This window comes from Novosphingobium sp. HR1a (assembly GCF_015594425.1).
GTDB lineage: Bacteria > Pseudomonadota > Alphaproteobacteria > Sphingomonadales > Sphingomonadaceae > Novosphingobium > Novosphingobium resinovorum_A.
In genome coordinates, this window is sequence record NZ_JABXWS010000072.1 from 1 (window position 1) to 48139 (window position 48139).

The following is a 48139-nucleotide window of genomic DNA, read 5'->3' on the forward strand; positions in this document are numbered from 1 at the left end:
CCAATTGGAAAGTTGGTCTCAGCCACTGAAGACGCTGGTAACCGCATTGCTCGCCTGTCCGACGCCCATGTTTCTGGCGTGGGGCCACGACAGACTTTCTTTCTTCAATGACGCGTACCGACCGATTTTGGGGCAACGGGTAAAGGGCGCGATGGGCAGACCCTTCGAACAACTTTGGCATGACATTTGGAGCGATATCGAGCCACTTGTTCGCGAAACTTACTCTGGCGGCAATGTCGAAATGATCGACATGCGGCTCGACATCCATCGTGATGGAGTTCCTGAAGAAAGCTGGTGGACGTTCTCCTATTCCCCGGTCTGGGACGACAGCAACGTCGTGGCCGGGTTGCTGTGTATTACCCGCGAAACGACGGAGAGGGTGCGAGCGGAGCAGGATCGCAAGAAGGCTGCCGCCCGGCTTCAGGCAGCGTTGTCTATCGGCGATCCAATTGGGTCCTGGGAATGGGACGTTGTGAATGATCGGGTGACTGCCGACCAGCAGTTTGCGGTAATATACAACGTGGATCCCGCGAGGGCTGCTGCGGGGACGCCGGTATCGGAGTTCCTTCACTGCATCCATCCCGACGACCTGCCTCTTGTTCAGTCTCAGATTAACAATGCTGTGCGCTACGGGGATCATTACCAGTCGGAGTATCGCATTTTTGACCGACTGGGAGAAATCCACTGGATTTCGGCTCAGGGCAGGGCGGTCCTGGATGCCACTGGCAGCTGCATCCGTTTCCCGGGAGTATGCTTCGATATCACGATAAACAAGAAGATCGAGGCCGAGCGCCAGGGCACAGGCAGCAGGCGACGATGAGCTGGGAGACCGGGACGTTCGGCTCCAGCCCGGTCGTGCGCATCCGATGGTCGGATTGTCCATAGCGGGACCGTCATGTGTTTCAGTCGGCCTCGACCGAGTTTCGGCCAGGACTATGGAAAAGAGGCAGGCCTCATTTTTCCGGGAGTTGGCGCCGCCCCTCTGATCGCATACTTGGTTTCTATGAAGGCAATTGAAACACTGCTTGGCGCAACCGAAGAAGACGTCCGTGAGGCTCTCAAGGCCGCGTCATTTGGAAATTGGCCGCAGGACGACGGCGATCTCCTCGAGTTCTTCATCCTGATGATCGACTCGAAGCTCAGCGGCAGGGTGTTGCCTGCTTCAGAAATCGGCCTGGACGATCCAGACCTGAATTTCCGCTCGGCGGACCACTGAAAGCGGCGCAGTTTCCCTACTAATATTGAGGTAATGGGCTGGCCCGAAGTTTACGCGGCTCGGCCGCGGGCCCCGAAGTTGGTAGTCCGGTAGGCAACAAGCCAAGGATCGGGACAATAGGCGAGTGCCGGCCAGTTTGCCGCCAAGCCGTATTGGAGGTGGCGCCCCTCCTGAAAATCCCCCACAAAAATAAGCAGGAAGTTAACGGGACTTACGTGTATACCGAGTCGCAGAGGTCCAACTGAAGTAGCCAGAAAACTATAACATAACCTTCAGAATCAAATGGTTAATTTGGGGGCAATTTAAAATGGCTTTGGGAAGCACGAGTCCTTCGCTCACAAGCCGTGAGCGCGAGATAGTTAGCCTCGTCACCTATGGACTGTCGGCAAAGGAAGTCGCGATCCGGCTCTCGATTGCGCCGTGCACGGTGGAGCGGCATGTTGAAAACGTCCGCCTCAAAACCCGGACGCGAAATCGTGCGCACATGGTCGCGTTCCTGTTGTTCAATGGCCTTGTCGCAGAGCACAATCCTGCACCACCGACAATCCAGTAGCCAGGCCGGAGCTGCATCCCGGTCGCTGACTCTATGCCAACGTGCGATCTCCCATGGCAGCAACAGCCCGGGGAGATCAAGCGACCGGACCGGCCCCATCTCAGCCTTGATGCCGCAGCAGGGGATGCGGTATCATTGCCTCGCAATCCCGATTGACTGGGAGAGGAGGTGGTCATGGACTTGATCCTCGTATGTATAACCTCGGCAGCAGAAATAGCGGCGAGCCTGTTGATCGTTGCTATGGCATGCTCGCTCAGCGTTGCCGCCGGTCAAAAGACACATCACCCCTTCGCCGCTCCTGTCCTGATGACTGCCCTTCTGATGGGCGGCGCATTGTGGGACGGGGGCGGCGGGATCAGGGTCATGGTTCTGGCCTTCGGCACCGCCGCTACGGCGTTCATGATCCTTTGGATCTGGCTGGGTGACGGACCTGAAAGAGGCCGCGTGAAGAAGGCGCCGCGTGTGAAATGGTATTATCCTGCGCTTACCGCGCGGATGGGCGACTTGAGAAGCCCGTCGGCTTCGGAGTTGCGGCATCTGCTGCGCAGGCTCAGCCGCGAGCTTCTGACCGACGGTCTGTCAGCGCGCGCAAAGGCAAGGCTCATAAAGGGGGTCGCGCGGGCGGCGCTGAAGCAGTGACGCCGGTCATCGGCCGCACACGATGAGGCTAGAAATGGCGAGCCTCGTGCGCTTTCGATCGCGGAGTTCGAATGAACCGGCACGAAGACAAGCCGTTTCTCGAGCTGCTGGACAGCTACGTGCTGCGCGCCATCGGGGCGCTTGATCCCGACAAGGAAGCGATCCTGGACGCATCGGAGGTCTATTTCCAGGAAATCTGGAATCTTCCCGGGCGCTGGCACGACATCGTGGCGAGCCGCATGCGGTTTTCCGCTGACCAGGCTAGCCACATCAATATGGTGTGGCTCGCCGCTCGCGAGGATGGCGCCCGGCTTGGCGCCGCCCCAACCCCGCTCGAGTTCACGCGTCTGTTTGTCGATGTTAACTACGCAGGCTGAAAATATTACAGCTGATCATCGGCTCACAGGGCTACCGATCTTGCTGATGAGTAGGGGTACCGCGGCTGCGGGTCACCTCAGATCCGCGATGGACATGTCTGATCTTCAACAGGTCATGCCGGGTGAGAATGCCGACGACTTTGCCGGACGCCGGCTCGACGACGGGAATGCGGCCGACCCCCGTCTCGACCATCAGGTCAGCAACGCGGGCGACCGGATCGCGCGGATTGGCATGGGGCTGCGATACGTCACCCAGGACTTCGGCAAGCGAGATGTTGTCCTCGAACGCACCGAGTCGCCAGCCCAGCACATCGGACCGAGAGACTAGGCCCTGCAGCAATCCGATGCCGTCCACGACAGGATAGCTGCGGTGGCGCGCCTCGCTGCCGAAGAATGCGATGGCCGCTGCGATGGTCATCGTCTCTGGCAATGTCTCCGGTTCCGCGGACATCACCTGCGAGGCTTGCAGAAACTCGAACGGATCGACGGTATACTCCTGCAGGATGTGCCGGCCGCGCCTTGCGATCTTTTCGGTAAGGATGGAACGGGGCATGACGAGAACGCTGACGGCATAGGCCCCGACGGATGCCGCAAGCGTGAGGGGAAGCATCACGAAATCCCCAGTCAGTTCAACAGCGAACAGGGCAGCCATCAGCGGCGCACGCATGGCTCCGCTGAGAATGCCTGCCATGCCCGCCAATGCCCACAGAGCGCTACCGCCCGGCAGAACTTCGCCCAGGAGATATCCGAGCGCGCCGCCCAGTAGCAGCAACGGCGCCAGGACGCCTCCCGACGTGCCCGAACCCAGCGCAATCAACCACACCGCCGCCTTGACCGCCAGCAGTGCAATCGCCGCTCGCAGCGCCAGTGAACCGCTGAGGAGGCCCTGGATGCTGTCGTAGCCGGCGCCGAGCACATGCGCGTCGATAAGGCTGCCAAGGCCGACGGCCAGGCCGCCAACTGCCGGCCACCACATCCAATGAAGTGGCAGCCGAGCAAACTGATCCTCGACTTTATACAGGACGCTGGAGAGCAGGGCTGCCTGGGTACCGGTCAGGATACCGACAATAAGGGCGATGCCAAGAACCCTGGGATCCAGCGCCAGGGCATGGTGCGCCGGAAACAGCGGCCCGGTGTCGATGAGCAGAGGGCGCCAGAGCCAGGCAGTCAGCACGCCTACGACGACCGGCACAAAGCTGCGCGGTTTCCATTCGAAAAGCAGGACCTCGATGGCGAGGAGGATGGCGGCAATAGGCGTGCCGAAAATCGCCGTCATGCCCGCTGCCGCGCCGGCCACCAGGAGGCTCTTGCGCTCTGCCGCGCTCAAGTGGAACGCCTGCGCGAAAAGCGAGCCGATCGCGCCGCCAGTCATGATGATCGGGCCTTCGGCCCCGAACGGCCCGCCGCTGCCGATGGAGATGGCGGAGGAAAGCGGCTTGAGCAGCGCAACCTTGAACGACAGCCGGCTCTCCCCGTAGAGGATGGCTTCAATTGCTTCTGGAATGCCGTGGCCCCGGATCTTGTCTGAGCCAAACCGCGCCATGAGACCAACAATCAGACTTCCAACAATAGGTACGGCGACGAGCCAGAGCCCCAGCGCGTTATCGGTGATGGCCGCCGGCGATGCCGATAGGCGCCCGAACCAGAACAGGTTGGTGGCGACGGCAATGGACTTGAGCAGCACCCAGGCTCCCAGCGCCCCGCCGGTTCCAATGACCAGCGCAGCGGCAGCCAGCAGGAGCATGCGTGTGTCTGCGCTATGGTCGGCGAGGGGGCGGGCGCGCTGAAGGAACGCGGGAATCGTCATAAAGGCAGCTCACCAACCGGGGAAGATACAGCGCAATATATCGCAATCCGATATATATCAACATTGACTCTCCCATCTCGTCGCTGCGACTGGCACGATGCCTTCGAGTTTGACTGACGCCGACTATCTGGCCCTTGCGGAGTTCCGCTTCTCGCTGCGGCAGTTCCAGGCATTCAGCGAGCAAAAAGCCGAGGAATGCGGCCTGACCCCGCAACAGCATCAGGCTCTGCTGGTGATCCGTGCCGCTCCGGCCGGTACGGCGACGATCGGCTATGTGGCGGAGCGCCTCATTCTCAAGCCCCACAGCGCGACGGGCCTGGTCAACCGGCTCGTGGCTCTCGACCTTGTACAGCGCGGGCGCTCTCACGGGGACAAGCGGCAGGCAGTGCTAGCTTTGACCGAAGCCGGCCATCAGACACTGGCAGCCTTGAGCGCCACACATCGGGAAGAAATCCGCCGGCTCGGCCCGCTGTTGATTGGCTTGTTGGCGAAGGTACAGGATTAGAATCTGCGATAAGCGCCGACAAGTTTGGCGGGCTTTCGGCCCCCAGACCTCGGTGATGTTGCGGCCATACCCGCCTGCGGCTATCTCTCGCGGTTCCGTAGGAGCACCGTATTCTCGAGTGCTTGGTCCCGCCTGATCCCCTACCACGGTATTATCCTGTGGTCAGGCTAGAGTCCCGTCCTCGTGCGTGCATGCCCGAGGCAATGACAGAAAGCACAGACGGGGCGCTCCAGTTCAGTACGACATCGCTGACATGGGCGGCGGCCATCGGCCTGCCGAAGAGGAACCCCTGCGCGATATCGCACCCCTGCCGCGCGACGTGCGCCGCTTGGAACGGCGTTTCGATACCTTCAGCGACAGTGGTGATGCCAAGGTTCTTGGCCAGATGTATGACCGCGCTGACGATCGCAGCATCTTCGCGGTCGCGGGCGTCCAGGCGCGAAATGAACGAGCGATCGATCTTGAGCGTGTCGACTGGAAACTGCTTGAGATGGGTGAGCGAGGCATAGCCCGTTCCGAAATCATCCAGCGCGATCTTCACGCCGGCCTCTGAAAGGGTTGCGAGGGTTTGGCTGACCGTCTCGGCCAGTTGCCCCACGAACACAGACTCCGTCACCTCCAGTTCGAGGAGGGATGGTGCAAGCCCTGCATGCGCCAAGCGGTTCAATATGCGATCGGCGAAGTCGCCCCGCTGAAAATCACCCGGAGCACCATTGATGGCGATGCGTCCGACATCGACGCCGCTGTCTTGCCAGAATAGCAGGTCGGCGATGACGCGCTCGATCATGCGATCGGTCAATTTGGATGAAACGTCGGTGTCATTGAGGGCGGCTCCGATGGCACCGGGCGAGCGCAGGCCGCGGTGGTGGTGCCAGCGCAGAAGGGCTTCGAAGCCCAGACACGCCCCGGAGCGAAGACAGACCTTGGGTTGATAGAAGGGAACGATACGGTCATCGCGCAGCGCTTCGCGCGCGTCGTATAGCATCTGGGTCTGACGTTCCGCGGCGGTCTTGAGCTCGGGCCTGAACCAGCAGACTTGGCCGGAGCCATCGCCCTTGGCTGCGTATAGCGCGAGATCGGCGTTTTTATGGAGCTCTTCAGGATCCTGGCCATCGCAGAAAGCTGTCGCTGAACCGGCGCTCAGGCTCACATCGAGCTGGCGCCCGTTGAATGTCATGGGTTCGCTTACTGCCGCAAGAAGCCGTTGAACCGCAGAAACCTCAAGAATGACTTGCTGTGCAGCGGGGCAGATGATTGCGAACTCATCGCCGCCCAGACGCGCCACGGTTGCCCGATCCGGCACGGCTTCGAGAAGCCGGGCAGCTATCTCACACAGCAAGGCGTCTCCCGCATCGTGCCCGAGGGTGTCGTTAGTGGCCTTGAAGCGATCGACGTCCAGGACGATCAGCTGGACCTGGCCCCCATGGAGGCGTGCCTCCTGGAGCGCCGTTTCCAGGCGCTCGCTGAACAGTACCCGGTTCGGCAGGTTGGTCAGAGCATCGTAGTGGGCCGCCTGCCGCAGCTTCTCCTCGTAGCGCTTTTGGCTGGTTACGTCCTGGAGAGAGCCAATGAGTCGAGCGGGCTTGCCCTCCGCATCACGCACGACGTAACCACGGGCGACCAGATGCAGGTAGGCACCATCACCGGCCAGGAACCTGAATTCCTGTGCCCATTGCGTGAGGTCTGGCGCGTCCATATTCTGAAATTGCTCAAGAACTCGGGCGCGATCATCAGGGTGAAGGCGCTCCACCCACCAGCCTCGCGAGGTTCCCTGCAGTGCTTCGGGATACCCCAGCACCGTCGCTGCGGCGCCGCTCCACTCGATGTGATCATGGCCGAGCGACACGTCCCAGATTACGTCGTTGGTGGCCAAAGACGCCAGGCGGTAGCGCTCCTCGCTGGCCTGTACCGCCTGTTCAGCCGCAACCTGGTCGTGGATGTCTTCAAGGTTCCCATACCAAGAAAGGATCTCGCCGTCCGCATCGAGCCGGGGGAGGGCGCGGGCGCGGAACCAGCGGAAATCGCCGCCGGCAAGTTGAAGGCGATAGCGGACATCCGCATATCCGCCCGCATCCGCGCATTGCAATGCGGCGGTCCAGACTTCCTGGACGTGTGGCAGATCGTCGGGGTGAACCGCGGCCGTCCAACGCCACCCGAGAGCATCCTCACTTTTTATGCCGGTCAGCTTCGTCCATCGGGGACTAAGTTCGATAACAGCGCCGGTTCTGTCGGTGATCCAAGGGATCTGCGGGTTGAGCTCGACCGAGTGGCGGTAGTGTTCCTGACTGGACTGAAGAGCGTCGATGAGGGCGCCCATTTCCGAACGCGAGTGCAGCGTTTCTCTGAAGGCGGCGTGGCTTTTGGCAAGCGATCGCAGGATGACGCCGGAAGCCACGAAGAAGGTTAGGCCGATGCCCGTCAGATAAGTGTCGGATGAAAAGACCAGACGCCCCGTGACGGGGAGAGCACCGAAGAGGAGGACGCACCATCCCGCGATCGGCAGCGCATGCAGACAATAGCAGCAGCTGATGGATCCCACGAACACGTAAAGCGCTATTGAGGTGGTGCGGACCGGCTCGGCTTCGCTCATCAGCAGATAGCCCCAACCTCCGAAAGCAGAACTCAGGATTACCGATGCCGCGACCGTGCCCAGAAGGTAGCGACGAATTCTGGCGGGGTCGGGATTTCTTCCGCGTCGAAATAGCCAGACCGCGGTCCGAACGCCAATCAGCATGCAAAGCACACCCGGCACTCCGACGCTATGGGCGAACGGCACCTCGCCGTAAGTCGCGGCCGCCAGGAAGAGCATGTTGACGGCCATCAGCGCATACATCAGCGGAATTTGCGTCCGCAGAGCGGAGTACTGCGCCTGGAGCACCGCAGCGGAGCCATGCGCGATCTGGTTACGCGGACTGAATTTCATTGGCGGCATCACTATGTGGCGACTTTGCATGTCCTGATAGACGCGCCGCGTTAAGATTGAGTGTGGGTCGTAGTGATCACAGCGGTCCTGAGCCGATGGAATGAAGGCCTTGCTGAACCCGGAAAGGTGCGCCGCGCGGCGGTATCTTTCCTGGATTATGCGCGGACGCGACGGCTACACCGCTCCAACGATCGGAAATCTTTGCCATGCGCGGAACGGTTCGCCGCAGCGGTAGGTTTGTCTTAACCTCTCGAAGAGCGATGGTGATCCATGGAGAGAAGACAAGAAGCGCAGAGGCAAAATCGAGGGGGTATGATGCGGGGGCTTGGACGCGGCAGGATTCCGGTCTCCGACGCGGTCTACCGTGACCTGGTGTCGACCCTCTTCACCATGCGATTGCCCATCGCCGGGTTCGGCGCGCTCTACGGCATCGTCGGCGCGCTCATCTACCTGAAGTGGCCCGACAGCGTTATAGCCGGTTTGACCGTTGCGGCGGTCGCGGTCACGGCTGGCCGCATCGTGCTCATCAATCGCTATCATCAGGCTGGAGGCGCTTCCCAGGAGGTTGCCGCCCTGCGCCGCTGGGAACTCGCATATGAGCTGCTGACCTACCTTTTCGCCATTTTGCTGGCGGCTCTCAACGTCCGAGGGCTGACCGCCCACGCCCCTCTGATCCATCTTGCGACGATTAGCCTTGTCTTCACGTTTGGGGCAGGGGTCGTCTCGCGGACCTCCTCGAGATTGCGTCTTTGCATGGTGAGCGTGACACTCGCGGTATTGCCGACGGTGACCGCCATGCTGGTCCACGCTGCCAGCGATCATGCCGAGCGGCTCCATTCCGAATTCTTCCTGCTCGAAGCTTTCCTGCTGATCGCGGTCGGGCTCATGAGTCTGCAATCTGCCGCGCACCTCTATGCGTCGGCGGTGGAGCATCTCTCCACCAAGCAGGATATGGCCAAACTTGCAAAGTACGATCCCCTGACCAGTCTGCCCAACCGCCTTCTGGTACGAGAGGCTTTTCAAGAGCTCTTCAGCTTTTCCCGGCGGTCGCAAAGCCAGCTTGCAGTGCATTACCTCGATCTGGATGGCTTCAAGGCGATCAATGATCGTTATGGCCATCCTGCGGGGGATAAGCTGCTGGTCGAGGTCGCACAGCGCCTCGTGTCGACCGTCCGAGCTTCCGATCTCGCATGTCGGCTTGGCGGCGATGAGTTTCTCATCATCCAGTCCGATGTCCGGCACCGTGACCAGGCCGAGCTTTTGGGGCGCCGCATCATCAGGCAGATCAGCGAAGACTATGACATTGAGGGCGCGACCATGCGGGTCACGGCAAGCATCGGGGTTGCCATGGTGCCGGAGTGCGGGATCGAGTTGGACAGACTGATCGAATGCGCTGACGCGGCACTTTACCAGTCGAAATCGCGAGGCAAAGCTCAGGTCCTATTTTGCAGTCCCGACGATGAGCTTCTGACAGGGCGGGCCGTGGCGTAAGCTGCCAGCCTACCGAATTTGATTCCGGGAGTTGGAGAAGGCATAGGCGGCGTGTGAATACCAACCCTACCAGCACCATTCTCGCTGCCATTGAGCGCGCACCGCAGTGGGTCCGACACGAATTGGAATCGAAGGACCCGGTCATCCGCTGCCGGGCAGAAGAGACGCTGGCGGCTATCATCGCCAGTGCCCTCGATGCCACGGAACGCGAGCAGGGACCTGAACCCGGAACAGGGCGTTAAGTCCCAGAGATTGCTGGAACTCACTTGGCTTCTCGGGCAAGCGTTGCTGAAGGTCTACGTCCTTTTTGGCGGCGCAATCGTATGCAGGCGTACACAGACAATGGCGGCATTATGAGCACCAACGAGCGGAACGGGGACATCGATCCTGCAATACTTGATGCCGACGAGGGTTCGATCGCCCAGTTCCTGGCACGGGCTAAACGCCGCGGCATCGTGACCGTGAGCGAGCTGAATGCTGCGTTGCCGCAGGATCAGCTGACCACCGATCAGATCGAGGACGTGATGTCGGCGATGTCGGAAATGGGCATCAACGTCGTCGAGAACGATGAGGCAGAAGACGACGCCGATCCCGCTGTCGACCGGGAAGGCGAAGATGACAATGACCGCGAGGACGAAGCGAATGCGGAGGACGACGCTTCCCCGCGGCGGGTAACCGAAAGCAAGAGCGCCGAGTCCCTGGGCCGAACCGACGACCCGGTGCGGATGTACCTGCGCGAAATGGGCACGGTCGAATTACTGAGCCGCGAAGGCGAAGCTGCCATTGCCAAACGTATCGAAGCGGGCCGGGACATGATGATCCAGGGCCTGTGCGAGAGTCCGCTCACGTTCGATGCCATCATCCAGTGGTCCCAGGCTCTCGACGCCGGCGAGATGCAGCTGCGCGAGATTTTGGATCTTGATGCCATGGTGGCGAAGGAACCGGCGCCTGAAAACCTGAATGAGGACGGGCAGGGCGACGGCAGCGCCGAGATCAGTGAGAAGACGGCGGGGCCGTCGCTCAAGGAAGACAGCGATCAGAGCGACGTTGCTGAAGGCGTGGACGAGGACGGAAACCCCGTCGGCGGCGACGCTGAAGCGGAGGACGACGACGACAATTCCTTGAGCGTAGCGCAGCTGGAAGCTGCGCTCATGCCTGAAGCGCTTGAGATGTTCAGTGTCATCACCGACCTGTTCCAGCGGTTTCAGAAACTTCAGGCCGAGCGTCTGGAAGCGCTGGCATGGGACATTCACTTCCCGGCTGACAAGGAAGAGCGATATCACGAGCTGCGCGAGGAGCTGACCGCCAAGGTGGAATCAGTGAAGTTCCACGCAGGGAGAATCGAATACCTTGTCGACAATCTCTATGTCCTGAACCGGCGTCTCACCACGCTGGGTGGCCAGATGCTCCGCTTGGCTGAGCGTCACAAGGTCAAGCGTGACGACTTCCTCGAAACCTACGTCGGCCGCGAGCTCGATGATAGCTGGCTGTCCGAAATGGCAACGCGCGACAAAAAGTGGGCCGCATTCGCGGCAGCCGAAGGCGATGCGGCAGAACGCATTCGCTCCGACGTGGCGGACATAGCGGCCGCTGCCGGCGTGCCGCTTCAGGAGTTCCGCCGCATCGTCAACATGGTCCAGAAGGCGGAGCGCGAGGCGCGCATTGCCAAAAAGGAAATGGTCGAGGCCAACCTGCGCCTGGTGATCTCGATCGCCAAGAAGTACACGAACCGGGGCCTGCAGTTTCTGGATATCATCCAGGAGGGCAACATCGGGCTCATGAAGGCCGTCGATAAATTTCAGTACCGCCGCGGCTTCAAATTCTCCACCTACGCAACCTGGTGGATCAGACAGTCGATCACCCGCTCGATCGCCGACCAGGCCCGCACGATCCGTATCCCGGTCCACATGATCGAGACGATCAACAAGCTGGTTCGAACCAACCGCCAGTATCTCCACGAGCACGGCCGTGAGCCGACGCCGGAAGAGATGGCTGAGCGCCTGTCGATGCCGCTCGAAAAGGTCAAACGGGTCCTCAAAATCGCAAAGGAGCCGATCTCGCTCGAAAGCCCGGTCGGTGACGAGGACGACAGTCATCTGGGCGACTTCATCCAGGACGCGAATGCCGTCATTCCCGTGGACGCGGCGATCGAGTCCAACCTCAAGGAAATGATTACCCGCACGTTGGCTTCGCTTACTCCGCGTGAAGAGCGCGTGCTGCGCATGCGCTTCGGCATTGGCATGAATACTGATCACACCCTCGAGGAAGTAGGACAGCAGTTCTCGGTTACTCGTGAACGCATTCGTCAGATCGAGGCGAAGGCGCTCAGAAAACTCAAGCATCCGAGCCGTTCGCGGATCATGCGAACTTTCCTCGACTAGCAAAGCGCTGTCCATGCGTGGCGCTCGTCCATTCGACTATGAAGAACCGGCGCCTTACGCTATTCGTTGGCGACATCGAGCAGTCGGGATGTCTGGACTGCCATGTCGATGGTGATAAGTCTTCGCCACCAGCGCTGTAGAATAGGAATCCGAAAACAATGGCCGAAACCGAAAAGCAGTCCGACATCGCCTCGCTGACTGTCGAGCTGCTGAGCGCATACCTTTCCAACAACACGGTGCCGTCGGCAGAACTCGCCGGGCTGATCCAGTCAACCAGGGCCGCTTTGACGCAAGATGCCGCCCCTGTGGAGACTGAAGCGGACACGCCAACATTCACGCCGGCCGTAACGGCCCGCAAGAGCCTGGCGTCGCCCGATCACATCATCAGCCTGATCGACGGCAAGCCCTACAAGACACTCAAGCGTCACCTGACGCGGCACGGCCTGACCCCGGAAACCTACCGCGAGCGCTACGGTCTTCCGGCCAGCTATCCGATGGTTGCTCCGGCGTTCGCGGCCATGCGCCGTGCGATCGCGGAAAAAATCGGGCTGGGTACCAAAAGGGCGGCCGATGCGGTCGTGCCTGCAGATGCAGTAGCAGGCGCGGATGCTGCGGAAGCGACCGACGTTGCTGCCCCCGTCGCCGCCAAGCCGAAGAAGCAGGCTGCCAAGACCTCTGCGGCAAAGGCCGCCAAGGCGCCAGCTCGCAAAGCGAAAGCGACCCCGAAAAAACCCACCGCCACTTCGGCGGAAACGGTAACGGCGCCGGTTGCAGACGTAGCGGACAGCCCAGTTGAGCCGGAGGTCGCCCAGCAGGCCGTCGAAACGCCCAGCGCGGCGCCGACTGCGACGAAGACTACTGCGAAGGCTCCGGCTCGCGGCGCAGCGCCCAAGAAGCAACCCACGAAGCGCATGGCGCGGACGCCGAAGCCTGCGGCAAAGTCCGAAGCGGCTGCCCCGGTGTCGGAAGAAAGCTCGCCCCCAGAAACCGGGGCCGCGGAAACCACTGACGCCCCGGCCGCTGCAGAACAGCCGAAGCGCCGCGGCAAGTTGGGTCTGTTTGGGAAAGAGGCCGCCGTCACCAGCGCAGCAACCGAGACCCCGGCTCCTGGGGCTGCAAAGACGCGGTGGAAGCGTCCCTCCGCGAAGGCCAAGTAATCGGAGCATGGGCCACCCTGTCGCTTAGCGACGGGGTGGCCGCGCGACGACTACCCGGGCCGAAATGCATACGCTGCGGGCCCGGAATGACCGTTCCTGGGGACGTTCCGGACAGGCTCCTTTTTTTGGACGCCGTCCCCGCCCAACTTGCCATTCGTTCATCGAGGCTAGAACCAGCGGGACCGTCTGAGGTTGGGACGTTCCGGAAAGTTGTCTAATTGAGACTTTCATAGCGCCTCCGTTTTCTCATTTTCCCGGTAGCCAATGGTTGTCTTCGAGGTCATCGGACCGCGGTATGCCGCGATAGTATCCGAGCCTTCATGATCGCGGCCGGGCGTTTATGTCGGACGTCTCTGGGTCCCCAACGCAGTCGAAGCTGCGACAATCCGGTCGAGATCGCCCGAGGCATGGCTGACCGGGAACGTTGACGCCAGGCTCAAGCCCAGCGAAACTCGGTCTCGTTCAGCCAAAGGGAATGAAGTAACACGGCAAGCTTGCGCGCCACGGCGGTTCGCGCCCGCCTGGTACCTTTTGTTTCGGACATACGCCGACCCCACTCCTGGAGTGCGCTGGGACGTTTCACGCGGCAAAGAATGCTGTTGGCGGCTTCGTATAGGGCACTACGCAGCATACCATCTCCGGCTCTGGATATGTGCCCTTTGGTATCTCGCTCTCCTGACTGAGTGCGTCGAGGTACCAGACCTACGTACGCTCCAACGTCTTGGCTGCGTGCGAAGCGGCGCGGATCCTCGATGCTGGCGGTATAAGTAAGCGCGGTGATGGGACCAACGCCTGGAACGCTCATCAGGCGGGCGCACACCGTATCGGAACTGGCTCGCCGCTCGAGCAAACGACCCGACGCCCGCAGTTGCTGCTCCACGGTATCGACGCATGCGACGAGGGGAGCGAATACGTCCTCCAGGTCAGGACGCTGACGGTAGAACGCGGCGAGGCGTTCGGCTCGTTTCGCTGGTGTAGTCACCTGATTCAGACGCAACCCGAATAGCTTCAAAAGTCCGCGCAGCTGGTTGATCATTGCAACGCGAGTTGTGATGAGCTGCGCTCTGATCCGCAAGGCCGCCCGGTCGATGTGGGTGGCCGACGCCTTCATGTGGACGCGCTTAAACCAGCCCGTCCGCGCGAGCTGGGCCAAGCCCTCTGCATCGTGCACGTCGCTTTTATTGACCCGCGCCGACAACGCTCCCTTGGCGTGACGGGCGCAGATGCACTCGATCGGTACATCGCGCTCCTTCAGTCCATGATAAAGAAACGTAGAAAGGGTTCCGGTTTCCAGCACGACCCGCGTTATTCCACGACTGTGTTTGTGGAACCATTTCGCGAGAACTTCCGGATCGCTCGCCACGACGTCGCGCCGCAGCACGCCACCGTCGCCATCGACCACACAAATATGCGTGGTCTTGTCACTCACATCCAGTCCTGCATAAATCGACATCGGTCACTCTCCTGCGTTGAAGCGTGCATGCGACTTCGTACCACACAGGAGAGTGGCTACATCAATTACGCGGTGTCTCGTATCAGGCGCCGATATCGGCTGAGCCGCCGTTCATTCATGTCGGTCAGAACCAGCGGGACGGTCCGACGTTGGGACAAATTTGCCGTTCCCCACGGGCTTGCGGAAGGACTGATATCGCCGATAGCCGCCGTTCGACAGCCCATTCCTGGCTATGTGAACAGACGGCTAGTTTGCCTTCCGGAACGCCCATTATGAGGGGTGGAAGCGGACAATCGTCCGGCTGAGCGCAGCAATCATAATTGGGTGCTAGCTAATCCCGCCCGTTTTGCTCTATGATCGCGTTACCGCTGGCAGAGATTTAGGGTTCCAGTGGCTGAGAGATCCGCCGTGCTCCCCCCCCCCCCGCTGGAGCCGCGCAATGCCCCGATTCTATTTTCACCTCCGGGATCACACTGATTCCGTTATCGATCCCGAAGGCCAAGAGCTTCCCGACCTGCAGGCGGCCGAGCGTGTGGCGCTGGAAGCGGCTCGTGATACCCTTAGTCAGGAAATGAAGGGAGGCTTCCTCGATCTACGGTACCGTATCGAAGTGGAAGATGAAGCTGGAACTGTCATTTACTCGCTGCAATTGAAAGACTCGTTCGCAGTCCGAGAATGACCGCCAAGGGCCCTCGGTTCTAACGCGCTTGGGCCGTGTTGGCCGAAATAGTGCAAAAACAGGCTATGTTAATGTGTCAAAATGCGACATGTTTACGGCTGACATTTGCGACCGTGAGTTGAGTGTGCTCCCGCCGCAGGAGGAAGCATGTTTGATTCTGCTCTCGAACTGGTTGTGCGTAAACTTGAAACAAGGGTCGGCTTATCTCCGGATGATCGGCAGGCTATTTTCGCTCTTCCTCATGTTTTAAGAACATATAGCGCCACCGATTATGTCATTAGAGATGGCGAGCCGCCACGCCAACATTGCGACTTCATTCTGGATGGCATCGCTTTTCGACAAAAGATGACTGTGGATGGCTCCCGGCAGATCGTCTCCATTCATTTTAGCGGCGACTTCATCGACCTTCAACATTTGTTCCTGAACACTGCCGACCATAATGTTGAGGCACTGACAAGTTTGAAGGTGATTGGGATCGAACGGACTGCCCTACAACAATTGGTGTTGCAGTTCCCTGCGGTGGCAAGGGCCATGTGGATCGAGGCACTGGTCGACTCGTCGATATACCGCGAATGGGTGGTCAATGTCGCGCGCCGAGACGCCCGTGCTCGGATCGCACACCTCGTCTGTGAAATCTGGTCCCGCGTGAAAGCTGCTGGATTTCTAAATCCCCAAGGATTGAAACTGCCGCTCACCCAGGTGCAGCTTGCAGATGCCGTCGGTTTGACCACGGTCCATGTGAACCGTGTCCTCCAGTCGATGAGGTCAGAAAGGCTGATAAAAGACCAGCGTCACGTCGAGCCCCTTAACATGGCGGCTCTGGCTGAGGCCGGCGGCTTTGACCCGCGCTACCTTCATCTAGAGCAGACATCGTCTGCAAATGCGTCATGACGGAAGGTGCGAACCTGATGCCTCGAGCCAACAGCAGCTCTTTGCGGCGACGTGGTGTCGAATTATGGTGCCGGCTGCCCATCGCTACCTCGAAGGCCTCCGTGCCATGCTACTGAGAAATCGGTCCGATCCAAAGCTTGAAGGTGAGCCAAAGATCAACATCGCCGACGACAGTATCGAGAGGTCCAAGCTGGTGATTGACGCGTCGATGCAGTTGATCTGCAATGTTGGAGAAACCAGGCATAGCGCTAACGGTAGCGGCAGACCATCAGTCATCATCAAACGCGATGAGGGGCACAACTAGCACGGCGGCTCTGAGGGCATGACTGGTTTTCGCAGTGAACGCCGATATCGGACATGGCCGCTTCCAGACGGGACGCCCCTTTGTTAAACGGCGGATTTCATTGGCGGGAAGTGGCCCCCAGTCGAGACGATACCACCGTGCAGAAAGGCTAGATGAGTTTTTGAACCATGGCTTGCGCAATCATATGCGCTCTATTCCGCGACCGAGTCTTAAGTCGAACGTTATCGACGTGACGCTCCACGGTGCTGGCCGCGATGCCCAACATGCGAGCAGCCTCTTTAGCAGAATGTCCTGATGAGACGAGTTTCAGAACTTCGCGTTCTCGCGACGTCAGATAAATGGACCTGAAATTCGCTGCATGATCTGACATACTATCCCCTGCTTTCTGAGAAGAACAGTATGGGCGTTTCCTGGAGACGCGCCTTAAAGTATGTTATATATCCAAGCTTAATCCGAAAGCGGCCATTAGAATGCCATGCCGATGCTCGGCCTCTGCGATGATGGATCGGTGAGCTTGTTTCGGAGAACTTTGCATTGGATGCGGTATAGCATCGCCAGTTGGCGGTGGCTCTCCGCCGCTTCGGAAGAGGGCGCCGCCGATGCTAGTTGCTCCTCGTGGGCTATCATCTCTTCGCAATGATCAATATCGGATGTCATATGGCAACCCCTTTTCCCCCGGTCGCCACAGTGATTTTCGAAGTAGCGAGCCGCATTAAACTGGGTTTCAAACGCACACTGGGTCGGCAAGATGTGCTTTTTTTGGGTTGTATAACCGGAGGTATGGAAATTCATTCGGGTCGGGACCGTTAAGCCGGTGCCGGGGCATGCCCCGGCACCGGCTGCCCATCTTCAGCATTCCATGGAGTCACTACCCAACCATGGAGCAGACGAATGGACAAACGGGACGATACAGCGATTGAGGCAGTTCTGGAACAGTTGATCGAACACGCCCCTGAAGGGATTGCGGCCGTGTTCGCGCGCACCTTCGAGATGGCGATGCGCATCGAGCGTGAACGCTTTCTGGGCGCGCAGCGCTATGAGCGAACGCCCGACCGGCGTGGCTATGCGAACGGCTACAAGCCCAAGCGGATCGATACGCCAGCGCGCACGGTGCACGTGGCAGTCCCCAAGACCGCCGGTCATGACGGGCAGCCTTTCTACCCGCAATCGCTGGAGCGTGGGCGCCGCTCCGTGCGCGCGGTCATGCTGGCGGTGGCGGAGATGTACGTGAAGGGTGTTTCCACCCGTCAGACCGAGGCGGTGCTGCGCGAATTTGGCATCGAGGGAATGTCCTCTTCGCAGGTCAGCCGCGCTGCGGTCCTGCTTGACGAGGAGCTGGAGGCGTGGCGGACCCGCCCACTGGGCGAGATCCGTTACCTCATCCTCGACGCGCGGTACGAGAAAATGCGCCAGGGCGGCGTGGTGCGCGATGCTGCGGTATTCTCTGCGATCGGGATCGGATCTGACGAGCGCCGCCGGGTGCTCGGTGTCAGCGTCGCCCTGTCGGAGGCTGAGGTCCACTGGCGCGGCTTCCTCGATGATCTGGTCGCCCGCGGCATGCGAGGCGTCGAATTCATCGTGTCGGATGATCATGCAGGCCTGCGCGCCGCTCGCCGGGCGGTACTCGGGTCGGCCACCTGGCAGCGCTCCCAGTTCCGCCCCGCCGCCAATGCTATCCATCACGCCCCCAACGTCGCCATCCGCGCTCGCATCGGCTCAGAACTGCGCAGCGTCTGGAACGCCGGCTCGCTGGCTAAGGTACAGGCCGCGCTCGACGAGCTCGTCGCGGGCTACTGCAAAACCGCGCCCAAGCTCGCCGACTGGCTCGAAAACGCCATCCCCGAGGGCCTGGCTGTCTTCGCCCTGCCTGAGCACCACCGCCGGCGCCTGCGCACCTCAAACCCGATCGAGCGCGCCGTCCAGCAGGAACTGGCCTGGGCTGCTGACCTCCAGGCGAGACTGGTGGCTAATCATCGAGTACCTGGAAGGGTGCGTGTAACCGGCGCGCCACCGGCTCGCGATCGGGCGGACGAGAAATCGAAGGCCTCGTCGTTTCTTTCGCGGGCACTTCGATACGAAAGCTCTTCGACTCTGCCTGCGGATGCTTGAGGTGTCCGCCGATCGAAGCCAGCAGACGCTCGACGAGGCCAAGGCCCAGCCCGGTTGTATGCCAAGCCGCAGGTTCGGGCAAGGGAAGACCGTCATCATCGACGGTCACGACTATGCTTTCGCCATCGCTGTCCACCGAGATGGTGATCTTGCCCTGCTCTCGCTGTTGAAAGGCGTGTTTGATCGCATTGGTGGCCAATTCATTCACCGCCAGGGCGATCGCGGTGATCTGGTCTGCTGAGAGGCGGTCGGGGCAATGGCCGAAAGACGCAGCCAGGAGGATTGATCGCGGTTCGGCTTGGGCGCTGAGGGCTTCACACGTCTGGCGAAGGGCTGCCTCGAGGTTTCCATCTGCCGGGTGCAGCATGGCGGCCCGGGCTTGGGCCAGGGCAGCGACCCGGTCCATCGCATCGTGAAGGGCAGCACGCGCCTCATCGCTGGATACCCGGCGGCTTTGCAAAGCGAGCAGGCTGACCACCAACTGCAGATCGTTCGCGCAGCGATGGTTGGTTTCGCGCAGCAGCAATTGAGTGGTTTCCGATGGCGCCGCAAAATCCACATGGCTCATCGACCTGCTCCTCGATTGCCGCACGCTGCCGTGTGGCAACGTTTCTTTCGGCCTTCCCGCCACCATCGACGAAGGGCCCGAATGCCTGAAACGAATTAACGGCGGCTCAGCGGGCACTTTCCATCGATGCAGATGCCGGGCAGTAACAGACTGTCATCAAGAGCGGATAATGCTCCATCCTCAATCCCGCCCGACGAGAACGTGAAACCCAGACACAGCATTTCCGACACTGGCGCATTAACACATGTGATTGTGCAATGCGCAAAAGCGACGAGTCGAGCCAGACAAAGCATCCTGTGTTTCGAAACGGCTCGTCCGGCAACGGCGACGTACCTGCATTCTTACGCTGCAAGCTCGTTTTATTCGGAGCCGGCCCTATTTGTCAGACGTGCGCATTGCTGTTCGAGCAGTTCGCGCACCCGCTTGTCTTCGTTTGCCTGCGCCTGCGTCTGTTCAAACATCGAACGGTAGCGTTCTTCGCTTTCGCGCAAGGCATCTTCGGCGGTTCGCCGCTGGGTAATGTCGACGAAGCTCAGGACGATGCCTTCGATGCGGTCTTCAACAGTGCGATAAGGGCGAAGGCGCATCATGAGCCACCGTCCGTCGCGGGTCTGGACCTCGTCCTCCATCGAGGAGAGGCTGCGCAGGACATGGCGCGCGTCGGACTCGACGCCTTCGTACACCAGTTTGTGGGTGAAATCCGTGATCGGCCGGCCGACGTCAGAATCAGTGACGCTGAACAGCTGTTCCACCGCCGGAGTGAGCATCTTGATGCGCAAGTCCGCATCAAGGAAAAGCGTGCCGATCTCCGTCGAGTTGATCAGGTTCTGCAGGTCGCTGTGCGCGTTGGCGATGTTGTTGAGCTTGCTCCTCAGCTCGAAGTTGACGGTCTGCAGTTCCTCGTTGATCGACTGCAGTTCCTCCTTGCTGGTCTCCAGCTCCTCTGCGGTGGAGCGGTATTCCTCGTTGACGGACTGCAGTTCCTCGTTGGCGATGCGCAGTTCCTGGATCGCGCTTTCATGTTCGCGGCGGCTTGCGCTCAGGCGTTCCTGCGCACCGCGCAGTTCTTCGCGCAGACGGCGGATTTCCTGGGCGCCGACAACCTCGTCGATCGAATCGTCCGGTGTGATCTCGCTGTCGATCGCGCCCGCGTCGAGGAAGACGACCAGCGCCATGGGCGCGCTCTGCGGCTCCTCCGGCGACCGAGCGACGTATATCGCTACCCGGTGGAACGTGCCATTGAACGCCACGTTTAGCGGAAGGGTCACGCTTGCTTCATTCGCGGTGAAAGCGCGGTGCAGGGCGCTGCGCAGTTCTGCGCGCAGCTCCGGGCGGACGATGTCGGGCAGCTCGGTGCTGAGCGGACCTTCGGGGGGCATGATGAAGCGTCCCGCCGTCTGCGACAGGTTGATGATGCGGTGTTCCTCGTCGACCAGGACGCTGGGCGGCGATGTCTTCTCGAGCGCGCCGTGATGGGCGAGACCCGGCGATCGGTCGCGGCGGCTGGGCGGATCGCGCAGAGCGGGTATGTCGCGGCGATGGTCGCGCGGAAGCTGGTTGAGCAGCTCTATCGAATTCGTGTTGCGCGGCTTGGCCGCGTAGATGCGTGAATCGCGGTTGTGAGTCGCGAACAGTTCGGGGCGCACGTCCGCGGTTTCCGCCGAGCCCAGGAAAAGGTGGCCGCCGGGTCGCAGCGCGTAGTGGAACAGAGCGAGGAGCTGGCGCTGCAGGTCACGCTCCAGATAGATCAGCAGGTTGCGGCACATCACCAGGTCGAGCCGCATGAACGGCGGATCCTTGACCGCGCTGTGATGGGCGAACAGCACCAGATCGCGCACGTCCTTGCGGATGCGGTAATGCTCTACTTCGGCGACGAAGAAGCGGTTGAGCCGCTCCTCGCTCATGTCTGCCTCGATGGCGCGGGGGTAGCGCCCCTCGCGCGCGGTCGCGAGGGCGCCTTCGTCAAGGTCGCTGGCGAAGATCTGGATGTGCGGGCGCACTTCGCGGCGCTCGGCCTCCTCCAGCATCAGCATGGCAAGGCTGTAGGGCTCCTCGCCGGTGGCGCAGCCGACCGACCAGACGCGGATGGTCTCGTCCAGGCCATGGGCATCGAAGATCGCCGGGATCACTGTCTGGCTAAGGTTGAGGAACGCGGCGCGGTCGCGGAAGAACGAGGTAACCGAGATCAGCAGGTCGCCGAACAGTTCCTGCGCTTCTTCCGGAGTCTGGGTCATGTAGCGGGCATAGTCCGCCACGCTGGTCTGGCGTGTCACCTGCATACGCCGGCCGATCCGGCGACGCACGGTGGCGGACTTGTAGCTGGAGAAATCGTGCCCGGTGCGGACCCGCAGGAACGTGATGATCCGGGCGATGTGGTTTTCCGCGTCTTCGTTCTCGTTGTCGATGAGGGCCTGTTTGCTGCGGGTGGTTTCGGCGATGCGCACCACCAGTTCGCGGATCGGCTCGACGAAATCGGCGACGCCGGTGGCGATTGCACTGCGCGGCATCATCGGGAATTCCGCGTCGCGAGGGTCCTGAACGAGGATCAGGCCGCCCGCTTCCTTGACTTGCCGCACACCCACCGCGCCGTCCGCGCCGGCTCCGGTGAGCACCACCGCGAAGCCATCGCCGCGCGCATCGGCGATAGAGCGGAAGAACATGTCGATGGGCGCACGCCTGCCGCGCGGTTCCACGAAGTTGCGGGCCTTGATCTGGTTGCCCTCGATCACGAGTTCGCGATCGGGCGGGATGACGTAGACACAGTTGGGCTTCAGTTCGGGCGAATCCTCCACTTGGTTGACGGACATCGAGGTGGCAGCGCGCAGGATTTCGGCGAGCTGGCTGGGATAGTCGGGTGCCAGGTGCACGATGACGACGTAGGCAAGCCCGAGGTCGGGTTCGATGGTGCCGAAGAACGTCTGCAGCGCCTTGATGCCGCCTGCTGAGGCTCCGATCGCGCAGACCGGCGTCAGTGCGTCAGTTATGCCCGCCACGTCTTCAATCACGCTTGTCATCGTCAGTTCTCGCGTTCATTATTCCAGACGGCGCGGTCGGTGACCGCACAGGTTGCGCCGGATCGACGTGCGGTCAATCATGCCTTGCATCAGGCATAGGTAGCAACCGCCCGATAATCCAGAGACAAGCCGGAAAGGCGCAGAGGGTACTGCATGGCTCGGTTCTTCTTTCACTTTTTCGACGGAAACGTTCGTTTTGACGACGAGCAGGGGGTCGATCTTCCCTCGGCCGATCATGCCTATCTCGAAGCCTTCTCTGCGGCGACGGCTATGTGGGGGGATCTGCTGAACGGTCGGACCGACCCTTCTGGTTGCGCTTTCGAGATCGCCAACAGTGCGGGTCTGATCATCAATCGCGTGGAGTTCTCAGAACTGCTGGACAATTGCCGCCCTGCCAACGCGGTCAGGCAGCCGCCGCAAGTCCTGCTTGCCGCGCTGGCGGACACGCATCGGCGGGCCAACGCTGCGCGTGCGGAGCTGGCGACCTCGCTCGCGCAAGTGCGCACGTCGCTGGCGGAGGCGAACGTGCTGCTCTCCAGGCTCAGCGTAATCCAGAACAGCGGACGCCGGCGCCACCGTTGGTAGGCGCGGCTCCAGGATTGCCTTTCGCACGGGAACGCGAACCCGCGCCGTCACGTTCGTCAGGCAGGTGCCGAACGGCGAAGGAGGCGGCGATGACGAACGAACTCAGGAAGGGCGTCGAAGTCAGCCGGCATTCCAGCCAGGGTGCGACGCAAGGCGTTGTCGTGAAAAAGCAGACGTCGCCAACTCAGATCAAGAAACATAAAGTGGCAGCGTCTCCTGATAATCCCCGATACCTCGTCAAGAGCGAGAAATCCGGGAAGCAGGCGGCGCACAGGCCCGAGGAACTGCGCAAGAAGCCCTGCGCGCGGAGCGTCGACAAAGATTCGCCGAAACCCTAGGAACGAGTGGCACGGTAAGCGAGTTCGACGGCCAACAGCAGGAGCATGTCATGGCAACAGCCACGTTCGAAACGCCCGATGCGAGGAAATCGAGATCGACGGCGACGATGTCGTCCACCTCAAGCCCGGCAAGGAAGAAGAAACCACGGTGATCGAGCTCGAGGACGGCGAGGAGATCGTCGTCGTCGCGTCCGAACTAGAAATCGCGGCGGACCTGGGCCTCAACCCGCTCGACTATGTAGATCCCGAAGATGACGACGAGTCCCTCGAGGAGGTCGTCGACGAGGAAGAGGACTACGAATAACCGCTTAGGAGCGGCTCTCGTCGACGCAGCGCAAGTCGTCGCAGACATCGCAGTGGGCCGCGGCACTCTCGCCGCTGGCGGTCTCCGTTCGGGGATCGCGTCGCTACCGACTCGGCCCGATCAGCCGGTTGTACTCCGCTTCGGGCGTGCTGTAAGCCGTTTGGGCGAATGTCTCCATCCCTTGCCGGTCCCGAATGAGCACAAGGCCCCGCGTGGCCTTGAGCAGTCCTATGCCTTCGAGCGAGTGCAGCGCGATCGTCACGCTGGGGCGCCGCACGCCCAGGGCCAGCGCCATGAATTCGTGGGTCATGGCGATGCCGTCGCCGTCCTGTCGGTCGTGTGCCATCAACAGCCAACGGGCCAGGCGCTGCTCGACGGAGTGGATCGCGTTGGACAGCGCGGTATGCCCCTGCTGCACGCACAAGGCATGGACGTAGCGCAGCAGATGTCGCTGGATGGAAGCGCTGCCGGCAAGCGTGCGCGCCAGCACAGGCGCGTCGATCCGAAAGCCGGCGCCGTCCGCTTGCATCGAGGCACTGTGCGGCGAGCGGTCGCTGTCCAGGAGAAGCGAAATGCCGATCATCCCGTCCCGCCCGGTCATGCCGACTTCGACCCCGGAGGTGTTGGGACACGGCGCCACGATCGAACTCAGGCCGGAGGTCAGGAACCATGCGGATTCGATCGGTTCGTGAGGATGGACCAGGACCGTGCCACGCCGCAGGCGGACAGGCTCGAGATGCCCAGCGAGAAGGGCGAGGTCCGTCGACGTCAGGGTGCCCAGCAAGCGGTTCTCAGTGACGTCCGGTTCGCGCTTACGCATTGATATCGCCCAATTACCGAACGCGGAGGCCCATGCCATCACCCGGTCTTTCCGGCGCTGCGATAGAGCCTCTTTGTCCCGCTTGCGAGGCGTCCAAGCCGCCGTGTTCGATACCGAACAGTTCGAGGTTTTATTAGCGAATCAGCGTTGATACGACCCCGGCGACGGCCCGTGCGCCGCAAGATAACGGGGATCGAAATCGCACAGTAGCCGCAGGGCTTCCACGTCGGGAACCACGACACGGTGTGACCGGGATTCGAGCAGGCCTTCGCTGCGCAACTGCTGGAGGGTGCGGTTGACGTGAACTGTAGTCAAGCCCAGCAAATCCGCAAGCCATTCCTGCGTCAGCGGGACCTCCATCGGATCGCCCGGCCTGCCGTGGCCACCGTGACCAGTGCGATAGACCAATTCGCACAATAGATGCATCAGCCGTTCGCGCGCCGCCATCCTGCCCAGGCGTAAGGTATGTTGCGCCAGGATCGCCTTTTCCATCATTGCCAGAGAGGAGGCGAGCTGGGCGACTTCGTTGACATGGCCGTAAGCGTCACGCACGGCTGCAAGCGGGATCGAGTGGAGCTTACCCGGCGTCAGCATCTGCACGCCGCAGTCCATTTCGTCGGCCACGATCGCTTCGAGGTTCACGCAGTCCCCCGGTACGATGGCCGCCGCTGAATGTCGCTTACCATCGCGCGTCGTCACGAACCGACAGGCCCACCCGTCTTCAAGGAACAGCAGGGCGGTGCACACATGCCGCTCGGGAAGCAAAATGTCGCCTGCGTCGAATTCCTTCAGCCTCGGCGTGATGTGCGAAAACAGGCCCCGTAGCCGCCCCGACATGCCGGGCGCTGCATTTGCCGACCTGGCAGTTTTGCGGTCGATCGCCCGCAGCGATGCGGAAAATCGGTGTAAGGAGACGGAAGAACTGCTCACTTCAACGGACTCGCGGCCAGGATCAGGACCGTCGGACCATTCCCCCACATTTTCCACGACTTCGGCGCGAATAAAGCCATCGGTCTCCTGCCCTGCATCCTGTAATTACCAGTGAAGCATATAGCTGCAGGGTTTCAAGGGAAGATCACTAAGTCCTTTTGTCCGTTATCGAACAAAATGGCGGCCCCTCAATCCACCGATGGCCGCGCGTCGGTAGAACCTTGCGCAGCTTCTGGCCCTGATTTCGCGGCCCTTTCGACGGCTTCGCGCGATCCTTCGGCAGGCTCTCCGCCAGCCTTGGGAGGCTCGGCTTCATCCTTGCGCCAGCGATCCGTTTCGCTCGCGGGCTGACCGGTTACGTTGCGCACGTCCCGCGGTTCGTATTCGCCGCGGCCGGCGCGGGCATCCTCCTGTTCGCGCCAGGACTTGTCCTTGTCGCCGGCGGTGCCGGTGACCTTGCGGGAATCCTGGGGTTCGTATTCTCCTCCGCCGGGCATCACCTTTCTCCTTGGTTCGCGCGTTGCCTCACAGCGACGACGTCGCTTTCCAATAACCTAAGCGACAATGGCGCAGTTTCCGGTGTGCGCCGATCGCGCGCCGTAGCGTGCAGCCATCGCGGCGGGGCGAGAGGCCAATCTGTTCGCCCTGTGCGAACGAGGAAGCTTTGCACCGTTTTCAGGCATTAGCTTTACCAAGCTGCGGCGTCATGCTTGAGTGCGATCGGGCAAGGAGCGGCGCATGTCATCATCGGTAATGGATCAAAGCGCCAACCTGCTCGTGCAGATGATGGACGACGAGGACCGGGCGCGTCTGGCGCCCCATGTGATCCGCGTGGAGCAAGAACGCGGACAGAGCCTGGTCTGGGCCGGCCGGCCGATAGAGCATATGTTCTTTCCCGAAGGCGGCATCGTTTCGGTGGTGGCGACTAACGACAAGGGTGCCAAAACCGAGGTGGGCATCTTCGGGCGTGAGGGGATGTCGGGCGTGCCGGTCCTGATGGGCTCGGACAGCACGCCGATGGAGGTGTTCACCCAGGTTGCAGAAGGGACCGCGTTGCGCGTGCCCACGGAGCATGTGCGCGAGGCGTTCGCCGCCAGCGTCAGTCTTCGCAGCCTGCTGCTGCGGTTCTGCCACAGCTTCATGGTGCAAGTGAGCTTCAGTGCGATGGCGAACGCTCATCACACACTGGAAAGCCGGCTCGCCCGCTGGCTGCTGATGTGCCACGATCGCATGGGCACCCACGAAATCGGCCTCACTCACGAATTCATGGCAGTGATGATCGCGGCCCAGCGCTCCGGCGTCACCCTCACGCTGCACATGCTGGAAGGCGAAGGCCTGATCCGTTCCAAGCGCGGCAGCGTGACCATTCTCGATCGGCCGGGGCTGAAGCGACTGGCCGGCGAATCCTATGGCAAGGCGGAGGAGGAATATGATCGCCTCATCGCCCCGATGCCTCGAAGCCGGGACTGACGGCGTCAGTCCTCGTCACCGGACACGAACTTGGCGAAACGGCTGGGTTTGCCATCGGCGGTTTCGTCCTGATGCAGGAAGGCCAAGCCGTTGTCATTGAAGATCCGGAAGAATTCCTCCCACTCGATCTCTTCGAGCGTCTCGTCCTTTTCGCCGAAGTCGATCCGAAGCAACCCGCCATCGCGGCCGTTGTCATGCGTCGCTGCGACGACGGAGGGGCGGCCGCCACGATCCTCGATCCACTGGCGGATTTCGTTGTGTTCGGTGGTCTTGGTGGCGGAACTCATGCCTTGCTCCTGTGATGCGCGATCTCGATCCGGCAAATCGCGACGTGCTCACCGCGTTCCCGTTCGCCAGCTTATGTAAGCAACTCCCAGCAAATCGCGCCCATGCGAAAACCCGACGGCGCGCCCGCGCGTTGGCCGGAAATGAGCACCGAAACCGAAACCAGCAATGCCAAGAAGGAGCTGACCTACAGCGCCCGGCATTTGGAGAAAAGCGCGGGCCGGCAGCAGGACAGCGCCGATCGCCGCACCGAGCTTGCCGCTGATCGCACCGTGCTGGCAGCGGAGCGCACGTATGCCGCCTGGGTGCGGACGGGGCTCGCCGCGCTGGCATCCGGCGTCGGCGCCGGGGCGCTGCTCGAGCATGTCGTACCCGACTGGCTGGGGCTGGCGACCGGCAGCCTGCTCGTCGTGTTCGCCGGGTTCTGCTTCATCGCTGCAGTGTGGCGCGAGATGATGCGTGTCGCGCCGCCAAGGCCCGACACGCCCCGCCTGCCGTCGAACCTGCTCATCGGCGTGAACGGCTTTCTCCTGCTGGTGTGCATCGCAGCGCTGGTGGGCGTGTGGATACGCTGAGGCGGTGCTATTCGGCGGCTATGGAGGGGGCGGCCGCCGGCTCGGTGCAATCGCAGGCGCCGATTTCCTCGGCAAACCAGGCGCAGGTGCGCGCGAGTCCTTGCGCCAGCGGCATGCGCGGATGCCAGCCCAGCATAGTCTCGGCGCGGGAAATGTCGGGGCGCCGGCGCCGTGGATCGTCGACCGGCAGCGGCAGGTGCGTGATCTGCACCGGGCGATCGACGAGCGCCAGCACCGCCTCCAGCAGTTCGTTGACGGTGCGTTCCTCCGGGTTGCCGAGGTTGATCGGCTCCAGCCCGTCGATGTCGCTTTCCATCAGGCGGATCAGCCCCTCCACCATGTCGGAGACGTAGCAGAAGCTGCGCGTCTGCGTACCGTCGCCGTATACGGTGATGTCACGGCCCGATAGCGCCTGGCAGACCAAGTTCGAGACCACGCGCCCGTCGTGGGGGTGCATGTGCGGGCCGTAAGTGTTGAAGATCCGCGCCACGCGAACCTGTGCCCGGCCCAGGCGCGCGAAGTCGAACGCCATGGCTTCGGCGGCGCGCTTGCCTTCATCGTAGCAGGCGCGTGGCCCGGTGCAGTTCACCCAGCCGCGATAATCCTCGCGTTGGGGGTGGATCTCGGGATCGCCGTAGACCTCGCTGGTCGAAGTGAGCAGGAAGCGCGCACCCGCGCTTTCGGCCAGACGAAGCAGGTTGTCGGTGCCCAGCACGCAGGTCAGCATCGTGTGCTCGGGATCGGCTTGATACTGCGGTGGCGAGGCGGCGCAGGCGAGGTTATAGACGCGTGCGAACCGTGCGGCTCGGTCGAGGATCGTGGATGGCAGTACGTTGACGATGTCGCCCTCCACGAATTCGAAGTTGGGATGATCCTCCAGCAGCCGCAGGTTCGATGGCCGCGCCGTCTGCAGGTTGTCGAGGCAAACGACATGATCGCCGCGCGCGAGCAGTTCGGCGCAAAGGTGCGAGCCGATGAAGCCGGCACCGCCCGCGACCAAAGTAAGGGGTGGTCTATCGCCGGTCATGGTGCCGTTCCTCTCCTTGGGTTGCAATATGCGGTGTCGTGCTGCTTCGCCCAGATGGGCTTCCATTTCGGCGGCGCGGTGGTCCGCCGTATGGGCATCGAGTACGCGTTGGCGTGCAGCCGTGCCGATCTCGGGCGAGGGCCGTGCGATCGCTGCGAGCGCGTCCTCGCTCGTTTCAGCCAGGGTGATCTCGCGATTGGGTACGAACAGGGTGTCGATGCCCTCCCAGCGGTCGGACAGGATCGGGGTGCCGCAGGCCGCCGCCTCGAACAGGCGGACGGAAGGCGACCACCCGGCCGCGATCATGTCGGCGCGGGTGACGTTGAGCGTCAAGCGCGACGCGTTGTAGAAAAAGGGGTGTTCGGCCGGCGGTAGGTGTTCGATCCGCTCGACGTTGGCGGGCCATTCGATGTCCTGCGGATACTGCGGGCCGGCCACCGCGAAGCGCAAGTCCGGTCGGCGGCGCGCCGGCTCGATCAGCAGCCGGTCCAGGGTCGGCTGGCGGTCGGGGCTGTAAGTGCCAAGATACGTCAGGTCCCAGCGCTTGGCCACGTCGAGCGGGCGGTAGAGCGTCGGGTCCACCGAACAGTATAGCGCGCGCGCGGCGGGGGAGCCGTACTCGCTTTCGATGCGCCGCAGGGTCGGCCCGCCGGTGAACGACATGTAGACGTCGAAGCCGGGGATCATCGCGGGCGCAAGGTATTCGTGGTCGCCGCGTTCCAGGCGGGCCAGTGTGACCGGCGTGTCGATATCGTAGAATGCGGTGACGCCGCGCGCCAGCGCCTGGACCCGGCGCGAGACTTCAACCCCATCGGGCACATAGGATCCCACGATGACGGCGTCGGCAGCGGCAATAGCGACCCGCCACGCCTCCAGGCCATCGAGGTCGCGGTAGTATTCCAGCCGGCAGAAATCGGGATCGGCAAGGTCGCGATAGGCACCGGCGTACCAAGGTACCTCGCGTTCGAGGAACAGGACTTCGTGCCCCCGCGCGGCAAAGGCGGCGAGGAGGGCGCGATAGGTGGTGGCATGGCCGTTGCCCCAGGACGAACCGAGGCTGAGGCCGAGGGCGACGAGTTTCATGCTGCCTCCGCCGCGCGCTGCTGGTGTTCCTGGAAGATCGCATGGACCTGCTCTGCGCGCAGGGCGTAGGTATGTTCAGCCCGAACGCGCCGCAGCGCCGCCTCGCCGATCGCTCGGGCGCGTTCCGCGGTGAGGCTGTCGAGGATGGCGGCCACGTCCTGCCCATCGCGGGCGACGAGAACTTCGGTGTCGGGCTGGAGGAACTGCTCGATCCCCTCCCATGCGTCGGTGATGAGGCAGGCACCGGCTCCGGCAGCCTCGAACACGCGGGTGGCGGGCGAGAAGCCGGTGGTGGCCATCGAATCGCGTGCGACGTTGAGCACGGCGCGGGGGGTGCAGTTGAGGGCGTTGTGATCGCCGGTGCCGACATGACCGATGGCGCGCACGTTGGGGCTCATCTTCTTGTCGTGCCAGCCGCTTCCGCCCAGCAGGAAAGTGCGCTGCGGCAATAGCGCAGCGGCGCGCAGGAAGAACTCCTCGATGCGCGCCTCGCGGTCGGGCAGGCGGTTGGCGAGGAGGCCGAGGTCGGCTTCGAAGCGCAGGTTGCGCGGGGCGGGGTGGTGGGTGTCGGGATCGAGCGCGTTGTAGATTGGAATGCAGCGGCGCGCGCCGAATGCGGTATAAGCGTCCACGACCGGCGGACCGCCGCCGTAAGTGAGGACCATGTCCAGTTCAGGTAACGCCAGGTGCACGGGATGGGCGGTGTCGGTACGCATCTCGTCCAGCGTCGCGGCGGCGTCCACGTCCCAGAAAATGCGCAGCGCGCCGGGCGAGCTTTGCGCGAGCACGCCCTCCAGAAGTTCCCGGTCGAACACGCCTACGCCGTTGGCCTTTACCACTATATCCGCCGCACCGGCCTCCGCCAGCACTGAGCGCAGGCCCTCCTGCGTGGCGGAATAGACGACCGAGCGGGCCCAAGTTGGGGGGGCGATGTCGCGGTGCTGCTGGCGGTCGAAAGCGTCGGGTTCGTAGAACGTGATGTCATAGCCGTGACCGGCCAAAGCCTTGAGAATGCCGCGATAATATGTCGCCGCGCCGTTCCAATAGGATGAAAGCAGGCTCGATCCGTAGAAAGCTATCTTCATGGGGTGTCCTCGATGGCCTGGGGCTCATTGGCTCGGGGGGGCGCCAGACTGGCGGCGATGGCGAGCAGTTCGTCCACGCGGTGCGCACAGGTGTGGCGGGCAAGCACGGTCTCAAGCCCATTCGCGGCGATTTCCGCCCTCAGGTCGGGATCGTCGCGCAAGGCGCACAAGTGGCGTGTCATCTGCTCGCCATCGCGGGCGACGAGGTAGTCCTCGCCGGGCCGGAACAAATTCTCGGCATCAACCCAAGGCGCGGAAACCAGCGGAATCCCGCAGGCCAGCGCCTCGAACACGCGAATGGTCGGGATGCCGGGCAGGATCGTGGAGTAATAGCGCCGGGGCACATGCACGGTGGCCATGTGGCCGGCGAAGATCTCCGGCGCCCGCGCATTGGGCGCCCAGCCGTGGTACTTCATGCCATTACGGACCAGTGTCGCCCGCGCCTCATTCGGGTAGCGCACGCCGTAGATGTCCAGCGGCAGCGCGGCCTCGCGCGCGGGGCGAAACAGGAATTGCTCCAACTCCTCGGTCCGCTCGCCGTCGCCCCAGTTGCCGATCCAGACCAAGCCCTTGCGCTGGGTCTCCTCTGCCGGGGGATGGAAGCGACGTACGTCGGCGGCCTCGTGCCAGGTCCACACGCGGTCGGACCAGCCCCAGTCGCGATAGACCTCGCTCAGCGCCTCGCCGAAAGCGAGCACCCCATCATAGGCGGAAAGATCGAAGGCGCGCATTGCGTCGGGTTCGCTGACGGCGCGGTGATGGGTATCGTGGAACAGCAGGGTGAAAGCCGCGCCACCCGCCCGAAGGCGACCGATCCCGGCGAGCAGTTTCGGGTCGTTCCATTCATGCACGATGACGAGGTCGGCATCCGCCACCAGAGGCTCGAGCGGGCAGGCCAGCGCGTACGTTGCGGAGGACAGTTCCGGGTAGGCTGTGCGGTATGCGGCCAGTCCCGCATCGCCATGATCGGCCAGCAGGTTGAACAGGCTCCACGCGCCCGCCGGCTCCCACACCTTTACCTCATGGCCGCGCGCGACCAGTTCGCTCAGCACGCCGCGCAGGAAATGGGCATTGCCATGGTTCCAGCACGAAGTGAGCGAATGGGTGAAATAGACGATCCTCATGCAGCGACCCTCCCGGATTGCGCCCTTTCGCCCAGTACTTGCCTGTAGATATCGAGCATACCATTCGCCATGGCGCCCGGACTATAGCGCCCTGCGCGTCGGCGTGCCGTCTCTCCCAGGCGCAAGCGATGGTCGGGATCGCCCAGCAGAATTTCGATGGCGTGCGCGTAAGCCGCCTCGTCGTCGCGCGCGGCGAACAGGGCCACGCCGTCCCACAGTTCGCGAAACGTATCGATGTTCGAGAGGACGAGCGCACAACCTGCCTGCGCCGCTTCGAGCACGGCCAGCCCGAACGGTTCGAACGAAGCGGCGGAGACGAATATGGGCCGCGTTGCCAGCCGACTACCAAGACCCTCGCGGTCGAGTTGGCCCAGCAGTACCAGATTGCGCAAGTCGGCACGCTCGCCATGCGGTCCGGTGGTCGCGCCGGCGGCGCGGAACGGCGCTTCGATCCGCGCTGCCACCCGGTCCAGCAGGTCCGCGCGCTTCACGCGGTCCCACAGGCGTCCGACGGTCAGCACATCGTGGGGCAGGGGGACCTCGGCCTGCTGCGACAGCGCGCTGCGGCCGTTGTGAACCACGGTCGGACTCCGATCGAGTGCATAGTGCCGCGCCACTGTATGGGCGTGGCTGGCAGTCGGCGCGATCACGCGGTCGGCTGCGCGCAAGCCTGCGCCCGTCATCGCGCGATGCCAGGCATACTCGGACGCGAGATCCTCGCCCCGCTTGGCCGCCTCCCACCAGGTCGTGACGCAGCCATGGGTGACGGCGATGGTCGGCACGGGGAACGGCCCGGCAGCGGCGAGGGTGGGCATGTTGAGTTGGATAAGGTCGGTACCCATTTCGCGAGCAATGTCGGCGATCGCGGCACCGGCCGCGAGGATAGGCGCGGGGCCATCGCAGAGCCAGTCGAGCGGCAATTGCGTTTCGATCAAGGCGATGCCGGGAATGCAGCAGGCCTCTGCGCGCTGCGCCGCATCGGGGGCAGGGCCCAGTACTACCAGCACCGGCTGCGCGCCCGCTCCCGCCAGCTCGCGCGCAAGGTCAAGGCCATATTGCCACACCCCGCCCACTGCATCGATCGTGATGAGTATTCTCACAATGCTGCGGTCCGTGCGGGAACAGGCTGCGGTGTCTCATCCAGGGTGGTATCCAGCCCGCGTTCCGTTGCCAGCCAACGCGTCAGACGCTCCACGCCCTCACGCCAGGGCAAGGGGCGCGCTAGGCCGAGCGCCTTCGCGGCGGCGCGGGTGTCGGCCACGAAATAACGCTGGTCGCCCGCGCGCCATTCGTCGCAGCGCACCTGCGGCGGAGTGCCGACAAGGTGGCCGATGTAGTCGAGAAGTGTGCGCAGGCTGACCGCGTTGTCCGTGCCGCCGCCCAGGTTGAAAGCTCGGCCGGCGACCCGGTCGATGCGGTCCCATGCGGCGATATAGGCAGCCACCGCATCGCCGACCTCGAGGATGTCGCGGACCTGCTGGCCGTCGCCGTAAAGGGTGATTGCTTCGCCCTCCAGCGCGCGGATGAGGAAGTGTGCGACCCAGCCCTGATCCTCCGTGCCCATCTGGCGCTGCCCGTAGATGCAGCTCATGCGCAAGACTGCCGCCGGCACGCCGTAACTGCGCGCATAATCGAGCACGTACTGGTCGGCCGCGCCCTTGGAGCAGCCGTAGGGGGTGTGGAAGTCAAGCGGTCGCGCTTCGCCGATGCCATGGGTACGGAACGCCTCGTCGGTGGGGAGGTAGCCATCGCGGGAGGCAGTGAATTCGAGATCGGCAAGGTCGCCGTAGACCTTGTTGGTCGAGGCGAAAACGACCGGCACCGGATTACGGCGCACCGCTTCCAGCAGGTTGAAGGTGCCCCCAAGGTTCACCTCGAAATCCTGGCGCGGGTCGGCCAGGCTGGTCGTCACCGCCACCTGGGCGGCCAGATGGAACACGGCGCGCGAACGCCCCACCGCTTCGGCCAGCAGCCCGGCGTCCTGGACATCGCCGATCAGGGGCCGGATGCGCTCGCCATGACGGCTCTGCAGCCAAGCCAAGTTGCGCTCCACGCCAGTGCGCAAAAGCGCGTCGTACACGATGACGACGTGGCCTTCTTCGGCAAGCCGATCCGCCAGGTTGGAGCCGATGAAACCGGCGCCTCCAGTGACGAGGATCGGGCGGTTGTCTTCGCGATGGGCGCTCATGCCACCAGCCCCCGAGCTTCCAACTCGGCACGGGCCTGATGGACGCGGTCCTCTGCGGTCTGCTGCTGGACCCATTCGGCCAGTTCGGCGAGGCCTTCGACGAAATCCTGTCGCGCTTCGAAGCCAAGTTTTTCAGCGGCGAGCGACTTGTCGCAGAAACAGTGGCGGATATCGCCGATGCGCGCTTTGCCCACGATTTCGGGCTCGACGTCGTTCTTGCCCATCGCCCGCGCCAGCGCCTGCGCCACTTGCGTGACCGATCGGTCTTCGCCCGAGCCGATGTTGAATGTCTGGCCCGTCGCCTGCGGCAGGACCAGAGCATCGGCGAACGCACGCGCCGCGTCACTGACGTGGACGAAATCGCGCCGCTGCTCGCCGTCCTCGAATATCATCGGCCGTTGTCCGTTGAGCAGCCGCGAGGCAAAGATTGCGAGCACGCCCGTATAAGGGTTGGAGAGCGCCTGGCCCGGGCCGTAGACGTTGAATAGGCGCAGGCACACGCTTTCGATGCCGTATGGGGCGCCCATGATGTGCGTGGTGCGCTCCTGCACGTACTTGTTGAGCGCGTAGATCGAGGCCAGGCTGGGGCGTTTCCACTCCGGCGTCGCGACCGGGGACAAGGCGCGGCCGTGCGCGTCGAGCGGGTCCCACACCTTCTGCCCGTCTCGCATGGTGCCGCGCTTGGCGTTTTCGACGAAGGCGCCGTCGACATCGTGGTAGAGGCCTTCGCCGTAGATGCTCATGGATGAGGCGGTGACGACGCGGCGCACCGGCTTGTCGATCAGCCGTTCGAAGAGGACGGCGGTGCCGACGTCGTTGGCGGATGTATAGCGTTCCACCTCGTACATCGACTGGCCTACGCCCACTTCGGCGGCCAGGTGCACGACGCTATCGATTCCTTTGAGTGCGCGCGAAACGGCATCGCCATCGCGGATGTCGGCGATGATCAGTTCGGCTTCCGGTTCGAGATCGGCAGGTCGGCCGGCGGTTCCGTGGACCTGTTCCAGCAGGCAGTCGAGCACCCGGACCTTGTTGCCCCGGCGCAGCAGCTCCGCTGCAACCTGACGTCCGATGAAGCCGGCGCCGCCGGTCAAGAGGATGTTTTCTTTCATAGCGGACCCCACGCTTCACGAGTGTTTGATGGACGGCGGCAAAGGATTTTCGGGCCATGCCGATTTTGCTCGCCGTACGTCAGGGGCAACAGCTTCTTCTTCTTCTAGTTCCTGAATTTAGAAATACTAACAAATGTGTATTACATCGGTTCACATATATAGGAAGACCGGCAGCAATTAATATTATAGCCGCTGTTATCCGATGTAGCCTTGGAGGGATATGAATGGGATTGGTCCACCTCGTCCGTCACGCGAACCATGCCGAAGTCGGCCGAATGCTGAGCGGCCGATCCGATATCGCGCTCGATGCATCTGGCATGGTCCAGGCGGAAGCACTCGTCTCGGCATTGGAAGGAATGCCGATCGCATCCATTCACAGCAGTCCGCGGCGACGTGCGCTGCAGACGGCAGCCCCGATCGCACATGCCCGGGGCATGGAGGTGGGAGCCGTGCCCGCGCTCGACGAAATCGATTTCGGCGCGTTCACAGGTTTGGGCTTCGAGGCGCTCGACCGGCGGGCCGACTGGCATGCTTGGAACGCGCGTCGAAGTATTGCAAGTTGTCCGAACGGAGAGACAATGGCGCAGGCGGTGTCGCGTGCGGCCGATTTCGTTTGCGCGGTTGCGCAAAGGGAGGCGCCGGCAGTGTGCTTCAGCCATTGCGACATTATTCGGGGTATCGTGGCGCACCTGCTGGGGTTGCCGATGGAGCGCATCTTTATGCTCGATTGCGAACCCGCATCGGTGACCACTCTGTCGATCGACGGTGGTGCGATGCGGGTGGTCACTCTCAATTCGTGTGTCCGGCGACGAGCGAGGGCATGACCGGTGGAGCGATGGCGGCCGCGTAGCTCTTCTCCTCGACCAGTTCGCAATCGAGCAGGAGGTTGATCTCGCGCTTGATCGCCGCGCGGGTATCGTTCGTCTGGTAGATCGAGCGTGCCAGCGCCACGAAGCGGGGGCCGAAGCGGGCCTGCGCCTCCTGTTCGCGGATGGCACCCTCGATATTCCACAGCGTTTCGTTAATCCGCTGTAGGCGCTCCATCAAGGCGCCCAGCCCCGGGGTGCGGACGATTTCGGCTGCAGCCCGGGTCAACGCCGCGTGCTCCTTTTCCACGTTGGCGAGCGCAGGGCCGGGTGGTAGCCGGGCACGCTTGATGTCGAGAATGGTGATCTTGTCGAGCAATTCGCCCCAGGAAACGGGGACGCAGGGCACTGTCGTCATCGCGCTACCTCTCGGTTGTCTTAGCCAGATGAGATGTAAGATCGCGCGCGACCGCGGCGATCACCGTGGCCCAGTCGCCGGGTTCGGGCTGGGCGTAGAGGCGCATCGTCGGATACCACGGGGTGTCGGGCCGGCCCGGATTCCAGCGCCAGTCGGGCTCGGCCTGGAGCAGCAGCCAAGTCGGCCTGCACAAGGCGCCGGCCAGGTGCGCAATCATCGTATCGACCGTGATGACCAGTTCCGCGCCTGCTAGCAGGGAGGCGGTGACCTCCATGTCCAATGGGCAGCCGGTCGGATTGAGCACGGGAAGGGCACTGGGACCCGGCATCATGGTAATGCACGGTGTGGCGGCGCATAACGATTTGAAAAGCGCTTCGGGTATGCCGCGCCCGGCATCCCAGCCGCCCGCGCCGTTGCACAGGGCGATCGTGCCGCGCGGCAGGACGGCGCGGGTCGCCTTTATATAGGCGGGCTGCGTCGCGTCAGGCGCGATCCGCAGCGCGAAATCGAGTTCGGTGATCTCGATGTCACATTCAAAGGCGGGCAGGGGGGCTGTCGGATCGAATGGGACCACCGCAATGCCTGGAACATCACGCAACAGCGGGACCAGTCCGGGTTGCGCTTCGAGTGTTACCGAAGCCGTGCAGTCAGCCAGCAGCGGCAGGTAACGGGCGAATTGTATGGTGTCACCAAGGCCGTGATAGCATCGGACCAGAACATGCCGGCCTTCGAAGTCACGCCCGTCCCAGACCCATCGCTGGTGATACGGCGCACCCGGTTGATCCCGCGTCGCGGGGTCGCGCTCGCCAAGAATCTTCGCGGCGAGCGACCACGCGACATCGTAGCGTTCAGCCCGCATCGCCTCGATCCACTGCCGCATGTCGCTCATGCAGCGATGAATGCCGGACGGCGCTGCGGTATCCCGAAGGCTATCAACTAAGAAGAACTGAGGCTAATTATAATATTTGTTTATAACTTTAATTGAAAAAGCCCAGTCTTTGTAGATGCTCGGAACATCGCAGAAGAGGGATCGTTGCCGCTCTGTAACACAGTGCCATGGCACAGGCGGCTCGCCTGTGGCGCGCTTTTCGGCATTTCAGGTAGTGGAGGAACGATTGCGCCAGGCTGCGGCTTCTCATCACGACGACACGGCGCGGCTGCGCGACAGCATCGAAGCGCTGGGTCCCTGGTTCCACAACATAGACCTCGGGGGCGTAAGCACAGCGCCCGAACATTTCCTGGGCGACTATCCCAGCTTCAAGTTCAAATCCTTCGCGCACGTGCTGCCCAAGGAAATGGCGGGGAAGTCGGTGCTCGACATCGGCTGCAACGCGGGCTTCTATTCGGTCGAGATGAAGCGGCGCGGGGCTCTGCGCGTCGTCGGCATCGACAGCGACGAACGCTACCTCGCCCAAGCCCGCTTCGCCTGCGAGCAACTGGGTTTCGACGGCATCGAGTTTCGCAACCTGTCCGTCTACGACGTGGCGGCGCTGGGCGAGACGTTCGACCTCGTGATCTTCATGGGCGTGCTCTACCATCTGCGCCATCCGCTGCTGGCACTCGACCTGATCCGCGAGAACGTGGCGGGCGACATGATGTTGTTCCAGACGATGCAGCAGGGCGGCGACGCCGTGATCGAGGTGCCGACGGACCACCCGTTCTTCATGCCCGGCACCTGCGAGCCGCCCGCTTATTTCAGCGACGCAGGCTATCCCAAGATGCACTTCATCGAGCGCGAATTCGCGCACGACTGGACCAACTGGTGGGCGCCCAACCCCGCGTGCAGCCAGGCGATGTTGCGCGCTGCCGGCTTTACGATCGAGGCGCACCCCGAAGCGGACGTTTACTTGTGCCGCACCGCGCCGGTACCTTACGGTAAGTACGGCCCCGCGGCAGTCTATCCAACCCAGCCAGCGAAAGGGGAACCGCGGTGATCGAAGCGGCGATGCTCTGGAACGAGCCAAACAACAAGTCACACTGGGACCCGGCGCTCGATCCCGAATGGGCGCTGTTCGCCAAGCACGTGATCCGCGCCGGCGATGCCATTCGCGCGGTCAACCCGCAGATGACCCGCGTGCTGGGCGGCATGTCGCCGATCGACCCTCACTGGCTGCGGCGCATGGAGGGCCACGGCGCGCTAGACGTGGTCGACGTGGTGGCGGTGCACGGATTCCCGCTCGACTGGAACCTTTGGCGGCTTTCCGCCTGGCCTGACAAGATCGCCGAGATCAAGGCCGTCACCGACAAGCCGGTCTGGGTTACCGAAGTCGGGGTCAGCTCGTTCGGCGCGGATGAAGTGCAGGTATTCGGGCTAGAGCGCACCGTTGCGCTGCTCAAGGACGTGTCGCTCCGCGTTTTCTGGTACTCGTTATTCGACCTGCCGATGAGCTGGGGCGCGGAAACCCGCCACCGCGAGGCGGAAGGCTCTTCGTACTACCGCCACTTCCACCTCGGCCTGATCCGCGAGGATGGCACGCCCAAACCCGCGCTGGATGCTTATGCGCGGCACGCGGCAGAGATCGGCCTGATGCAGTGGTTCCACTTCGAGGATCCGCGCCTGGACGAAGCGGTCGCATGGATGAAGCAGCTGGGCACCCGGCGCATTCGCACGGGCCTCTCGTGGGCAGACAGCTTCCGGCCCAATGCCGTCGATTGGTTCGATCGGCAGATGGAGGCGCTGGCCGACTTCGACGTCACCGTCACCTTTTGCTTTACGCCCGAGCACCTGGGCCTCGCCCCGCACCACACCAGCCCGGCCCGCGATCCTCAGGCGTTTGCCGATTTCTGCGCCTGGATGATCGACCGTTACGCCCCGGCGGGTGATGGCGGAATGAGGATTGAGGCGCCTGCCGTGCCGGTCGGCGCCATGCTGCGCACGCCCGAGTTGTCCCCCCTCAATTTCGACCGGGACGAACGTCTCAGTGCCGAACGGAGCATGGTCTGATGCTTTCACCCGACCGCCATGGCATCAACGTCGCAATCGCCGGGATCGGCAACTGCGCCAGTTCGCTCGTGCAAGGGATCGAGCATTACCGTTCGGGCGCCAACGACATGGTCGGGCTGACCCATTACGATCTGGGCGGCTACAGCCCCAGCGACATTCACATCGTGGCGGCTTGGGATGTCGACGAGCGCAAGGTGGGCCGCGACGTCGCCGATGCGATCTACGCCAAGCCCAACTGCACGACGGTATTCTGCGAAAAAGTAGACGATACCGGCGCCGTGGTCCGCATGGGCCGCATACTCGATGGCGTGGCCGATCACATGGCCGACTACCCCGACGAACGCACCTTCCGGGTGGCCGATGCGCCCGAAGCGACCAAGGACGAAGTCGTCGCCGCCCTTCGCGCAAGCCAGGCCGACGTGCTGATGAACTATCTGCCTGTGGGCTCGCAGGCGGCAAGCGAATTCTATGCCGAATGCGCGCTGAAGGCGGGCGTTGCCTTCGTCAACAACATACCAGTCTTCATCGCCAGCAATCCCGAATGGGCCGAGCGTTTTACCCGCGCCGGAGTGCCGATCATCGGTGACGACATCAAGGCGCAGCTGGGTGCCACGATCGTCCACCGGGTGCTGACGGACCTGTTCAAGAAGCGCGGCGTCAAGCTGGATCGCACGTACCAGCTCAATACCGGCGGCAACACCGACTTCCTCAACATGCTCAACCGCACGCGGTTGGCTTCGAAGAAGGAGTCGAAGACCGAGGCGGTGCAGTCCGTCGCGCAAGTACGGATCGAGGACGAGAACATCCACGTCGGCCCCAGCGACTACGTCGCCTGGCAGAACGACAACAAGGTGTGTTTCCTTCGCATGGAAGGCCAGCTTTTCGGCGGTGTGCCGATGAACCTGGAACTGCGCCTTTCGGTGGAGGACAGCCCCAACAGCGCAGGCGTCGCCATCGACATGATCCGCTGTGCCAAGCTGGCGCAGACACGCGGGCTGGCGGGGCCGATCCACCCCGCCGCCGCCTGGTTCTGCAAGCATCCCCCCGTGCAGATGCCCGATGACGAGGCCCATGCCGCGTTCATCGCCTTCATCGAAGCCGAAGCCAAATGAGCGCCGGACCCCAGGAGATATCAGTGCTCCAAACCCTCCTCGCGCCTGCGCTCGTCGAGCGCGTCGAGCACTTGCGTGGGCTGGATGTCCTTGCGGATCTCCTCGAACTGCGAGTCGTCCACGGTGATGTCCAGTTTCTCGGCGATACGCTGGACGAGGCCCGCCAGCCGGGTGAGTTCGTGCTCGGCCAGCAGATTGACGTGCAGGTCCAGGTCGGCACGGCGGTCGGCGGCAGCGGCCATGCGGTTCTGGCTGATGAGCACGAACGTGGACAGGAAGATCGCCTCCACGGAGGCGACCATGGCCAGCATCACGAAACTGGGATCGAAACGTGCAATGACCGGCACCGCGCCCAGATTGATCGCGATCCACAGCCCGAACACCACAACGTGCAGCGCGACGAAGGCCATCGAGCCGGTGAACGCGGTGATGCGCCCGGCGACCCGCTCGCTGCGCGGGCCCTGCCGCGCCTCGTCACGCTGCCGGGCGGTGAGCCGGGCGATGTTTTCGCGCAGGGTCGCGGCCATTTCTTGGTTCGATGCGGTCATGACCACGACAATTCGCGCGATGTCTGATCGGTTTCAGGAGATGAATGCATGATGTTTGCTGCGGTTCTCGAAGCGCCCGGAGCGATCCGGATCGACCGGGTGGAACGGCCCGATACCGGCCGCGGAGAAATCCGCATCCGCCTCGAAGGCTGCGGCGTCTGCGCTTCCAATCTGGAGCCGTGGGCCGGGCAGGGATGGATGAACTACCCGGGGGAAGCGGGTGGCCTGGGCCACGAAGCCTGGGGCGTGGTCGACGCCGTGGGCGAGGGTGTCTGCGGCCTTGCGCCAGGGGACCGGGTCGCCGCGTTCTCCTACCGCGCGTTCGCGGAATACGACATCGCGGCGGCCGACATGGCGATCAAATTGCCCCCGCAGCTCGAGGGCCAGCCGTTTCCCGGAGAGCCGCTGGGCTGCGCCTTCAACATCTTGCGTCGCAGCGACATCCGCGCCGGCCAGACAGTGGCGATCGTCGGTATCGGATTTCTCGGCGCCGTCCTCACCAAGCTGGCGAGCGATGCTGGCGCGCGGGTGATCGCCATTTCTCGGCGGCAGGAATCACTCGATCTGGCGACGCGTTACGGCGCGGCCGAGACGATCATGATGCACGATCACTGGGCCATCATCGAGCAGGTTAAAGCGCTCACCGGAGAGGCGATGTGCGAACGCGTGATCGAATGCGTTGGCAAGCAGTGGCCGCTCGACCTGTCGGGGGAACTGGTGGGCTTCGGCGGCCGGCTTGTCGTTGCCGGCTACCATCAGGACGGCCCCCGGCAGGTGAGCATGCAGATGTGGAACTGGAAGGGCATCGACGTCGTTAACGCGCACGAACGCGACCCGCGCGTGCAGATGCGGGGCCTGCGCGAAGCGGTAGAGGCGGTGGCCAACGGGCGGCTGGACCCCACACCGCTCTATACGCACCGCTATCCGCTGGAGAAACTGGGCGAGGCGCTGGATGCTACGCGCGACAAGCCGGGCAACTTCGTCAAGGCGCTGGTGACATTCGCATGAGCGAGGCAATCACCATGACCGGCGATCACGCCCAGGCGGCCGTCGAGACGCGGCGACCATGCGTCGGTTTCCTTGGCACCGGCTGGATCGGCCGCCATCGGATGGAAGCCATGCTGGCGATCGGCGCGATCGACGCCGGCGTCTTCTGCGATCCCGATTTCGCATGCGCGGCCGAGGCGGAGAAGCTCGCGCCCGACGCCTGGCGGGTCGGCACTTTGGAAGCGATGCTGCAGCACGACATCGACGCGGTGGTGATCGCCACCCCGAGCGCGCTGCACGCGCAGCAGGCGATCCGCGCCCTCGAAGCGGGCAAGGCGGTGTTCTGTCAGAAGCCGCTGGGCCGCACAGCCACCGAGGCGCAGGCGGTCGTCGATGCGGCAAGGGCAGCAGACCGCCTGCTCGGCGTCGATCTTTCGTATCGGCACACCGAGGGCATGCGTCATGTCGCCGAACTGGTCCGTTCGGGCGCATTGGGCGATGTCTTCGCCGTCGATCTCACCTTTCACAACGCCTATGGGCCGGACAAGCCGTGGTTCTACGATCCGGCTGAATCCGGCGGGGGCTGCGTGGTGGACCTTGGCGTGCATCTCGTGGATCTCGCGTTGTGGACGTTGGGTTTCCCACCCGTCTCGAACGTCGATGCACGGCTGACCAACGGGGGCCGCCCGCTGGGGGCGGGGCAGGTGGAGGACTACGCCACGGCGCAATTCGCTGCCGGGGACGCGCAAGTGCGGCTTGCCTGTTCGTGGCGGCTCAATGCCGGGCGCGATGCGGTCATCGAGGCGGCGTTCTACGGCACCAAGGGCGGCACGGCGCTGCGTAACGTCGGCGGATCGTTTTACGATTTCACCGCCGACCGCTTTGAGGGCACTGCCGTCACCCGCCTCGTCGATCCGCCCGACGAATGGGGCGCGCGCTCCGCCGCCGTCTGGGCGCGCCAGCTCGCGCGTTCCGCCGCGTTCGATCCCGAGGCGGAGCAGTTCGTCCGCAGCGCGCAAGTGCTCGACCGGATCTACGGGCGCTAGCCATGAACGTCGGCGTCCTCACCTTCCATCGTTGCATCAATTACGGCTCGTACTGGCAGGCCCGCTGCCTGGTGGAGGGGCTGAAGGCGATGGGGCACGATGCCGAACTGCTCGATCACGACAGCGTGCAGGTGCGCAGCGCGGAGTGGCGCTGCGCCTTCAACCCGCAGCTTCCGGTGCGCACCCGCCGCGACGACCTTGCGCGTTACGGTGCCAAGGCACGCAGGTTCCTCACCGCCTTCGACCGCCTGCCGCAATCGCGCCGATTCTCGCTCGATCATCCCGAAGAGGCCGGTGAATACGACGCCGTTGTGGTGGGAAGTGACGAGGTGTGGAACTTTCGCCACCCCTGGTACGGCCACAAGCCCATTTTTTTCGGCGATCGTCTGCGTGCGCGGCGTCTGATTTCCTATGCCGCGAGCTTCGGGAACCACGACGCGGCGCAGGGCATAGACCCGGTCTGGGCAGCCAGGCTGGACCGTTTCGATTGGCTGTCCGTGCGCGATGAGAACAGCCGCGAAATCGTGCGGCACAGCGTCGGCGTGAAGCCGGAACTGGTGCTCGATCCGTGTCTCCAGTTTCCGCCGCCCCGGATTATGTCCCTGGGCGAGGAGAGGCCTTACGTCGCGGTCTACGGGCACAGCTTTCCGGCCTGGTTGGCCTATCGTGTGCGCGCTTGGGCGCAGGCCACCGGCCGGCGCGTGGTGAGCATCGGCTACCGCAACGACTGGGCCGACGAGCAGCGGATCGAGTCGGGCCCCGAAGCCTTTTCCGCCCTGATCGCCGGCGCCGATGCGGTGGCGACCAATTTCTTCCACGGCTGCGTCTTCGCGCTGCACCACCAGCGGCCCTTCGTCTGTGCGCCGTCGCCTTATCGTTTCAATAAAGTGCGCGACCTGCTGCGATCGCTTTCGGCCGAACGGCACCTGGTCGGGTCGGAGGTGCCACCGCCCACGTACGACGCATTGCTAGGCGATCCGCTCGATCCGGCGATCGGCGATCGGATCGCCGCCATGCGCATCATCTCCGGCGCATACCTTGGCGCGGCGCTTGCCTGAACCCACCTTGGCGCCGCGCGACGTCAGCGAGGCGGGCCTGTGCATCGGCTGCGGTGCCTGCGCGGCGGGCAGGGGCGGCATGGAGTGGGACCACTATGGCCAGCTGGGGCCGGTCGGCAGGTGGACGGGCGAACCGTCCGCCACGTTCGCGCGGACCTGTCCGTTCTCCCCCTCGGCCGCCGACGAAGACGCCATCGCGGCCGACCGCTTTCCTCAAGCGCGGTTCCGCGATGCGCGGATCGGCCGGTTCGAGAGCGCCTGTGTCGGCCACGTCGCGCAAGGCGGGTTTCGCGCCGAAGGTAGTTCGGGCGGCATGGTCAGCTGGGTTGCCGCCGAACTGCTGCGGTGCGGGTTGATCGACGGCGTCGCGCATGTCGTACCCGCCGATCCCTTGATCGACGGGCGCTTCTTTCGCTATCGCATCTCGCGCGACGCCGCCCAGATCCGCGAAGGGGCAAAGTCGCGCTATTACCCGGTGGATCTGTCCGCGGTACTGGAGGAAATCCGCGCCGTGCCAGGTCGGTACGCCGTGGTAGGGGTGCCGTGCTTCATGAAAGCCGTTCAGCTGCTGCGCGCCCACGACCCGGTGATCGCCGAGCGTGTGGCCTACACCCTGGGCCTGTTCTGCGGTCACATGAAAAGCGCGGCCTTCGTGGAAAGTATGGCCTGGCAGTTGGGCGCTCCCATCGCGGAGGTGCGCGCCGTGGAGTATCGCCGCAAGAACCCGGACCGACCCGCCAACTGGTACACCGCGCATCTGACGCTGGCGGACGGCAGTGCCCGCTGGCGCGATTGGTGGCATCTGGTCGATGGCGATTGGGGCGCGGGCTTCTTCCAGAACGCGGCGTGCGACTATTGCGACGACGTGGTCTCCGAAACCGCCGACATTGCCTTTGGAGACGCCTGGGTGGAGCCTTATTCGTCCGATGGTAAAGGCAGCAACGTGGTGATCGCGCGCAGCCGCCAGCTTCACGACATGATCGCCGCCGCCATGGCCGATGGGCGGCTTTCGATGCAGCAGGTGGATGCCGAGTTCATCGCCGGCACGCAGGCCGCAGGCTTGCGCCAGCGCCGCGAAGGGCTTGCCTATCGCCTACGCATCGCACCGCCCGCGCTGCCCTTGCACAAACGCGTGACGCCGGGTGAGCGCGACCTGCCGTGGCGGCGCAAGCTGATCTATCGCGCTCGCCGCTGGATCAGCGCCGGAAGTCATCGCATGCTGGCGGCGGCACGCACGCTCTGCTGGCACGGCTTGTACCTGCGCTGGGCAAAAGCGTCGCTGCGCGGCTACGAGGTCGTAACGTACTTGCGAGGCCCGATGGGCAGGCTGCTGGCCCGGTTGGACCGGAACGATTGAGCGAGGCGAGACAGGCAAGCCATCGCCTACCCCTCATCCGTCAGGTTTCGCCGTCGCCGGCTCTGCCATGTTCCGGTGCATTTCCGCCAGCGTGGCGGTGGGCGTCAGGTGCGAGACCGCTGCCTGCGCCTTGTTCTTCCAGCCCGAGACGATGTGCGACTTGCCCGTGAGCAGCGCTTCCCAGCCGTCCTTCGCGACCTTCGCCGGATCATTCTTATTCTGCGTGCCGACTTTGGTGTCGAGCATGTCCGCCCGTTCGAAGAACTCGGTATCGGTGGGGCCCGGCATCAGCGTGGTAAGGGTCACGCCCTTGCTGTGCTTGATCTCGTTGCGCAGCCCATCGGTGAAATTGTCGATATAGGCCTTGGTCGCGTTGTAGACGGCCTGGAAGCTTCCGGGCATCAACCCGGCGATCGAGCCCGTGACGAGGACCTTGCCGGCGCCGCGATCCACCATCTGGCGCAGTACGCGTTGGAGCAGATACGTGGTGCCGACGATGTTGGTGTCCACCACGCGCCGCCAGTCGGCGACGTTCTGATCGAGGAAGGCGCGACCAAGGCCCCGCCCGGCGTTGGCACATAGCACGTCGATAGTGCGCCCCTGCGCCGCTTCCAGCAGCCTGTCGACACCCGCGGTGCTGGCAAGGTCTGCCTCGGTGCCGTTAACGTCGGTGCCATGCGTCCGCATCGATCAGTGGCTCGTCGGCCACGATCAGCAGGTCGTGGCCTGCCTGCGCGGCCAGACGCGCAAGTTCAAAGCCGATGCCGGTCGAGGCACCGGTAACGATGGCGAATGGCTTGCTCACGGTGGTTCTCCTCAGGCTGCGACGCGGTCGAGGCCGGGCTTGAGCACGACCTTGGTGACCTCGTTCTGCTTGTGATGGAACATCTTGTAGCCCTCGGGCGCCTGGCTGAGCGGGAGGCGGTGGCTGATGAGGAAGGTGGTGTCGATCTTGCCTTCGAGGATGGCGTTGAGCAGCCCCGGCAGATAGCGCTGGACGTTGGTCTGCCCGGTCTTGAGCGTCAGCCCCTTTTCCATGAAGGCGCCGAGCGGGAATTTGTCGACAAAACCGCCGTATACTGCGGGCATAGAGACGCGGCCGCCCTTGCGACAGGCGATGATTGCCTGGCGTATCGAGTGAGGCCGATCGGTGCCCAGGAACAACGAGGCTTTGATCTGGTCGATCACGTTGTCGACGAAGAAGCCGTGCGCTTCCAGGCCGACCGCGTCGATGCAGGCATCGGGGCCGATGCCGCCCGTCATCTCCAGCAGCGCCTCGTACGTTTTCGTTTCTTCGAAATTGATGGTTTCGGCCCCGAACTTTTTAGCCAGCTCCAGGCGGTGGGGGAAATGGTCGATTGCGATCACCCGCTCCGCACCCATGAGGAACGCGGACTGCACCGAGAACAGGCCGACCGGACCACAGCCCCAAACAGCCACCGTGTCGCCAGGCTCGATCTCGGCATTTTCCGCAGCCTGCCAGCCGGTCGGCAGTATGTCGGAGAGGAACAGAACCTTGTCGTCCTCGATCTCGTCGGGCACAACGATCGGGCCGGTGTCGGAGAAGGGCACGCGCACGTATTCCGCCTGACCACCCGCATAGCCACCGGTCATGTGGCTGTAGCCGAACAGGCCGGACATGGGATGGCCGTAAAGCTCCTGCGCAATGTCCTGGTTATCGGCGGGATTGCCGTTGTCGCAGGCAGAATATTGCTGTTTGCCGCAGTGATAGCAGCTGCCGCAGGCGATGGTGAACGGCACGACGACGCGCTGGCCTTTCCTGAGCGACGAGCCAGGGCCGGTCTCGACGACTTCGCCCATGAATTCGTGGCCAAGGATGTCACCGGCCTTCATCGTTGGGATGTAGCCATCGTAAAGATGCAGATCCGACCCGCAGATCGCGGTGGACGTGACCTTGATGATCGCATCGCGGGGGTTGAGAATTTCGGGGTCGTCGACGGTGTCGACGCGCACGTCGTGCTTTCCGTGCCAGGTCAGGGCGCGCATCAGGCGGTCTCCTCGATCAATTGCGTGCGGGTGCGCGCGGCTGTGGCGACCTCGCCGGTTTCCATAAGTTGCTTGAAGCGCCGCAGATCCCGTCGGGCCTGGATCGCCGGTTCGCGCTGGAATAGCTTCGCTATCGCCCTGCCCAGCAGGCCCGCAGGCGGAGCGTAGTCGATGGTGGCGGTGATGACAGTGCCGCGCGGGCCGGCATCACGAAATTCCACGCTGCCGCTGTTGGCGATGTCGGCGCCCTCGGCGGAGGCCCAGGCGATGCATTCGCCGGGCACGTCCCGCGTGATCGCTGCGTCCCATTCGACGGTGCGCCCGCCCGGTGCCAGGACCACCCAGTGGCTTGTCCGTCCGTCGATTTCGTCGACCCGTTGGATATTTTCCATGAAGGTGGTCAGGTTGGAAAAGTCCCGCCAGAAGGCGTAAAGTTCCTCGCGCGGCCGGTTGATCGTGACCGAGCGGGAGATCAGACTGCCGCCTTTCGCCTCGATGCCCAATTGCGCGGCATCGCCCGTGAGATGGCGGTGTTTCGATGTAGTCAGCGGCGCGTCGCCACGGATATCGTCCATTGCGTTTCCTCGATGAAGTTGGCAGGACCGCGTCAGCGGGTAACGTCACCGTCCTTGCGTTCTTGGGCGGGATAATCCTCGGGTCTTACCTCGCCGACGAATGGTCTGTTTTCGACCTTTTCGGGTTTCTGGCCCGGCGTGGCGCGCGGATCGTGGAATTCGTCGGGGCGGGCGTCACCAAAAGTACCATGGGGGGTCTCGAACGGCTCCTTTGGGATGGGGCCCCGGTCGTCCTTGTCGATGGCGCTCATGAAAGGGTCCTCCTCGCTGGCTGCGTTCAGAGACTCT

The 48139-nt window shown here is 63.1% G+C and carries 48 protein-coding genes and 2 pseudogenes; 26 read left to right on the top strand and 24 right to left on the bottom strand.

The genetic code is table 11. The features are described 5' to 3' along the window. From HWN72_RS19860 to HWN72_RS19880, 5 genes are all read left to right on the top strand, one after another. Window positions 1-820: PAS domain-containing protein (locus HWN72_RS19860; RefSeq protein ID WP_211151128.1), on the top strand; the 820-nt coding region annotated here is incomplete at its 5' end. A gap of 183 nt (window positions 821-1003) precedes the next feature. Continuing rightward, the gene (locus HWN72_RS19865; RefSeq protein ID WP_054435457.1) at window positions 1004-1216 is read left to right on the top strand and encodes a hypothetical protein; all 213 of its coding nucleotides are present in this window, start codon (window positions 1004-1006) and stop codon (window positions 1214-1216) included. 307 nt (window positions 1217-1523) lie between these two features. Further along, on the top strand, window positions 1524-1769 hold the full coding sequence (locus HWN72_RS19870) for a response regulator transcription factor (protein ID WP_211151129.1): 246 nt from the start codon (window positions 1524-1526) through the stop codon (window positions 1767-1769). 174 nt (window positions 1770-1943) lie between these two features. After that, a complete protein-coding gene (locus HWN72_RS19875) occupies window positions 1944-2408 on the top strand; it encodes a hypothetical protein (protein ID WP_211151130.1) in 465 nt (154 codons plus the stop codon). Window positions 2409-2479: 71 nt separating this feature from the next. Then, a complete protein-coding gene (locus tag HWN72_RS19880; protein ID WP_211151131.1) occupies window positions 2480-2785 on the top strand; it encodes a hypothetical protein in 306 nt (101 codons plus the stop codon). A 31-nt stretch (window positions 2786-2816) separates the two neighbouring features. On the opposite strand, the gene HWN72_RS19885 is transcribed toward HWN72_RS19880, so the two are convergent. Beyond that, window positions 2817-4529 (bottom strand): chloride channel protein, encoded by a 1713-nt coding sequence (locus HWN72_RS19885; RefSeq protein ID WP_211151132.1) that lies wholly within the window; start codon window positions 4527-4529, stop codon window positions 2817-2819. A 160-nt stretch (window positions 4530-4689) separates the two neighbouring features. Between HWN72_RS19885 and HWN72_RS19890 the strand changes: the two genes are divergently transcribed. Then, window positions 4690-5097, top strand: coding sequence for a MarR family winged helix-turn-helix transcriptional regulator (locus tag HWN72_RS19890; RefSeq protein ID WP_211151133.1), 408 nt, complete (start codon window positions 4690-4692; stop codon window positions 5095-5097). 151 nt (window positions 5098-5248) lie between these two features. Here the strand turns inward: HWN72_RS19890 and HWN72_RS19895 are convergent, their stop codons facing one another. Further along, entirely contained in the window at window positions 5249-8020 is a 2772-nt protein-coding gene (locus tag HWN72_RS19895; protein WP_211151134.1) for a GGDEF domain-containing phosphodiesterase, read from the bottom strand. Window positions 8021-8332: 312 nt separating this feature from the next. Between HWN72_RS19895 and HWN72_RS31195 the strand changes: the two genes are divergently transcribed. From HWN72_RS31195 to HWN72_RS19910, 4 genes are all read left to right on the top strand, one after another. Beyond that, window positions 8333-9511: a GGDEF domain-containing protein gene (locus HWN72_RS31195; RefSeq protein ID WP_248006164.1), complete on the top strand. Its 1179-nt coding sequence runs from the start codon at window positions 8333-8335 to the stop codon at window positions 9509-9511. Between the two features lie 53 nt (window positions 9512-9564). Beyond that, a complete protein-coding gene (locus HWN72_RS31855) occupies window positions 9565-9753 on the top strand; it encodes a DUF6771 family protein (RefSeq protein WP_289357246.1) in 189 nt (62 codons plus the stop codon). A gap of 111 nt (window positions 9754-9864) precedes the next feature. Next, window positions 9865-11892, top strand: a complete 2028-nt coding sequence (gene rpoD / locus HWN72_RS19905; protein WP_211151135.1) for an RNA polymerase sigma factor RpoD — start codon at window positions 9865-9867, stop codon at window positions 11890-11892. Between the two features lie 158 nt (window positions 11893-12050). Next, a complete protein-coding gene (locus tag HWN72_RS19910; protein ID WP_211151136.1) occupies window positions 12051-13049 on the top strand; it encodes a MucR family transcriptional regulator in 999 nt (332 codons plus the stop codon). 436 nt (window positions 13050-13485) lie between these two features. On the opposite strand, the gene HWN72_RS19915 is transcribed toward HWN72_RS19910, so the two are convergent. Then, window positions 13486-14502: an IS110 family transposase gene (locus HWN72_RS19915; RefSeq protein WP_211151137.1), complete on the bottom strand. Its 1017-nt coding sequence runs from the start codon at window positions 14500-14502 to the stop codon at window positions 13486-13488. A 439-nt stretch (window positions 14503-14941) separates the two neighbouring features. Between HWN72_RS19915 and HWN72_RS19920 the strand changes: the two genes are divergently transcribed. Together HWN72_RS19920 and HWN72_RS19925 are read left to right on the top strand one after the other, a co-directional pair. After that, window positions 14942-15181, top strand: a complete 240-nt coding sequence (locus HWN72_RS19920) for a DUF6894 family protein (protein ID WP_211151138.1) — start codon at window positions 14942-14944, stop codon at window positions 15179-15181. Window positions 15182-15328: 147 nt separating this feature from the next. Next, complete coding sequence (locus tag HWN72_RS19925; protein ID WP_211151139.1) at window positions 15329-16072, top strand: Crp/Fnr family transcriptional regulator; 744 nt, start codon at window positions 15329-15331, stop codon at window positions 16070-16072. Window positions 16073-16524: 452 nt separating this feature from the next. Here HWN72_RS19925 and HWN72_RS19930 read toward each other — a convergent pair whose 3' ends face one another. Next, window positions 16525-16746: a response regulator transcription factor gene (locus HWN72_RS19930; RefSeq protein ID WP_211151140.1), complete on the bottom strand. Its 222-nt coding sequence runs from the start codon at window positions 16744-16746 to the stop codon at window positions 16525-16527. A 95-nt stretch (window positions 16747-16841) separates the two neighbouring features. After that, window positions 16842-17168: a hypothetical protein gene (locus HWN72_RS19935; RefSeq protein WP_211151141.1), complete on the bottom strand. Its 327-nt coding sequence runs from the start codon at window positions 17166-17168 to the stop codon at window positions 16842-16844. A 99-nt stretch (window positions 17169-17267) separates the two neighbouring features. On the opposite strand from HWN72_RS19935, the pseudogene HWN72_RS31200 reads away from it, so the two are divergent. Continuing rightward, a pseudogene (locus HWN72_RS31200) lies at window positions 17268-18287 on the top strand (IS256 family transposase); the annotation flags it as partial. Between the two features lie 55 nt (window positions 18288-18342). Here the strand turns inward: HWN72_RS31200 and HWN72_RS19940 are convergent. Beyond that, window positions 18343-19053 (bottom strand): sensor histidine kinase, encoded by a 711-nt coding sequence (locus HWN72_RS19940; protein ID WP_211151142.1) that lies wholly within the window; start codon window positions 19051-19053, stop codon window positions 18343-18345. Window positions 19054-19412: 359 nt separating this feature from the next. Beyond that, window positions 19413-22067 carry a chemotaxis protein CheB gene (locus HWN72_RS19945; RefSeq protein WP_211151143.1) on the bottom strand — a complete coding sequence of 885 codons (2655 nt, stop codon included), beginning with the start codon at window positions 22065-22067 and terminating at the stop codon, window positions 19413-19415. A gap of 153 nt (window positions 22068-22220) precedes the next feature. Here HWN72_RS19945 and HWN72_RS19950 point away from each other — a divergent pair, with 153 nt between their 5' ends. The 3 genes from HWN72_RS19950 (at window position 22221) to HWN72_RS31205 (ending at window position 23294) form a co-directional block, all read left to right on the top strand. Further along, window positions 22221-22652: a DUF6894 family protein gene (locus tag HWN72_RS19950; RefSeq protein ID WP_211151144.1), complete on the top strand. Its 432-nt coding sequence runs from the start codon at window positions 22221-22223 to the stop codon at window positions 22650-22652. Between the two features lie 89 nt (window positions 22653-22741). Continuing rightward, a complete protein-coding gene (locus HWN72_RS19955) occupies window positions 22742-22990 on the top strand; it encodes a DUF2945 domain-containing protein (protein WP_211151145.1) in 249 nt (82 codons plus the stop codon). Window positions 22991-23138: 148 nt separating this feature from the next. Next, on the top strand, window positions 23139-23294 hold the full coding sequence (locus HWN72_RS31205; RefSeq protein ID WP_248006165.1) for a hypothetical protein: 156 nt from the start codon (window positions 23139-23141) through the stop codon (window positions 23292-23294). Between the two features lie 103 nt (window positions 23295-23397). On the opposite strand, the gene HWN72_RS19965 is transcribed toward HWN72_RS31205, so the two are convergent. The 3 genes from HWN72_RS19965 to HWN72_RS19975 form a co-directional block, all read right to left on the bottom strand. Then, a complete protein-coding gene (locus HWN72_RS19965) occupies window positions 23398-24114 on the bottom strand; it encodes a Crp/Fnr family transcriptional regulator (RefSeq protein ID WP_211151146.1) in 717 nt (238 codons plus the stop codon). A 141-nt stretch (window positions 24115-24255) separates the two neighbouring features. After that, window positions 24256-25044 carry a Crp/Fnr family transcriptional regulator gene (locus HWN72_RS31860; protein ID WP_211151147.1) on the bottom strand — a complete coding sequence of 263 codons (789 nt, stop codon included), beginning with the start codon at window positions 25042-25044 and terminating at the stop codon, window positions 24256-24258. A 188-nt stretch (window positions 25045-25232) separates the two neighbouring features. Then, complete coding sequence (locus HWN72_RS19975; protein WP_211151148.1) at window positions 25233-25541, bottom strand: hypothetical protein; 309 nt, start codon at window positions 25539-25541, stop codon at window positions 25233-25235. Window positions 25542-25797: 256 nt separating this feature from the next. On the opposite strand from HWN72_RS19975, the gene HWN72_RS19980 reads away from it, so the two are divergent. Next, window positions 25798-26514: a Crp/Fnr family transcriptional regulator gene (locus HWN72_RS19980; RefSeq protein WP_211151149.1), complete on the top strand. Its 717-nt coding sequence runs from the start codon at window positions 25798-25800 to the stop codon at window positions 26512-26514. A 5-nt stretch (window positions 26515-26519) separates the two neighbouring features. Here HWN72_RS19980 and HWN72_RS19985 read toward each other — a convergent pair whose 3' ends face one another. Further along, window positions 26520-26801: a hypothetical protein gene (locus tag HWN72_RS19985; RefSeq protein ID WP_211151150.1), complete on the bottom strand. Its 282-nt coding sequence runs from the start codon at window positions 26799-26801 to the stop codon at window positions 26520-26522. 141 nt (window positions 26802-26942) lie between these two features. On the opposite strand from HWN72_RS19985, the gene HWN72_RS19990 reads away from it, so the two are divergent. Continuing rightward, window positions 26943-27374, top strand: coding sequence for a YidH family protein (locus HWN72_RS19990; RefSeq protein ID WP_211151151.1), 432 nt, complete (start codon window positions 26943-26945; stop codon window positions 27372-27374). Window positions 27375-27381: 7 nt separating this feature from the next. On the opposite strand, the gene HWN72_RS31865 is transcribed toward HWN72_RS19990, so the two are convergent. From HWN72_RS31865 to HWN72_RS20025, 6 genes are read right to left on the bottom strand one after another with little or no spacing between them, the layout of a single operon-like run. Continuing rightward, the gene (locus HWN72_RS31865; RefSeq protein ID WP_309141582.1) at window positions 27382-29484 is read right to left on the bottom strand and encodes an NAD-dependent epimerase/dehydratase family protein; all 2103 of its coding nucleotides are present in this window, start codon (window positions 29482-29484) and stop codon (window positions 27382-27384) included. Then, a complete protein-coding gene (locus HWN72_RS20005; RefSeq protein WP_211151152.1) occupies window positions 29481-30569 on the bottom strand; it encodes a glycosyltransferase in 1089 nt (362 codons plus the stop codon). Before HWN72_RS20005 ends, HWN72_RS31865 begins: the two co-directional genes overlap by 4 nt. Further along, window positions 30566-31693, bottom strand: coding sequence for a glycosyltransferase (locus HWN72_RS20010; protein ID WP_211151153.1), 1128 nt, complete (start codon window positions 31691-31693; stop codon window positions 30566-30568). Before HWN72_RS20010 ends, HWN72_RS20005 begins: the two co-directional genes overlap by 4 nt. Next, window positions 31690-32793: a glycosyltransferase family 4 protein gene (locus HWN72_RS31870; protein WP_289357248.1), complete on the bottom strand. Its 1104-nt coding sequence runs from the start codon at window positions 32791-32793 to the stop codon at window positions 31690-31692. Before HWN72_RS31870 ends, HWN72_RS20010 begins: the two co-directional genes overlap by 4 nt. Next, the gene (locus tag HWN72_RS20020) at window positions 32790-33881 is read right to left on the bottom strand and encodes an NAD-dependent epimerase/dehydratase family protein (RefSeq protein WP_211151154.1); all 1092 of its coding nucleotides are present in this window, start codon (window positions 33879-33881) and stop codon (window positions 32790-32792) included. Before HWN72_RS20020 ends, HWN72_RS31870 begins: the two co-directional genes overlap by 4 nt. Then, window positions 33878-34993 carry an NAD(P)-dependent oxidoreductase gene (locus HWN72_RS20025; RefSeq protein WP_211151155.1) on the bottom strand — a complete coding sequence of 372 codons (1116 nt, stop codon included), beginning with the start codon at window positions 34991-34993 and terminating at the stop codon, window positions 33878-33880. The genes HWN72_RS20020 and HWN72_RS20025 overlap by 4 nt, the downstream gene beginning before the upstream one ends. Before the next feature lie 224 nt (window positions 34994-35217). Here HWN72_RS20025 and HWN72_RS20030 point away from each other — a divergent pair, with 224 nt between their 5' ends. Continuing rightward, entirely contained in the window at window positions 35218-35817 is a 600-nt protein-coding gene (locus HWN72_RS20030; protein ID WP_211151156.1) for a histidine phosphatase family protein, read from the top strand. On the opposite strand, the gene HWN72_RS20035 is transcribed toward HWN72_RS20030, so the two are convergent. Then, window positions 35783-36217, bottom strand: coding sequence for a DUF6165 family protein (locus HWN72_RS20035; protein WP_211151157.1), 435 nt, complete (start codon window positions 36215-36217; stop codon window positions 35783-35785). The two genes, HWN72_RS20030 and HWN72_RS20035, sit on opposite strands and share 35 nt — an antisense overlap. A gap of 4 nt (window positions 36218-36221) precedes the next feature. After that, complete coding sequence (locus HWN72_RS20040; RefSeq protein WP_211151158.1) at window positions 36222-37106, bottom strand: hypothetical protein; 885 nt, start codon at window positions 37104-37106, stop codon at window positions 36222-36224. Window positions 37107-37293: 187 nt separating this feature from the next. Here HWN72_RS20040 and HWN72_RS20045 point away from each other — a divergent pair, with 187 nt between their 5' ends. Genes HWN72_RS20045 through HWN72_RS20055 form a run of 3 tightly spaced genes read left to right on the top strand, consistent with a single transcriptional unit; the run spans window position 37294 to window position 40273 of the window. Continuing rightward, window positions 37294-38151 (top strand): TIGR04290 family methyltransferase, encoded by an 858-nt coding sequence (locus HWN72_RS20045; protein ID WP_289357249.1) that lies wholly within the window; start codon window positions 37294-37296, stop codon window positions 38149-38151. Next, on the top strand, window positions 38148-39161 hold the full coding sequence (locus HWN72_RS20050; RefSeq protein WP_211151160.1) for a glycosyl hydrolase: 1014 nt from the start codon (window positions 38148-38150) through the stop codon (window positions 39159-39161). The genes HWN72_RS20045 and HWN72_RS20050 overlap by 4 nt, the downstream gene beginning before the upstream one ends. Continuing rightward, window positions 39161-40273 (top strand): inositol-3-phosphate synthase, encoded by a 1113-nt coding sequence (locus HWN72_RS20055; protein WP_211151161.1) that lies wholly within the window; start codon window positions 39161-39163, stop codon window positions 40271-40273. Before HWN72_RS20050 ends, HWN72_RS20055 begins: the two co-directional genes overlap by 1 nt. 20 nt (window positions 40274-40293) lie before the next feature. On the opposite strand, the gene HWN72_RS20060 is transcribed toward HWN72_RS20055, so the two are convergent. Next, on the bottom strand, window positions 40294-40821 hold the full coding sequence (locus HWN72_RS20060; RefSeq protein ID WP_211151162.1) for a DUF1003 domain-containing protein: 528 nt from the start codon (window positions 40819-40821) through the stop codon (window positions 40294-40296). A 48-nt stretch (window positions 40822-40869) separates the two neighbouring features. On the opposite strand from HWN72_RS20060, the gene HWN72_RS20065 reads away from it, so the two are divergent. The 4 genes from HWN72_RS20065 to HWN72_RS20080 are packed head-to-tail and all read left to right on the top strand — an operon-like array spanning window position 40870 to window position 45269. Then, the gene (locus tag HWN72_RS20065) at window positions 40870-41829 is read left to right on the top strand and encodes a zinc-binding dehydrogenase (protein ID WP_211151163.1); all 960 of its coding nucleotides are present in this window, start codon (window positions 40870-40872) and stop codon (window positions 41827-41829) included. Then, entirely contained in the window at window positions 41826-42854 is a 1029-nt protein-coding gene (locus HWN72_RS20070) for a Gfo/Idh/MocA family protein (protein ID WP_248006166.1), read from the top strand. Before HWN72_RS20065 ends, HWN72_RS20070 begins: the two co-directional genes overlap by 4 nt. Before the next feature lie 2 nt (window positions 42855-42856). Next, complete coding sequence (locus tag HWN72_RS20075; RefSeq protein WP_211151164.1) at window positions 42857-43912, top strand: polysaccharide pyruvyl transferase family protein; 1056 nt, start codon at window positions 42857-42859, stop codon at window positions 43910-43912. Continuing rightward, window positions 43905-45269: a Coenzyme F420 hydrogenase/dehydrogenase, beta subunit C-terminal domain gene (locus HWN72_RS20080; protein ID WP_248006167.1), complete on the top strand. Its 1365-nt coding sequence runs from the start codon at window positions 43905-43907 to the stop codon at window positions 45267-45269. Before HWN72_RS20075 ends, HWN72_RS20080 begins: the two co-directional genes overlap by 8 nt. Window positions 45270-45302: 33 nt before the next feature. Here HWN72_RS20080 and HWN72_RS20085 read toward each other — a convergent pair. From HWN72_RS20085 to HWN72_RS20100, 4 genes and pseudogenes are all read right to left on the bottom strand, one after another. Further along, window positions 45303-46074: pseudogene (locus HWN72_RS20085) on the bottom strand (SDR family NAD(P)-dependent oxidoreductase). Window positions 46075-46085: 11 nt separating this feature from the next. Continuing rightward, complete coding sequence (locus tag HWN72_RS20090; RefSeq protein ID WP_211151165.1) at window positions 46086-47276, bottom strand: zinc-dependent alcohol dehydrogenase; 1191 nt, start codon at window positions 47274-47276, stop codon at window positions 46086-46088. Then, on the bottom strand, window positions 47276-47851 hold the full coding sequence (locus HWN72_RS20095) for an SRPBCC family protein (RefSeq protein ID WP_211151166.1): 576 nt from the start codon (window positions 47849-47851) through the stop codon (window positions 47276-47278). The genes HWN72_RS20090 and HWN72_RS20095 overlap by 1 nt, the downstream gene beginning before the upstream one ends. Before the next feature lie 32 nt (window positions 47852-47883). Continuing rightward, window positions 47884-48102, bottom strand: coding sequence for a hypothetical protein (locus HWN72_RS20100; protein WP_248006168.1), 219 nt, complete (start codon window positions 48100-48102; stop codon window positions 47884-47886). Window positions 48103-48139 lie beyond the last annotated feature (37 nt).

What these genes read in the sequence shown, in the direction of transcription:
- HWN72_RS20090 (WP_211151165.1), bottom strand. Translation starts at nt 47,276, where the DNA reads ATGCGCGCCCTGACCTGGCACGGAAAGCACGACGTGCGCGTCGACACC.
- HWN72_RS20060 (WP_211151162.1), bottom strand. Translation starts at nt 40,821, where the DNA reads ATGACCGCATCGAACCAAGAAATGGCCGCGACCCTGCGCGAAAACATC.
- HWN72_RS20035 (WP_211151157.1), bottom strand. Translation starts at nt 36,217, where the DNA reads ATGACGACAGTGCCCTGCGTCCCCGTTTCCTGGGGCGAATTGCTCGAC.
- HWN72_RS20030 (WP_211151156.1), top strand. Translation starts at nt 35,218, where the DNA reads ATGGGATTGGTCCACCTCGTCCGTCACGCGAACCATGCCGAAGTCGGC.
- HWN72_RS20020 (WP_211151154.1), bottom strand. Translation starts at nt 33,881, where the DNA reads ATGAGCGCCCATCGCGAAGACAACCGCCCGATCCTCGTCACTGGAGGC.
- HWN72_RS19870 (WP_211151129.1), top strand. Translation starts at nt 1,524, where the DNA reads ATGGCTTTGGGAAGCACGAGTCCTTCGCTCACAAGCCGTGAGCGCGAG.
- HWN72_RS19935 (WP_211151141.1), bottom strand. Translation starts at nt 17,168, where the DNA reads ATGAATTTCCATACCTCCGGTTATACAACCCAAAAAAAGCACATCTTG.
- HWN72_RS20070 (WP_248006166.1), top strand. Translation starts at nt 41,826, where the DNA reads ATGAGCGAGGCAATCACCATGACCGGCGATCACGCCCAGGCGGCCGTC.
- HWN72_RS19885 (WP_211151132.1), bottom strand. Translation starts at nt 4,529, where the DNA reads ATGCTCCTGCTGGCTGCCGCTGCGCTGGTCATTGGAACCGGCGGGGCG.
- HWN72_RS19920 (WP_211151138.1), top strand. Translation starts at nt 14,942, where the DNA reads ATGCCCCGATTCTATTTTCACCTCCGGGATCACACTGATTCCGTTATC.
- HWN72_RS19990 (WP_211151151.1), top strand. Translation starts at nt 26,943, where the DNA reads ATGAGCACCGAAACCGAAACCAGCAATGCCAAGAAGGAGCTGACCTAC.
- HWN72_RS19940 (WP_211151142.1), bottom strand. Translation starts at nt 19,053, where the DNA reads ATGAGCCATGTGGATTTTGCGGCGCCATCGGAAACCACTCAATTGCTG.
- HWN72_RS19880 (WP_211151131.1), top strand. Translation starts at nt 2,480, where the DNA reads ATGAACCGGCACGAAGACAAGCCGTTTCTCGAGCTGCTGGACAGCTAC.
- HWN72_RS19875 (WP_211151130.1), top strand. Translation starts at nt 1,944, where the DNA reads ATGGACTTGATCCTCGTATGTATAACCTCGGCAGCAGAAATAGCGGCG.
- HWN72_RS20100 (WP_248006168.1), bottom strand. Translation starts at nt 48,102, where the DNA reads ATGAGCGCCATCGACAAGGACGACCGGGGCCCCATCCCAAAGGAGCCG.
- rpoD (WP_211151135.1), top strand. Translation starts at nt 9,865, where the DNA reads ATGAGCACCAACGAGCGGAACGGGGACATCGATCCTGCAATACTTGAT.
- HWN72_RS19890 (WP_211151133.1), top strand. Translation starts at nt 4,690, where the DNA reads ATGCCTTCGAGTTTGACTGACGCCGACTATCTGGCCCTTGCGGAGTTC.
- HWN72_RS19895 (WP_211151134.1), bottom strand. Translation starts at nt 8,020, where the DNA reads ATGAAATTCAGTCCGCGTAACCAGATCGCGCATGGCTCCGCTGCGGTG.
- HWN72_RS19930 (WP_211151140.1), bottom strand. Translation starts at nt 16,746, where the DNA reads ATGTCAGATCATGCAGCGAATTTCAGGTCCATTTATCTGACGTCGCGA.
- HWN72_RS19975 (WP_211151148.1), bottom strand. Translation starts at nt 25,541, where the DNA reads ATGCCCGGCGGAGGAGAATACGAACCCCAGGATTCCCGCAAGGTCACC.
- HWN72_RS20095 (WP_211151166.1), bottom strand. Translation starts at nt 47,851, where the DNA reads ATGGACGATATCCGTGGCGACGCGCCGCTGACTACATCGAAACACCGC.
- HWN72_RS20065 (WP_211151163.1), top strand. Translation starts at nt 40,870, where the DNA reads ATGATGTTTGCTGCGGTTCTCGAAGCGCCCGGAGCGATCCGGATCGAC.
- HWN72_RS19865 (WP_054435457.1), top strand. Translation starts at nt 1,004, where the DNA reads ATGAAGGCAATTGAAACACTGCTTGGCGCAACCGAAGAAGACGTCCGT.
- HWN72_RS19910 (WP_211151136.1), top strand. Translation starts at nt 12,051, where the DNA reads ATGGCCGAAACCGAAAAGCAGTCCGACATCGCCTCGCTGACTGTCGAG.
- HWN72_RS20075 (WP_211151164.1), top strand. Translation starts at nt 42,857, where the DNA reads ATGAACGTCGGCGTCCTCACCTTCCATCGTTGCATCAATTACGGCTCG.
- HWN72_RS19925 (WP_211151139.1), top strand. Translation starts at nt 15,329, where the DNA reads ATGTTTGATTCTGCTCTCGAACTGGTTGTGCGTAAACTTGAAACAAGG.
- HWN72_RS31195 (WP_248006164.1), top strand. Translation starts at nt 8,333, where the DNA reads ATGATGCGGGGGCTTGGACGCGGCAGGATTCCGGTCTCCGACGCGGTC.
- HWN72_RS19965 (WP_211151146.1), bottom strand. Translation starts at nt 24,114, where the DNA reads ATGCGTAAGCGCGAACCGGACGTCACTGAGAACCGCTTGCTGGGCACC.
- HWN72_RS20025 (WP_211151155.1), bottom strand. Translation starts at nt 34,993, where the DNA reads ATGAAAGAAAACATCCTCTTGACCGGCGGCGCCGGCTTCATCGGACGT.
- HWN72_RS19945 (WP_211151143.1), bottom strand. Translation starts at nt 22,067, where the DNA reads ATGACAAGCGTGATTGAAGACGTGGCGGGCATAACTGACGCACTGACG.
- HWN72_RS20005 (WP_211151152.1), bottom strand. Translation starts at nt 30,569, where the DNA reads ATGAAGATAGCTTTCTACGGATCGAGCCTGCTTTCATCCTATTGGAAC.
- HWN72_RS19915 (WP_211151137.1), bottom strand. Translation starts at nt 14,502, where the DNA reads ATGTCGATTTATGCAGGACTGGATGTGAGTGACAAGACCACGCATATT.
- HWN72_RS19955 (WP_211151145.1), top strand. Translation starts at nt 22,742, where the DNA reads ATGACGAACGAACTCAGGAAGGGCGTCGAAGTCAGCCGGCATTCCAGC.
- HWN72_RS19985 (WP_211151150.1), bottom strand. Translation starts at nt 26,801, where the DNA reads ATGAGTTCCGCCACCAAGACCACCGAACACAACGAAATCCGCCAGTGG.
- HWN72_RS20010 (WP_211151153.1), bottom strand. Translation starts at nt 31,693, where the DNA reads ATGAGGATCGTCTATTTCACCCATTCGCTCACTTCGTGCTGGAACCAT.
- HWN72_RS20040 (WP_211151158.1), bottom strand. Translation starts at nt 37,106, where the DNA reads ATGAGCGACATGCGGCAGTGGATCGAGGCGATGCGGGCTGAACGCTAC.
- HWN72_RS31865 (WP_309141582.1), bottom strand. Translation starts at nt 29,484, where the DNA reads ATGAAACTCGTCGCCCTCGGCCTCAGCCTCGGTTCGTCCTGGGGCAAC.
- HWN72_RS19980 (WP_211151149.1), top strand. Translation starts at nt 25,798, where the DNA reads ATGGATCAAAGCGCCAACCTGCTCGTGCAGATGATGGACGACGAGGAC.
- HWN72_RS19950 (WP_211151144.1), top strand. Translation starts at nt 22,221, where the DNA reads ATGGCTCGGTTCTTCTTTCACTTTTTCGACGGAAACGTTCGTTTTGAC.
- HWN72_RS20055 (WP_211151161.1), top strand. Translation starts at nt 39,161, where the DNA reads ATGCTTTCACCCGACCGCCATGGCATCAACGTCGCAATCGCCGGGATC.